Annotated in this window: 46 protein-coding genes, 1 tRNA gene and 1 pseudogene; 20 read left to right on the plus strand and 28 right to left on the minus strand. The window is 39.4% G+C overall.

The genetic code is table 11. From position 1 onward, the window contains the following. Window positions 1-377 precede the first annotated feature (377 nt). Window positions 378-451, minus strand: a tRNA-Ile gene (locus BM291_RS05710). A 104-nt stretch (window positions 452-555) separates the two neighbouring features. On the opposite strand from BM291_RS05710, the gene BM291_RS05715 reads away from it, so the two are divergent. Both BM291_RS05715 and BM291_RS05720 read left to right on the plus strand, forming a co-directional pair. Next, window positions 556-1,185, plus strand: a complete 630-nt coding sequence (locus tag BM291_RS05715) for an HAD family hydrolase (protein ID WP_092895209.1) — start codon at window positions 556-558, stop codon at window positions 1,183-1,185. Continuing rightward, the gene (locus BM291_RS05720; protein ID WP_092895210.1) at window positions 1,178-2,302 is read left to right on the plus strand and encodes a site-2 protease family protein; all 1,125 of its coding nucleotides are present in this window, start codon (window positions 1,178-1,180) and stop codon (window positions 2,300-2,302) included. Before BM291_RS05715 ends, BM291_RS05720 begins: the two co-directional genes overlap by 8 nt. A gap of 185 nt (window positions 2,303-2,487) precedes the next feature. Here the strand turns inward: BM291_RS05720 and BM291_RS05725 are convergent, their stop codons facing one another. The 7 genes and pseudogenes from BM291_RS05725 to BM291_RS05750 form a co-directional block, all read right to left on the minus strand. Next, window positions 2,488-2,784: a rhodanese-like domain-containing protein gene (locus tag BM291_RS05725; RefSeq protein WP_092895211.1), complete on the minus strand. Its 297-nt coding sequence runs from the start codon at window positions 2,782-2,784 to the stop codon at window positions 2,488-2,490. Between the two features lie 4 nt (window positions 2,785-2,788). Beyond that, window positions 2,789-4,624: a T9SS type A sorting domain-containing protein gene (locus tag BM291_RS05730; RefSeq protein ID WP_092895212.1), complete on the minus strand. Its 1,836-nt coding sequence runs from the start codon at window positions 4,622-4,624 to the stop codon at window positions 2,789-2,791. Window positions 4,625-4,629: 5 nt separating this feature from the next. Further along, entirely contained in the window at window positions 4,630-5,286 is a 657-nt protein-coding gene (locus BM291_RS05735) for a PASTA domain-containing protein (RefSeq protein WP_245786776.1), read from the minus strand. A 230-nt stretch (window positions 5,287-5,516) separates the two neighbouring features. Then, complete coding sequence (locus BM291_RS22575; protein ID WP_455423276.1) at window positions 5,517-6,608, minus strand: T9SS type A sorting domain-containing protein; 1,092 nt, start codon at window positions 6,606-6,608, stop codon at window positions 5,517-5,519. 960 nt (window positions 6,609-7,568) lie between these two features. Next, window positions 7,569-8,585 (minus strand): annotated as a pseudogene (locus tag BM291_RS22580) (zinc metalloprotease); the annotation flags it as partial. A gap of 10 nt (window positions 8,586-8,595) precedes the next feature. Continuing rightward, on the minus strand, window positions 8,596-8,844 hold the full coding sequence (locus BM291_RS05745) for a NifU family protein (RefSeq protein ID WP_092895214.1): 249 nt from the start codon (window positions 8,842-8,844) through the stop codon (window positions 8,596-8,598). A gap of 4 nt (window positions 8,845-8,848) precedes the next feature. Beyond that, window positions 8,849-9,943: an Mrp/NBP35 family ATP-binding protein gene (locus BM291_RS05750; protein ID WP_092895215.1), complete on the minus strand. Its 1,095-nt coding sequence runs from the start codon at window positions 9,941-9,943 to the stop codon at window positions 8,849-8,851. Between the two features lie 150 nt (window positions 9,944-10,093). Between BM291_RS05750 and dnaG the strand changes: the two genes are divergently transcribed. From dnaG to BM291_RS05775, 5 genes are all read left to right on the plus strand, one after another. Continuing rightward, window positions 10,094-12,031 (plus strand): DNA primase, encoded by a 1,938-nt coding sequence (gene dnaG, locus BM291_RS05755; protein ID WP_092895216.1) that lies wholly within the window; start codon window positions 10,094-10,096, stop codon window positions 12,029-12,031. 85 nt (window positions 12,032-12,116) lie between these two features. Further along, a complete protein-coding gene (locus tag BM291_RS05760) occupies window positions 12,117-13,328 on the plus strand; it encodes a bifunctional 3,4-dihydroxy-2-butanone-4-phosphate synthase/GTP cyclohydrolase II (RefSeq protein WP_092895218.1) in 1,212 nt (403 codons plus the stop codon). Between the two features lie 92 nt (window positions 13,329-13,420). Then, window positions 13,421-14,068 (plus strand): hypothetical protein, encoded by a 648-nt coding sequence (locus BM291_RS05765; protein ID WP_245786778.1) that lies wholly within the window; start codon window positions 13,421-13,423, stop codon window positions 14,066-14,068. Next, entirely contained in the window at window positions 14,069-14,854 is a 786-nt protein-coding gene (gene surE / locus BM291_RS05770) for a 5'/3'-nucleotidase SurE (protein WP_092895222.1), read from the plus strand. A gap of 80 nt (window positions 14,855-14,934) precedes the next feature. Further along, window positions 14,935-16,884, plus strand: coding sequence for a tetratricopeptide repeat-containing sensor histidine kinase (locus BM291_RS05775; protein ID WP_092895224.1), 1,950 nt, complete (start codon window positions 14,935-14,937; stop codon window positions 16,882-16,884). On the opposite strand, the gene BM291_RS05780 is transcribed toward BM291_RS05775, so the two are convergent. From BM291_RS05780 to BM291_RS05795, 4 genes are all read right to left on the minus strand, one after another. Then, complete coding sequence (locus tag BM291_RS05780; RefSeq protein ID WP_092895322.1) at window positions 16,870-17,742, minus strand: type 2 periplasmic-binding domain-containing protein; 873 nt, start codon at window positions 17,740-17,742, stop codon at window positions 16,870-16,872. The two genes, BM291_RS05775 and BM291_RS05780, sit on opposite strands and share 15 nt — an antisense overlap. A 78-nt stretch (window positions 17,743-17,820) precedes the next feature. Then, window positions 17,821-19,146 (minus strand): MFS transporter, encoded by a 1,326-nt coding sequence (locus BM291_RS05785; protein WP_245786779.1) that lies wholly within the window; start codon window positions 19,144-19,146, stop codon window positions 17,821-17,823. A gap of 35 nt (window positions 19,147-19,181) precedes the next feature. Then, on the minus strand, window positions 19,182-21,620 hold the full coding sequence (locus BM291_RS05790) for a glycoside hydrolase family 31 protein (protein ID WP_092895326.1): 2,439 nt from the start codon (window positions 21,618-21,620) through the stop codon (window positions 19,182-19,184). A gap of 183 nt (window positions 21,621-21,803) precedes the next feature. Beyond that, window positions 21,804-22,835 carry a LacI family DNA-binding transcriptional regulator gene (locus BM291_RS05795; protein ID WP_092895226.1) on the minus strand — a complete coding sequence of 344 codons (1,032 nt, stop codon included), beginning with the start codon at window positions 22,833-22,835 and terminating at the stop codon, window positions 21,804-21,806. A 354-nt stretch (window positions 22,836-23,189) separates the two neighbouring features. Between BM291_RS05795 and fbaA the strand changes: the two genes are divergently transcribed. Further along, entirely contained in the window at window positions 23,190-24,251 is a 1,062-nt protein-coding gene (gene fbaA, locus BM291_RS05805; RefSeq protein ID WP_092895230.1) for a class II fructose-bisphosphate aldolase, read from the plus strand. Window positions 24,252-24,705: 454 nt separating this feature from the next. Here fbaA and pfkA read toward each other — a convergent pair whose 3' ends face one another. The 3 genes from pfkA to BM291_RS05820 all read right to left on the minus strand — a co-directional run bounded on the left by pfkA (window position 24,706) and on the right by BM291_RS05820 (window position 28,207). Beyond that, window positions 24,706-25,692: a 6-phosphofructokinase gene (gene pfkA / locus BM291_RS05810; protein ID WP_092895232.1), complete on the minus strand. Its 987-nt coding sequence runs from the start codon at window positions 25,690-25,692 to the stop codon at window positions 24,706-24,708. A 3-nt stretch (window positions 25,693-25,695) separates the two neighbouring features. Further along, window positions 25,696-26,067: a methylglyoxal synthase gene (locus tag BM291_RS05815; RefSeq protein ID WP_092895234.1), complete on the minus strand. Its 372-nt coding sequence runs from the start codon at window positions 26,065-26,067 to the stop codon at window positions 25,696-25,698. A 97-nt stretch (window positions 26,068-26,164) separates the two neighbouring features. After that, window positions 26,165-28,207: a S9 family peptidase gene (locus BM291_RS05820; protein ID WP_092895236.1), complete on the minus strand. Its 2,043-nt coding sequence runs from the start codon at window positions 28,205-28,207 to the stop codon at window positions 26,165-26,167. Window positions 28,208-28,394: 187 nt separating this feature from the next. Between BM291_RS05820 and mscL the strand changes: the two genes are divergently transcribed. After that, complete coding sequence (mscL, locus tag BM291_RS05825) at window positions 28,395-28,811, plus strand: large-conductance mechanosensitive channel protein MscL (RefSeq protein ID WP_092895238.1); 417 nt, start codon at window positions 28,395-28,397, stop codon at window positions 28,809-28,811. A gap of 32 nt (window positions 28,812-28,843) precedes the next feature. Here mscL and BM291_RS05830 read toward each other — a convergent pair whose 3' ends face one another. The 8 genes from BM291_RS05830 to BM291_RS05860 form a co-directional block, all read right to left on the minus strand. Next, window positions 28,844-29,284 (minus strand): hypothetical protein, encoded by a 441-nt coding sequence (locus BM291_RS05830; RefSeq protein ID WP_139229045.1) that lies wholly within the window; start codon window positions 29,282-29,284, stop codon window positions 28,844-28,846. A 5-nt stretch (window positions 29,285-29,289) separates the two neighbouring features. Continuing rightward, window positions 29,290-29,649, minus strand: a complete 360-nt coding sequence (locus BM291_RS05835) for a hypothetical protein (protein WP_092895242.1) — start codon at window positions 29,647-29,649, stop codon at window positions 29,290-29,292. A 34-nt stretch (window positions 29,650-29,683) separates the two neighbouring features. After that, on the minus strand, window positions 29,684-30,232 hold the full coding sequence (locus BM291_RS05840; RefSeq protein ID WP_092895244.1) for an RNA polymerase sigma factor: 549 nt from the start codon (window positions 30,230-30,232) through the stop codon (window positions 29,684-29,686). Window positions 30,233-30,337: 105 nt separating this feature from the next. Then, entirely contained in the window at window positions 30,338-31,258 is a 921-nt protein-coding gene (locus BM291_RS05845; RefSeq protein WP_092895246.1) for a universal stress protein, read from the minus strand. 436 nt (window positions 31,259-31,694) lie between these two features. Further along, complete coding sequence (locus BM291_RS05850; protein WP_092895248.1) at window positions 31,695-33,170, minus strand: lipopolysaccharide biosynthesis protein; 1,476 nt, start codon at window positions 33,168-33,170, stop codon at window positions 31,695-31,697. 51 nt (window positions 33,171-33,221) lie between these two features. Next, window positions 33,222-33,338, minus strand: coding sequence for a FeoB-associated Cys-rich membrane protein (locus BM291_RS21870; RefSeq protein WP_139229046.1), 117 nt, complete (start codon window positions 33,336-33,338; stop codon window positions 33,222-33,224). Window position 33,339: 1 nt separating this feature from the next. Next, a complete protein-coding gene (feoB, locus tag BM291_RS05855) occupies window positions 33,340-35,469 on the minus strand; it encodes a ferrous iron transport protein B (RefSeq protein ID WP_092895250.1) in 2,130 nt (709 codons plus the stop codon). Between the two features lie 5 nt (window positions 35,470-35,474). Next, a complete protein-coding gene (locus BM291_RS05860; protein ID WP_092895252.1) occupies window positions 35,475-35,702 on the minus strand; it encodes a FeoA family protein in 228 nt (75 codons plus the stop codon). Between the two features lie 487 nt (window positions 35,703-36,189). On the opposite strand from BM291_RS05860, the gene BM291_RS05865 reads away from it, so the two are divergent. Continuing rightward, window positions 36,190-36,846, plus strand: a complete 657-nt coding sequence (locus BM291_RS05865) for a Crp/Fnr family transcriptional regulator (RefSeq protein WP_092895254.1) — start codon at window positions 36,190-36,192, stop codon at window positions 36,844-36,846. On the opposite strand, the gene BM291_RS05870 is transcribed toward BM291_RS05865, so the two are convergent. After that, the gene (locus BM291_RS05870) at window positions 36,847-37,650 is read right to left on the minus strand and encodes a universal stress protein (protein ID WP_092895256.1); all 804 of its coding nucleotides are present in this window, start codon (window positions 37,648-37,650) and stop codon (window positions 36,847-36,849) included. 215 nt (window positions 37,651-37,865) lie between these two features. Between BM291_RS05870 and BM291_RS05875 the strand changes: the two genes are divergently transcribed. After that, on the plus strand, window positions 37,866-38,672 hold the full coding sequence (locus BM291_RS05875) for a sulfite exporter TauE/SafE family protein (RefSeq protein WP_092895328.1): 807 nt from the start codon (window positions 37,866-37,868) through the stop codon (window positions 38,670-38,672). Window positions 38,673-38,745: 73 nt separating this feature from the next. Here BM291_RS05875 and BM291_RS05880 read toward each other — a convergent pair whose 3' ends face one another. After that, window positions 38,746-39,396: a sulfate ABC transporter permease gene (locus BM291_RS05880; RefSeq protein ID WP_092895258.1), complete on the minus strand. Its 651-nt coding sequence runs from the start codon at window positions 39,394-39,396 to the stop codon at window positions 38,746-38,748. A gap of 79 nt (window positions 39,397-39,475) precedes the next feature. On the opposite strand from BM291_RS05880, the gene BM291_RS05885 reads away from it, so the two are divergent. The 5 genes from BM291_RS05885 to BM291_RS05905 all read left to right on the plus strand — a co-directional run bounded on the left by BM291_RS05885 (window position 39,476) and on the right by BM291_RS05905 (window position 44,739). Then, a complete protein-coding gene (locus tag BM291_RS05885; protein WP_092895260.1) occupies window positions 39,476-40,669 on the plus strand; it encodes a tetratricopeptide repeat protein in 1,194 nt (397 codons plus the stop codon). 210 nt (window positions 40,670-40,879) lie between these two features. Next, window positions 40,880-41,362 carry an Lrp/AsnC family transcriptional regulator gene (locus BM291_RS05890; protein WP_057936775.1) on the plus strand — a complete coding sequence of 161 codons (483 nt, stop codon included), beginning with the start codon at window positions 40,880-40,882 and terminating at the stop codon, window positions 41,360-41,362. Between the two features lie 54 nt (window positions 41,363-41,416). Continuing rightward, the gene (locus BM291_RS05895; RefSeq protein ID WP_092895262.1) at window positions 41,417-41,959 is read left to right on the plus strand and encodes an NUDIX domain-containing protein; all 543 of its coding nucleotides are present in this window, start codon (window positions 41,417-41,419) and stop codon (window positions 41,957-41,959) included. A 1-nt stretch (window position 41,960) separates the two neighbouring features. Continuing rightward, the gene (locus tag BM291_RS05900) at window positions 41,961-43,316 is read left to right on the plus strand and encodes an MATE family efflux transporter (RefSeq protein WP_092895264.1); all 1,356 of its coding nucleotides are present in this window, start codon (window positions 41,961-41,963) and stop codon (window positions 43,314-43,316) included. Window positions 43,317-43,386: 70 nt separating this feature from the next. Further along, window positions 43,387-44,739, plus strand: a complete 1,353-nt coding sequence (locus BM291_RS05905; RefSeq protein ID WP_092895266.1) for a M24 family metallopeptidase — start codon at window positions 43,387-43,389, stop codon at window positions 44,737-44,739. On the opposite strand, the gene BM291_RS05910 is transcribed toward BM291_RS05905, so the two are convergent. The 3 genes from BM291_RS05910 to BM291_RS05920 form a co-directional block, all read right to left on the minus strand. Continuing rightward, window positions 44,736-45,914: an MFS transporter gene (locus tag BM291_RS05910; RefSeq protein WP_092895268.1), complete on the minus strand. Its 1,179-nt coding sequence runs from the start codon at window positions 45,912-45,914 to the stop codon at window positions 44,736-44,738. The two genes, BM291_RS05905 and BM291_RS05910, sit on opposite strands and share 4 nt — an antisense overlap. Window positions 45,915-45,966: 52 nt before the next feature. Then, window positions 45,967-47,068, minus strand: a protein-coding gene (gene prfB / locus BM291_RS05915) for a peptide chain release factor 2 (RefSeq protein ID WP_139229047.1) whose coding sequence is annotated in 2 segments (ribosomal slippage) — window positions 45,967-47,007 and window positions 47,009-47,068 — 1,101 coding nt in all. Because the reading frame shifts where the segments join, the coding sequence is not laid out codon by codon here. A 66-nt stretch (window positions 47,069-47,134) separates the two neighbouring features. Continuing rightward, a complete protein-coding gene (locus BM291_RS05920; protein WP_092895272.1) occupies window positions 47,135-47,641 on the minus strand; it encodes a hypothetical protein in 507 nt (168 codons plus the stop codon). Window positions 47,642-47,842: 201 nt separating this feature from the next. Between BM291_RS05920 and BM291_RS05925 the strand changes: the two genes are divergently transcribed. The 4 genes from BM291_RS05925 to BM291_RS05940 all read left to right on the plus strand — a co-directional run bounded on the left by BM291_RS05925 (window position 47,843) and on the right by BM291_RS05940 (window position 49,980). Next, window positions 47,843-48,277: an RrF2 family transcriptional regulator gene (locus BM291_RS05925; RefSeq protein ID WP_092895274.1), complete on the plus strand. Its 435-nt coding sequence runs from the start codon at window positions 47,843-47,845 to the stop codon at window positions 48,275-48,277. A 62-nt stretch (window positions 48,278-48,339) separates the two neighbouring features. Further along, window positions 48,340-48,777, plus strand: a complete 438-nt coding sequence (locus tag BM291_RS05930; protein WP_092895276.1) for a hypothetical protein — start codon at window positions 48,340-48,342, stop codon at window positions 48,775-48,777. Window positions 48,778-48,779: 2 nt separating this feature from the next. Further along, window positions 48,780-49,508, plus strand: coding sequence for an iron-sulfur cluster repair di-iron protein (gene ric / locus BM291_RS05935; protein ID WP_092895278.1), 729 nt, complete (start codon window positions 48,780-48,782; stop codon window positions 49,506-49,508). After that, complete coding sequence (locus tag BM291_RS05940; RefSeq protein ID WP_092895280.1) at window positions 49,501-49,980, plus strand: cation-binding protein; 480 nt, start codon at window positions 49,501-49,503, stop codon at window positions 49,978-49,980. Before ric ends, BM291_RS05940 begins: the two co-directional genes overlap by 8 nt. Window positions 49,981-50,096: the final 116 nt, after the last annotated feature.

Consider the following 50,096-nt stretch of genomic DNA (forward strand, 5'->3'; position numbering starts at 1 on the left):
CAGGTCTGGTCAAATAACTTGCCTTGGCGTCAGATCCTATCTTGTGACGGCTGTTTGTATAACTCTTCAGAAAGGGAGTCCCTCAACGTCTTTTGTGATTGATACATCTTAATAAGGAAATATGGTGTTGGAGAATTCAAGAAATGAGTTCTCTTATTTCCCCTATTAATCAATTTTCTTAGTTGATGGACTTTTGAAGCAGCTTTGTTATCTCCGCTTATTTGGGACAAATATCCTTACCAAATCCCTAATTTTTGTAACCCATCAATAGACCGACATCCAAGGCATTCTTGATAGCAGAGAAAAATAATTGACCTTCTTAGTGCAAATAAAAAAGACACTCACGAAATATTTATCGTAAGTGTCTGATTACTAGGTGGGCCCACTTGGAATCGAACCAAGCACCTACTGATTATGAGTCAGTTGCTCTAACCGAATGAGCTATAGGCCCGATACTATTAAAACTACCAGTTTTGGCTGGTAATTCTCCGTAAACCTTGGTTTTCGGAGTGCAATGTTACATATTTGAATGCAAATACACAACCCATATTTCGAATGAAAAATGCACCGGATGCAGACTTTTTGATTTTTGATTTAGGCAATGTCATCGTTGATATAGATTATCAGAAAGCATTGCAGCGTATCAAACAGGAAATTTCTGTGGAGTTTTATGATAAGCTAGATGGTTTTTATCTAACTGATTTTCACAAGGATTATGAGGTAGGAAGAATCAATTCTGCGGCTTTTAGAGACGGGGTTAGAGGCTATTTCCAACAGGAATGGAATGATGATAAAGTGGATGAATTATGGAATGATTTGTTGCTAAAAATTCCTGCAGAAAGGCTAGAATTAATTTCAAAATTGAGAGAAAAATATCAAGTCGGCGTGCTGAGCAATACCAATTTGATACATATTCATGCTGTAAATAGAATTTTGAAGGAAGACCATAGTTTGGAAAACTTCGATCCAATCTTTGACTGGGTATTTTTAAGTCATGAAATGGGACTTTCTAAGCCTTCTCCTGAGATCTATGAAAAAATGCTTGTTGATCTTGGAACATCTGGTGATCGGGTAATATTCTTTGATGATTTGATAGCCAATGTGGAAGGAGCTAAAGCAGTAGGTATTCAGGCGGTACACGTGACGGGCCCTGAAGTTATTTTCGATTATTTTAAGAATGTATAGTAAAAAAGAATACCTCCGTCACGGAATCTTATTTATCGCCACTCTTATTTCCACCACTCTTGCAGGAGCAGAGTGGGTATATGGGAAGTCAGTGTTGGGAGAAGGGGAGAGCCTCCTTACTTGGGAGTATTTCTGGATGTCCATGGCCTTCTCGATCCCTTTTATAGGGATTTTGCTTATTCACGAGTTGGGACATTTTTTTACTGCGATATATCATAAGGTGAAGTGTACACTGCCATTTTTTATTCCAGGCTGGTTAGGGTTTATAGGGATTCCAACCATTGGTACCTTCGGAGCTGTGATTCAGATGAAAGGTTTTGTCAACAGCCGAAAGAAGTTCTTTGACATAGGTGTAGCCGGACCATTGGCTGGATTTGTGGTAGCATTGGTGGTGTTAGTTTATGGCTTTACTACCCTTCCCGAGCCAGATTACATCTATTCAGTGCATCCAGAGTATGCTGATCCAGATTTTCAAGGATATGAAGAAGGGGCACTTGATTTTGAACTTGGGAATAACTTACTATTCTGGGGCCTAGGAGAGGTTTTCGCTGATCCTGATCGCATGCCAGCTATGTCTGAAGTAATTCACTACCCGTATTTATTTGCTGGCTTTCTCGCCTTATTTTTCACGGCCTTGAATCTTCTTCCCATTGGACAGCTGGATGGCGGCCATGTGATTTTTGGCCTATTTCCGAAGCGTCACAGAGAGATCTCATTGGTAGCTTACGTTCTGTTTATTGGCTATGCAGGAATGGGAATGATTAGCCCATATTCGCCCGTGGAAGATCTAATGCTATGGATTCCGTTGTATGTAGGGTTCCTGTTCATTTGCTTTACTAAATCAGGACTCAGTTTAAAGAATAGGATCACTCTTGTATTGTCTATTGCAGCTCTGCAATATGCCGTTGCTTTTGTTTTACCAGGAGTTCATGGATATCAAGGATGGCTATTTTACGGCTTTTTGCTAGGTAGAATAATGGGCGTTAGACATCCTGAAGTTTCTGGTTTTCATGAATTGGATACCAAGAGAAAAGCGCTGGGGATACTAGCCATTGTAGTTTTTATTCTATGTTTTTCTCCAGAGCCATTCATATTTGCAGAAGGATCGGACTTCTAATTATAAGGGGATTCTAAGAGAAAAGGATTGGAAAATTGGCACTTCTTCCGACTGAATCTGGATATACGAAGTCGGGCACTTGACGATCCCGTTTATTATCAGGGCTTTTTTCGCCTAGCGTTTAAAAAAATGATTATGGCATAAAAAAGACTCCCCGAAGGGAGTCTGTCATTAAAAAGAGCTTCTTATAAGTTTCTATAAGCTAAGATGCCGCCTGTAGTATTTCGAACTTTCGAAAATCCTTTGGTCTCCAGGAATTTTTTTGCGTTCATGCTTCTGGCGCCAGAACGACAATGAACTACTATTTCAGTGTCTTTATAATCTTCTAGCTCCTCAAGTCTAGTTGGTAAATCGGCCAAGGGGATATTTTTTGCTCCCAAGTTGTCATCTTCATATTCCCATTCTTCACGAACGTCAAGGAATACGAATTTTTCATTATTATCCAATCTGGATTTCAGGTCTTCTACAGTTATATCTTCCATATTATTATTTAACTAAAATTCTGTATGAATGCATCCCGGTTTCTGTACTCAAATTGAGAACGTAGACGCCTGGACGCTGTCCAATAAAATTAACAATTTCTCCTTTAGATGAAAGTTGACGCTCAAGAAAAATCTCTCTTCCAAAAGAATCAAAGATTCTTGCTTGGCTAAATCTACCTTCTAGGTTAAGTAGTGTTTCTACAGGGTTTGGATATATCAGAATGTGGTCAGCTGGTATGGAGGCTTCCTCAAAAGGAACATCTATACTTACATGAGGTCTGATCATCAATGAGCCGCGTACCTCCTCATTTTGAGCCCAAGCGCCCACTACGTTATAAAATAACTTATCTCCAGAATCATTTACCTTATCCAGTCCTACATGGATGAAATCATTCGTGTACTGAGCAAAACCTATGTAGAAGTCTCCATCTACTTTAATATTGGTATCGAGAGAGTAGTAAAGAAATTCTTGTCCTGCTTCTTTAACAGCAATCAAATCCTCTCTTGTAAATATAGGATCTGCGTCCAGATCCTTCCAAACTTTGATGTCTATAGCTTGATTAGCTTGCCTAGGATTAGTGAAATTGATAGAAATTCCTTTGAGGAATACTTCCTTAGGCGTCGTGTATTTGACAGCTAATTGGCCAGATCGTTGGTTGATGCCGGCAGCATAATCAGCGGAACCATTATCATAGGCAAAATAGTCTAAGAGTGGAAAGGAAGACCTTACCGTATCGTTCAGCTCATAATTAACACTGGAGAAAAAGGTGGTGTCTCCTGATTTTACTTCGTAAAGTAGCCCATCACCGGATGTAATTGAAGAAATGATTTCTATGGTAGTTTCATTCTTCGGAACAGGTATTTCTTCAAATTTTCTGCTTTCAAATACTCTTCTTTCCAGGGCATTTGGAACTGGATTGAAAGGTGTATTGAGGTTGATAGGAGTGGTGGTCATTGTGGAAGGATCTCTGAGCACGATAGAATATTCCATCGCTCTAAATCGATTTTCCAGATTGTAGAATTCATTTTGGACAGAACTCCAAAGACCTTTTTGGTTATCAGCTAGAAGCACAAAAGGGTAGGCGCCATAATCTCCGATTCGAAGGTAATTTATGCGGGTAAGACTTCTGTCTTTGTAATCAAGAGTAGTGGCTGTTCTGCCGTCATTTAAATAGATGTAGTCAATCAGCCAGCTATCAAATGGACCAGATTGTCTTCCTTGGGAAAAGAAGCGAAACTGGAAATTAGCGTGTTGCCAAGCTGGTAGAATCTTAATGATTTCTTGAGCGAAAGCGGTTCTGTTTAGAGCTACTCCACCTGTTTGGCTCCAAATCGTCACCCAACTTCCTTGAGGATTAAGAATTTGTAAAGTCAACTCATCGCTTTCGTCTGGAAGCTCTGCTCTTCCTCCAGCCTGCCAAAAGAAGCTTAAATAAAGACTTTCGCTGTTAGATGTATTTAGAGAGCTTAAGTCAAATGGCTTCGAGGTTATATAGTCCGTTTCTCCCTGATCAGTTTGTGTGACAGAATATGGATTGCCATTTGCAGCTACACCATCAAGCAGCACCATGCCGATTGACGGTGCATTCAAACCAATGGTTTCAGTATAAGAAGCTCCACTTAGAGTCCACTTAAGGGTGTCTATACCTTGTGAAAAATCATCCCAAAATGGGATGACGTTATTTTGTAAAATTCGTGCGTTTTGTTCTCCTAAACTGTAATTTTTGATTTTTTGCTGTTGAACCGGACCAAACTCCACCAATTGGCCATGAGCCAAAGTCGATATGAAAAGGGCTACGAATAGCCCAGTCATTCGAAGTATATGGTGTGTTTGGAGCATGTAGCTTAAAAATTATTCTTAGCGATCCACAGATCTATTAATTCGCCGGTTTTTACTTGCACTGACGCAGGAGGAGTTTGTCTCAAGACTTTTCCTGCTCCCACAGAATCAGTATCAAGATAGTATTTATTACCAACTCTTAAGCTTGATCCTAAAATCAAGAATTCAGCATCTACCTCATCCATACCTTTAAGATCAGGAACAGCAAGAATCTGATTGCCTAATCCGTCACCCACTACCAAGTCAATTCTGGCACCTTTGGGTATTTCAAATCCTTCTCGCACAGTGACACCGCGGTATTTTTGCTCCAGCACCACATTGATACCGATATCTGGAACGTAAACAATGTCGCCACGCTCAAGTCCCATGTTAGCCAAAATCTCCTGCACATTTTTCAGAGGAGTGTTGACCAAATTAGGCATTTTAAGCATAGGAGGATTTCTAGCATTTAGAGTTAGGTAAACAGTTTTACCACTTTTTACCTGTGCATTTGCTTCCGGAATTTGTTTGAGCACAGCAAAAGGCTTCAGATCAGTATTGAAGCCAGAGTCAAGGGAGACTTCGTATTGAAGGCTTGCCCGATCCAAGATGTCGATGCTTTCATCGAATGTATATCCGGATAAATCAGGTACAGAGACCGATTCCCCATGATTGGTGTACATAGGAAGGTACATTTTCAAAAAAAGGAAACCCAGTAGAACTGCTATTCCGGAAATTACTAGAAGGTTAATTATGATCTTTTTCAAAAGAGATGCTGAATGAAGTACCTGAGAAATTTTAATAGTTAAAGATAAGCGGGAAATTCAATCCTCACAACGTAGGATTCCTCTAAAACTGATGAAATCTACTGGCAAAAAATAAGCCGAAGAGGATTTCTTCGGCTTATTTGTGATTAATTAATAATCAGTCTTCGAGTTTCCCGTATCGAATTACTCGAAATTTTTATAATAAATACACCCTTAGAAAACAGTTGAGTGCTAAATGAATAAGTCTGGTTAAGTGTACCTGGATATTCAATTTCCTGAATTAAGGCTCCAGTACTTGAGATCACCTGAATTGTTACATCCTCAAAATCAGGCAAGTTGAACGCAATATTGAATACTTCACGAGCAGGATTTGGGTACAGTACTGACATGCCCACAGCAGGAATTACCGGTTCAGGATTGGCATTTAGGAAAAGCTCGATGTTGTCCAAGTAAATTGGAGAATCTGAAACACTACCACCTTCAATTACGAAAGCAAGGCGAGCGTTTGTATTTCCGGGTCCAGCAAAATCACTAAGGTTTATAAACTTACGAACATAGTCACTAGCACTATTTGGATTGGCTTCGCCTACAGTTACTGTAGAAAGCTCTGACCCACTTGCTGCCCAAACTTCCGTGTAATTAGTTCCACCGTTTGTACTTGCAAGAATTTTCAAAGTAGTGGAAGTGCCAACTTGTCCGGCAGCTAAATCAAAGAAGATACTGGCTTGTTGGCTTCCTGAAAGATCAAAGACAGGTGTGCCTAACCAATACGAGTGCCCGGACGCACTGGTAGACAGCATTGCAACATTATTAGGTCCTTCACCAGATGAAATAGGAGTGATTTTCCAGGCCTCACTGTCTGATTCAGGATTTATGGTTTTCCAAGGATTTAGCGCACTGCTATTATTGAAGTTTTGTCTCCACGGCACTGGTACAGTGGTTGCATCTTCAATAATGTACCTAGTTAAGCTATCAGAGTTATTGCCGTTTTGGTCAAAATTTGGTGACGAAATCACAAATTTGAGACTGTTTTTACCAATTGAAGTTGATTTGCTTGTGGTGAGATTAAAGCTCTCACCTGGCGCAGCATTGGAACCACTTGCCACAAAGGTTTGCTTAGAACCACCATTAGTGGTTTTTGAAAACACAAAGCTTGATACAGGTAGATTTCCTGTATTGGTAATAGAAACTATTTCAGATTCATGTGTACCATTAGTGATTGGACTTGGAGCTAGCATATCATCTATTTCCAATTTATAAACGAATTCTTTATTAGGTATTATTCTAATATTTCGGATGTAAATATTATTGCCGAATCCATTCTCTGTGATGAAAGCTAAACGAACTGATCCTTGACTTGAATACTTGCTTAGATTTACTACCTCTGTTCTGAATTGATTATTATTAGATGGGATAAATTCATCTAGAGTTACAGCAGTTGTTTGCAACTGTAGACTGTTTTTGTCATAAGGTGCATTAGCGATGTCAAACGTGTTTCCACAATCCTGAGACAAGGCAACGATTAATCTATCAGCAAATCCAGACTGATCATAAGGTGCATATGCCAATTCAAATACGAGTTGTGCATCTGGATATTGTGTCAGATTTATAATTGGTGAGGTGTAATAGTCAAGCTGTCCTTGCGCTTCGTATTCGTAGTGTCGGATATAAACCAAATCCTGAGGAGTGCCTGAAATCGTTAGATTTCTTTTCTCCCAAGTCAATAATTGATCTGGGTTAGTAATTGTCCATGGAGACGGAAAAGTACTCAGATTTGACGTGTAAGGAAGATTTACCGCTTGCTCTAGAATAGGAGTGACAGTTCTGCTATTGTTCGTAGGGACGTTATCAGTGGCGTCATTGGCCTGAGTGATTCTGAACTCAATTGTATTGGTGCCTGCCACTAGACTAAATTCTTTGAAATTTAAAACAGCACTTTCTCCGGTGTTTATGTTGAAGGTAAATCTCTTCGATTCTAAGACTTCTCCATTTCTTCTTAGCTCAACTCGTCCGGAGGTCAATGTGTTTTTGCCTGCATTCAAAACCTCAATAGAAGGGTTGATCTGAGGGTCACATTCGAAGTTTCTAGGCTCAATTACTTTTGAAATTGCAAGATCATTATCTGCAAGTACAGGTTCCTGAGTGGCTCTGTTGTTGATTAAAGTGACTCTTCTTGGGCTATTTGCCAATACTATGTTAAATCGCTCTACCTGTCCCTTTGTAAACAAGTTCATACATGCATCAGGAGTATAATCCATGTAATTTTGGATCATATCATTTGAGTTGCAACTAAAGCGAGTAGCATTTGGGCTACAGGTATTATTGGAATTGTCCTGCTCAGGTGTATCTGCTACGAAATCATCCACTCCGCAACCTCCGTCACCCCAGATATGTCTTAAGCCAAAGAAATGCCCTACTTCGTGCGTGGCTGTACGTCCTAAAGATGCTGATATTGCACTTCCACCAATGCCAAAAAACCTATAATCAATCACTACTCCATCCGTAATAGATGAAGTTGGAGCATTATTAAGTCCAGGTAAATCAGAAACAGGAAAAGAAGAGTATCCTATATATGGGCTCACCAAAGGGACTACATACATGTTCATGTACTCATCAGGATTCCACTGAATCAGCTGCCCGATAGTGGTAGCGTCTGTATTAGGATCATAGGAAGTTTTTGATCCTTTTGTACGTGTGATTCCATCGGTTGGTAATCCTAAAGGATCCTGCTTTGCAATTACAAATTCAATGTTTGTCTGGCCTGCAAAGGGTAGAAATGCTGTAGGAGTATTAGAAGCATCTGCATTTAACCTTTGAAAATCTTCATTAAGAATTCTAAGCTGTTCTACAATTTGGGAAACGGGAACATTGGTGCGCAGTCCAACAGGATCGCCGTTGTGTATCACATGGACTACTACTGGTATTAGGATTGGCTCAGCATTGATTTTGGCTAGGATTTGAGGCTGACTGGTTTTGTCCTCTATCTTCTCATTGATCCATTTTTCGAAATAAGGTTTTGTGCCAAAATAGCCCAATTCCTTTTCCATTTTTTGTTCCAAGATCTCATGACCACATTTCTCTCGATGTGTATGTGTAGTTGACTGGTCAGTGATATCAAAGGTTTGGAATTGCTGCGCAAAGCCTGTTGAAAACACAAAAAGCGCTCCCAGTAGGAGCATACTGGCTTTGTCAAAAATCCGGAAACCTTTTTTCATTAAAATCTAATTAAGCAACAGTTAGGTTTACGGCTTCTACTCGTACGATTTCTGGAATTGCACGCTTAATAGCTTCCTCTACTCCAGCCTTAAGTGTCATGGTAGACATTGGGCAGGTACCACAGGAACCTAATAATTCTAATTTTAGAACCATGTCATCAGTTAGTTCTACTATTCTTACATTGCCTCCATCTGCTTCCAGATAAGGGCGAATTGTATCTAGTGCAAATTCTATTTGTTCTCTAAGTTCTGGTTGCATAATGTTAAGCTTTAATTTCTACTACCTCGGTCTTACCCTTAGAAGCATTTCTTATGGCAATTTGTCTAGCGATCTCTTCAGCTAGCTTCATGTAAGATTCTTGTGTGATTCCATCTTTAAGTACTGCAGGGTAGCCTGAATCTCCGCTTTCTCTAATACTTTGTACAATCGGAATTTCTCCCAAAAACGGCACATCGTATTTTTCAGCTAATTTTCGTCCCCCTTCTTTACCAAATAGGTAGTACTTATTGTCCGGTAATTCTTCTGGCGTAAAATAAGCCATATTTTCAATAACACCTAAGATAGGTACGTTAATTTGAGGCTGTCGAAACATCGATAATCCCTTATTAGCATCTGCTAAAGCAACTTTCTGTGGAGTAGTCACAATCACTGCGCCTGTGACAGGAACTGTCTGCACCATAGTTAGATGGATATCGGAAGTTCCAGGAGGTAAATCAATCAGTAAGTAATCTAACTCACCCCAATCCACATCAGAAATAAACTGCTTCAAAGCGGAACTAGCCATAGGGCCTCTCCAAACAACTGCACTGTCCACTGGCGTTAAAAATCCAATTGACATCAACTTCACACCATATTGCTCGATAGGGATGATGATATTCTTTTCACCTACCTTTTTTATTGCAGGTTGCTCAGCCTCTACATTGAACATGGTAGGAATGGATGGGCCTGAAATATCCGCATCGATCAATCCAACTTTTGCTCCAGTTTTAGCTAAAGAAACGGCAAGGTTTACAGCAGTAGTGGATTTACCAACTCCGCCTTTACCCGATGCGATTGCAATGATGTTTTTTACTTGAGGCAAAACAGGCGCTGCCTCTCTTACCGTAGTAACTTCGGAAGTCATAAATAAATCCCATTCTGGCTCCTTGCCAAAATCTTCCTCTAAAGCTTCTAAGCAATTATTTTTAATTACTTCTTTTAGGGGACAAGCTGGAGTAGTGAGAACTACATGGAAGCTGACTTTATTACCGTTGATTTCTATCTTTTGTATCATTCCCAAAGTCACCAGATCCTTCTTTAGATCGGGGTCTTGTACTCGGGAAAGTGTTTTCAGGATATTATCCTTAGTTAACTGCATGTGGTGAATGTTGTAATTTTGCGCAATTTAGAGCTTAAAGACTTCTAAATAAAGAATGAATTAAATCTATTGTACTTCTGAACTAGATGAAACCTCAGAAAGTTCTCATTTTTTGGATAGAGCGCTTAACTTTGCCTCATTCATTTTCCTATGGGCATCAGCAAACTTACTACAGACAGGGTCAAAGAACGCATGGACATCGAAGAGGTGCTCGGCGATTATTTGCCTATGAAAAAGAAAGGCCAGAATCTCTGGGCCAACTGTCCGTTCCATGGAGAAAAAACGCCTTCATTTTCGATTTCTCCTGCAAAACAAATCTATAAATGCTTTGGCTGTGGTAAAGCCGGTGATCCTATACAGTTCGTGATGGACATAGAAGGTATAGGCTTTCAGGAAGCTATCAAACATATTGCTGGTAGATATGGTATCGAAGTAGAGGAAGACGAAACGAGGACACCAGAGCAGAATGAGGCTCAAAATGAACGTGAAAGTTTATTGATCGCATTGGGTTTTGCCAGAGACTTTTTTGTCAAGAACCTGCAAACTCCAGAAGGCAAGTCGATTGGGTTAAGTTATTTCAAGGAGCGTGGATTTACACCTGCTATTATTGAGAAGTTTGATCTAGGGTACGCACTGGAAGGTTGGGATAATTTACTGCAGGGGGCTAAATCAGCTGGATTTAGGGAGGATATTTTGCTGAAAGCAGGATTGATTCTGCAGAAAGAGGGTGATGCCACTCGCGTGTATGATCGCTTTAGAAATCGAGTGATTTTCCCTATTCACAACATCAGTGGAAAACCACTTGGGTTTGGTGCGAGAATCCTGACCAAAGACAAGAATCAACCAAAATATATCAACTCTCCGGAGACTCCAGTATATCACAAAAGCGATGTGCTGTACGGGATGTTTCAGGCGAAGAAAGCGATTCGAGAGAAAGATAATTGTTACCTCGTCGAAGGCTACACTGATGTGGTCAGTTTACATCTTTCTGGAATAGAAAATGTCGTTGCTTCTTCGGGTACCTCGCTGACGGATGGTCAGATTAAACTCATCAAGAGATTCACTGATCAGGTGACAGTGCTTTATGATGGCGATGCTGCAGGTATCAAAGCTTCACTTCGAGGTATTGATCTTTTACTGGAAGGTGGACTGAATGTAAAAGCAGTAGTTTTTCCTGATGGAGAAGACCCCGATAGTTATTCTCGTAAAGTAGGGTCTCAGGCTTTTCAGGATTACTTGGAAAATAATAGCCGTGATTTCATTGGGTTTAAGATTGGTTTGTACAAAGAGGAGTTTGTAAAGAATCCAATCCGAAAAGCTGAAGTGATTCGCGAAGTAGTTCAGAGTATTGGTAAAATCCCGGATCCAATCATTCGATCCGTTTATGCCAAGGAAGCTTCCGGGCTTTTGGGGATAGAAGAGGATATCATCCATGCAGAGCTGAATAAAACGCTTCTCAAATCTCAGAAGGATCATTACAATAATAAGCAGGACGATCTTTTTGCCGAGCAGGCAATGGAAGAGCTGATTCCTGATGAGACTGCTACTTCATTTTCTGAAATTCTCAGAATTCAAGAACGTGAGATGGTCAGACTTTTAGTTAATTACGGTTGGCAAAAATTGGTTGATGAAGAAATGCATCTCTGTCAATATTTACTTTCGGAGACAGAAGAGTTAGAGTTTACCACGCCGATTTATAATAAGATACTGTCTCTCTATAGAAGTAATCTGTTGCAGGGAGAAATTCCTACATCTGAATATTTTATAGGGCTAGGTGATCAAGAAGTACAAAAAGAGGTAATTGATCTAATAACAGTGCGCCATGAAGTATCTCATCACTGGGCTGACACACATCAGATTATTATCAATACAGAATCAGATGATCTTACGCTTACAGGCTTTAAATCCATATTACGATTAAAAAGAAAAATGGTGCAAAAGCTGATGGAAGAGGCGAAAGAGAAAATAAAAAACGCGGAAGCAGAACACCTAGATGACGATAAAGTGCATGAGTTTCAGGTGATTTACTTCGAACTCAAGAAAGTACAGCTCGAGATCGATAAAGAGCTGGGAATAGTCATTGGATAAACCAAACTTTATTTGGCTTCATCCTGTTTAAGATTTGAAAGCGTGTAAATTTGCCTTTCTAAAAATTAATTCAAACACAAATTTCGTGGAAAAATATATTCTGGATCCCATAGAAGATGCTATTGAAGCTATCAAAAATGGTGAAGTTATCATCGTAGTTGATGATGAGGATAGAGAAAATGAAGGTGATTTTGTATGTGCTGCTGAGCCGGTAACACCAGAAATCATCAATTTCATGGCTACTCATGGGCGTGGTTTGATCTGTGCACCTTTAGTAGAAGATCGTTGTGAGAAACTAGGGCTGGAGTTGATGGTAGGGAATAATACTGCTGCATATGAAACGCCGTTTACAGTTTCTGTGGATTTGATCGGACATGGATGTACTACTGGGATTTCTACAGCTGATAGAGCTAAGACTATCAGAGCTCTAGTAGATGACTCTATTGATCCAAGTGAATTGGGTAAGCCTGGACATATTTTTCCTCTGAAAGCCAAAAGAGGCGGAGTACTGAGAAGAGCAGGACATACCGAAGCTGCAATTGATTTAGCTCGTTTGGCAGGATTTTCTCCTGCTGGAGTTTTAGTAGAAATCATGAATGAGGACGGGACTATGGCTCGACTTCCTGATTTGGTAGAAGTTGCCAAAAGATTTAATCTTAAGTTGGTGTCTATCAAAGACTTGATTGCTTATCGATTGAAGCATGAATCTCTGATTCAGCGAGAAATAGGAGTGGAGTTACCTACTGAATTTGGTGATTTTGAGTTGATTGCTTTTCGCCAGACGAATACACAAGAATTGCACCTTGCCCTAATTAAAGGTAAATGGGATAAAGACGAACCTATTTTGGTGAGAGTACACTCTTCCTGTATGACGGGTGATATCTTTGGTTCATGCAGATGTGACTGTGGAGCTCAACTTCATGGCGCCATGCAAATGGTGCAGAAGGAAGGAAAAGGAGTTATTCTTTACATGAATCAAGAAGGCAGAGGTATCGGCCTTATCAATAAATTGAAAGCCTATAAGCTTCAAGAAGAAGGAATGGACACGGTTCAGGCAAATCTTGCTCTGGGTTTACCTTCTGATAGCAGAGATTATGGGGTAGGAGCGCAAATCTTAAGAGATTTAGAAGTAAGAAAATTACGTCTCATTTCTAATAACCCACAAAAACGAGTTGGACTGTTAGGATACGGTCTTGAAATAGTAGAACAAGTTCCTATTGAGATTGCTCCTAACGTTCATAATGAAAAATATCTCCAAACGAAAAGAGATAAAATGGGGCATAATATTTTGAAATAACCCGCTGTTCTTACCTTGGTATTTGTTAATAATCTATAATGAGTTTCAACCTGACTCTAAGTTATTGCGTAAATAAAGCCATGATGAAAACCATGAAAATAGCACTGTTCTCGCTTAGTTTATTGCTTCTGGGTATGACCACATCTTTTGCGCAGAATCAATTTCCTTCGCAGGTTTGGCATAAGGGAAACATATACACCACAGACGGTAAGGTCTATGGTGGCGAGATCAAGTATGATCTAGAAAACAATGTAGTTCAGCTTCAGGATAAAACTATCGATACGTTCTCAGCGATTAACGTCACTTACTTTGAGCTGTTCGATGAAATTTATGGAGGCGTACGTAAGTTTTTCAGCTTGCCTTATTCCTTAAATAGCGATTACGACACTCCGATTTTTTTTGAAGTCCTTACCGAAGGCGATAACATCGCCTTGCTTTGTAGGGAATATGTGGCCACCGACTCAAGAGGGATGAATTCCTATGGAATGATGGGCGGTTATGGAATGAATCCATTTTACGGCCCACAATCAATGATGGGTCATAAATTAGCTTTCAAGTATTACTTTTTGAAGAATGGAAAGATCGAGCAATACAGTTTGAAGAAAAAAGATCTTTTTGAAATGCTGCCAGGGCATGATGATCAGATCTCACTTTTTATGCGGAAAAACCGCCTAGCTTATGATAAGAGAGGTGATCTCCTTCGTATCACAGCATATTACAACGAATTGAACAAAAACTAAATGTCTAAACCTTTAATTCTCGTCTCAAATGACGATGGCATCACATCCAAAGGGATACGTGTTCTCGTAACTGTCATGAAAAAACTTGGGGACGTGGTCGTAGTAGCGCCTGACAGTCCTCAATCAGGGATGGGACATGCCATTACTATCGGAGAAACACTTCGCCTAGAAGAGGAGGATATATTCGAAGATGTAAAGGCATTTAAGTCAAGTGGTACTCCAGCTGATTGCGTTAAGCTGGCTAAGCATTATGTGATGAAGGATAGAAATCCTGATCTGATCGTAAGTGGAATTAATCATGGTTCCAATACATCTATTTCAGTGCTTTATTCCGGAACTATGTCTGCAGCCATTGAAGGAGCAATGGAAGGTTATCCTTCTATTGGGTTTAGTTTGTGTGATTTTTCTTCAAATGCTGATTTTTCACATGTGGAAGAATGGGTCGAGAAAATCGCTAGACAAGTACTAGTAAATGGAATGCCAAAGGGTGTTGCTTTAAATGTAAATTTCCCTCCGAAACAAAATGAGGAAATCAAAGGAATTAAAATTTGTCGACAAGCTGAAGCCAAATGGCAGGAAGAGTTTGATGAGCGCTTTGATCCTAATGGGCGAAAGTATCTGTGGCTAGCTGGTAATTTTGTGAATTTTGATAAAGGAGAGGATAATGATGAGTGGGCGATAGCAAATAATTATGTTTCTATAGTCCCTTGTCAATATGATTTGACAGCGCACCATGCAATTACCCAATTGAATAAGGATTGGGATTGGGAGGAGCTCAAAAAATAGATATCCAGCGGTTCTCTATTTTTTTGAGTGTGATTAAATGCTTTTAGTTATTTTTACCACTCTTAAATAGAATAAGCCGTTTGAATCGTAAATTATCCATATTTCTGATTTTTATACTGAGCGCTCCATTAGGAGTTTTTGCTCAGATTCCAGACATAGATAGCCTCAAAAACATTTTGCCTACTGCTAAGGGGAAGGTAAGATTGACTATTCTTAATGAATTGTCTACCCATCTTAGAGAAGTGGAGCAGCAAGTGGCATTTGACTATGCAACAGAGGCGGAAAAACTTGCTCAAAAGCTCAAAGATAAATCCGGTGAGGCTATAGCTAAAGAGAATATCGGGTGGATTTACTATCGCAGAGGTCAATGGAAAAAGACTTTCACCTATTCCAAGGAAGCCTACGAACTTTCTATTGAGTCTAATAATCTAGAAGAAGCTTCTCGGGTGCTAAACAGTATGGGAGCGTTGTATTATGAGCAACAAAACTATTCAATGGCTATTGCTCAATTCAAGAAGGCCTATGAAATAAGTAGCAAGTCAGACGATTTCTACACGATGATCAGAAGTCTCAATAATATTGCTTTCAATTTTATTAAGTTAGATGAGCTTGATTCAGCCATGTATTATGCTTCGAAAGCTATAGAAACTAATGACAACGCAGGCTCTCCTTATTTGCTTTCTTTTTCAAACCGGGTTATTGGAGATGTTTATTTGAAGAATAACCATCTTGATTCTGCAGAGAGAATTTTTGAAAAAGCATATGAAAATGCTGAAATCAGAGGGCTTACTTCCTTTAAAGCAAGTCTTTTGCATAGGCTAGGTGAGGCATACCTACTTAATGGAAAACCTGAACAAGCAAAGAAAGTCCTACTTGAAGGAGTTGAGCTATCCAGTCAGAATAATCTCCTTGATGAACTTTCAAAAAGCCATAAATATTTAGCGGAATATTATAGGCAATCAGGCAATTTTAAAGAAGCCTTCAAGGAGCAATCGCTATTTATTTCATTAAATGACTCGCTTGAAAATAAATCTACCAAAGATAGAATAGCCTTGATTCAGGGAATGTTCGAGGACGATTTGAATCAATCCGAACTTGAGCTACTTACTGCTCAGTATGAAAATCAGACGAGTACTTTGGCCTTTAACCGAAAGATTGTATTTATAGTGAGCGCTGGGTCTTTACTGATTTTTGCACTTCTGGTATGGCTGTTTTACCTAAATCGGAATATTAGGAAATACAACTCAAGTTTGATTTTGCAAAAGCAACATATCCGTCTTCAAAACGAAGACTTAGGGACAAAATCAAAACAACTTGAGGGGATTAATCAGACTAAAAACAGACTTTTTTCCATTTTGGGACATGACCTCAAAGGTCCTGTAGGCCAAGTGAAATCTATCGTAGATCTATTGACAGAAGGACATTTGACTCAGGAAGAATTTGACGAGCTGATTCAAAATTTAAAGACAGATGTTGATTCAGTGTACTTCACGCTAAATAACACTCTGAAGTGGTCACTTGCACAGATGGAGGGATTCAAGCTTCAGAAAGTCAACTTCAACCTCTCCGAACTGGTAAGGTCAAATATCAAACTGATCAAACCGCAGCTTAAAGAGAAATCAATTAAAGTAGATAATTCATGCTTACCTGAAGACCTGGAGATTTATGCTGATAGGGATTTAATAGAGGTAGTGATCAGAAATATTTTGAATAATGCGGTGAAATTCTCAAAACCTGGCGATGTGATCCTACTTTCAGCAGAAATAGAAAACAATATGATTACCTGGTGTGTGAAAGATCAAGGAGTTGGGATGCTGGAAGAGCAAATAGATGAGTTGCTCTCGGCAGATTATGTCATCACCAATTCCAAGTTGGGCACCAAAATGGAAAAGGGTTCCGGTTTAGGGATTCAGATTTGTAAAGAATTTACCCGAATGAACGGGGGAGAGCTTAACATATTAAGCAAAGATGGAGAAGGAACAAAAGTGTGTGTGAGAATTCCTGCCAGTAAAATATTAGTCAGTAATTGAAAGGTGAGCCTTAGCAAGGAATTCCTCTACCGGTATTTTGGCGCTAATTATTCCAAGTTCTTTCATGATGTCCATGGATTCGCTCAATTGAGTCTTAGAGATCTCCGAATCGGTTGCCCATACGGTCTGTTCAAACCATACTTTTACATCGATTTCATTCAACTCATAATTTCTGGATATATCTTCAATCGCAATATCGCTGTTTTGAAGTTCCTCTGAAGCTAGGTATACCAGATCTCTCAATTGAAATATTAATTCACCAAATTCCTCTAAAGCTTTATTTGTAGCAATAATAGCAAAGCATGGCCAAGGGCTCGGGACTTCACCAATTCGCTTCATTTGTTTGGAATCGACCCAAGGTTTAGTGGTGTATTTTTCCCAAAGAAACATCTCTGGTTTTTCGGAAGTCATTACCTCCAAAGCACCAGGGAGATTGTTAACTATTTTAAATTCCAATTTTTCAGAATTCCAGCCTTCACGTTTAGCTAGGACATAGCTCATTAACTGTGATCCAGATCCTATTCTACTGATTAGAAATGTTGGTTCAATGATTTCATCTAAAGAATTTACAGATGAGTTTCCAGAAATATGAATTCCCCAGGTTAGGGGAGATTTGACATGAAGCCCAATCATTTTTGATGGATTTCCAGCTTCAAAATCCTTCAAAAAGCTTTCCGTCAATACAATCGCAATATCTGTTTTGTCTTCCCTCAAATCCTTGTTCATCTGCCCAGAACCTCTGGATTCATCTGTCCATTGGAGTTTGATTCCCTGTTTTTCAAAAGGTTGAGCTGCTATTACTTTCTTCCAAGGAAAATTAAAATGCTCAGGAACTCCGGTGATTCTTAGGGTTTTCATAAGTGATGTTTTGACTAGTGTCAAAGGTAAGAACTGAAATTCAAACCAGTTTTCCATTCAAAGAAATTACGACCTCATTTAGTCGTGTGCAGCCTTTTTGTCTGTGATTAAAAGATTACTTAGCCCTGCAAGGATTAATAGGGTTCCTGCCAGTAACATAGTATTAATTACAGCTTCTCCGAATAGTAATTTGTAGAGGAAATTCACTCCGCCAATCGCGGCTATGATCTGTGGAATAACGATAAACATGTTGAAAATACCCATATAAATCCCCATCTTCTTGGGGTCCACAGAGCTAGAAAGCATGGCATAAGGCATGGAAAGAATGCTAGCCCAAGAAATACCTACTAATGCAAAGCAAATATGAAGCATCCAAGGGGCAGTGATGAAATAGATCAGTATAAAACCACAACCACCAGCTACCAAACTGACCAGATGAAGTAGTTTTCGATTGATGAGGTATTTGCTAGTGAATAGGGCTAGGAGCAAAGCAGCGAACATGGACACCAATCCATAAGTACCTAAATAATTCCCTACGCTATCTGCTGCATTATTATAGGCAGCGGAACTAGGATCAGTTGCTCCAAATACATGTTCGGTAATTGCGGGAGTTGCAAAACTCCACATCGTAAAGAAGGCAAACCAGGAGAAAAACTGAACGACTCCGAGCTGTTTCATTACTGTTGGCATCGTTACAATGCTTTTTAGTACCTCCTTAAAACCAATGATAATCCCACGGGTTTTAGCTTTTTCTGCTTCAAATTCTTCTAAGTCTTCCGGCGGATACTCTTCTGTTTTTAGAATTGTATACAAAATGGACGCAAACAGCACAAAAGCTCCGATTGCAAAAGCATATTTCACAGAATCCGGAACAACACCTTCAGCAGCAGTATTTGGTACGCCCATTCTAGTCATTAACCACGGGAGATTGGAAGCCACCCAAGTGCCAGTTCCAATGATCAATGTTTGAACTACAAAGCCATAAGACCTTTGATTGTCAGGTAGTTTATCAGCTACCAAAGCACGGAAAGGTTCCATGCTGATATTGATGGAGGCATCTAAAATCCATAGGGCTCCGGCAGCCATCCATAGCGCTGATGAATAGGGAGTGAAAAAGAGCGCAATGGAACTTAGTAGGGCGCCGATGAAAAAAAAAGGTTTTCTTCTTCCAAATTTGGGATGCCAAGTACGATCACTCATATAGCCCACAATTGGCTGAATCAAAAGCCCCGTCAATGGAGCAGCGATCCACAACATTGGTATAGCGTCCTTATCAGCTCCCAAAGTCTGAAAAATTCTTGACATAAAGCCTCCCTGAAGAGCAAATCCAAATTGGATTCCAATCATTCCGAAACTCATGTTCCAGATTTGCCAGAAATCTAACTTCTTTTTATAATTGGCCATTTGGAGGATTTAAAGAAAAGATAGGTTTTGAAAGCTTAGTTTAAACCACCAATTTCCATTTTCTCAGATTGGATTTTCAGGTCCAAGTACCTCAAAGTAGGAATGGATAAATAGGGGTAGTTCAGATCTGGCAAAGGATCAAACTCACTCAACTTATCTAGAAAGGCAAAACTCTCTTGTTTCAAACTGATAATCTCCTCTTCTAAGCTAATGTTTTCCGTGGTGAAACCATGGAGATACATTCTTACCGTATCAAATTGACTTGGATAATTTCCCGTAGCTTCCTGAATAATTAGCTTATTTTCCTCAGGAGAAAATCTGAAAATCCGCTCATGATATGCTCCTGATTCAAAATCAAAACTTACCCCATCATCTTCATAGTGGATGTACTCGCTCGCTTCATCACCAGCATAGATATGGATGCGTAGTACTCCATCATTGTCCCCCGCAGTATGTAGCACATCATTTTGAAGCGCAACTATACTCCCCGCTTTTACATATACAGGTAGATAGTTCAATGGACAATCCTGATAAATTACTTGTTCCCCCTTGTAATGCTGATCAGTAAATAAGTAATACCATTCACCTTTAGGTAAATATACCTTTGTGATTTCCTTGTAGCTTTCGACTGGTGCTATCAAGAAAGAATCGCAAAATAGGTATTGATTTTGGTAAGCAGAGAGGAATACTAGTGGGTCATTTGAATAATCTATTGCTAGACTTGAAGCAATCGGCAAACCTGTTTGACTACTTTTTCGAAATTTGCTATACAAAGTTGGAAGCAAATGGTAGCGCAACTTCATGTAAGTTCTAGATATTTCTTCCACCTCTTCGCCAAATGCCCAAGGTTCGGCATCGTTGCTATTAATCATAGAATGAGCACGGAAAAGTGGAGAAAAAGCGGCTATGCTCATCCATCGGGCATAGAGTGATTTGGTCGCTTCTCCAGCAAAACCTCCTAAATCATATCCTGAAAAAGGGATACCACTCAGGCCAAGGCTATTCACCAAACGAACTCCAGCTAACATGTGCTCTTCTGTGGAAACATTGTCACCTGTCCATACCGCAGCGTAGCGCTGCACGCCAGCAAAGCCTGATCTTGTCAATACAAATGGACGCTGATTGGGGAGGTTTTTGAGTGAACCTTCCTGTGTGCTTTTGGCCATTTGCATTCCGTAGATATTTCTTGCCTTGCGATGTGAAGCTGTATTTCCTTCGTAGTCAAATTCAATCAAATTAGGTGTAAACTGACCCCAAGATGCTGGCTCATTCATATCAGTCCAGAAGCCATCTACTCCCGCTTCAGTGTAAAATGCCAGCTTCTCCATCCACCAAGCACGGGCTTTGGGATTAGTGAAATCAGGAAAAGCACACCAGCCAGGCCAAACTTGAGCTTTGTATTCCTTTCCATCTGGATAATTAACAAAAAGGCCTTGTTCTATGCCCTCATCGTAAGGAATATAACCAGCCTGGGTTTTGATGCCTGGATCCAAAATTACCACTACTCTAAAACCTTTTTCTTTGAGCCTTGCAATGAGACCTTTTGGATCAGAGAATTTTTCTCCATCGAAGGTAAAGACCTTATAATCTTCCATGTGATGTATATCCAGATAGATCACATCAGCCGGCATGTCTTTGTCTCGGAACGTATGTGCTAAAGTCAATACCTCTTTATCTGGATAGTAGGAATATCTACACTGTTGGTAGCCAAGTGCCCACTTTGGAGGCATTTTCATTTTACCCGTCAAATCTCCGTAACTACTGATAATTTCAGCTACACTGGGTTGATGGATAAAATAATAGTCCATATCTCCATCTTCGGCATTGAAATAGGTGAAACGGTCAGTGGAAGCTCCAAAATTGAACACGCTTTTATGCGTATTGTCAAAGTATATTCCATAGGCTTTTTCCGCCACTAATCCCATATAGAAAGGAATACTGGCGTAAAGCGGATCGTCATTTATCCCGTAGCCAAAATAGTCGGTATTCCAATTGGTATATGCTCTGCCAATTCGATTAAGATTCCCCGTTTTTTCACCAAGTCCTATATATTTCTCATTTGGCTGAAGTTCCTTGTAGCAAGTGACTTCGGAACCTATCCATGAGATGCCGAGTGAGTCGTCTTTACTGAGAAGTGTTCCATCTGAATCAAAAAATGCACAGATGCCATTCGTGAAATTAACTTGCAACTGAATTAGAGTAGTTTTTAACTCAAGATAATTCTCATGTTCTGAAAATTCGAACTTTACATTTTCTGTAGTCAATACTACAGAATAAGGATTTGGATCGAAAGATGAATTTCTAGAGGCCTGTACTCTAATAATTCCTTCTCTTAGAACACTTATTTTGAGTTGCGCTATTTTGCTATTTGCAATAAAACCCTTATCTGTTTTAGACCAATTTTCTATTTTTCCGATAGAGAGATAGCGTGATGAGGATGAGTTTTGGGATGATTCGTGGGTTATTTGGGTCATGTATGAGTTGCTCTTAAGCTTAGGCAGCGCAACTAATTTAGAACCAAAACTGATTCTTAAAAACACTTCAGTTTATCATAGCCATTGAATTCAACTTGAAGGAAAAACGGTAAATGCCATAGAACGGAAATTAGCCCTATTCAAACGTTTGCACTTTTTTGGAAAAAAAATTGAAATTTTTTCTTAAAATCTTTTGGATGAACCCCTTTCCATAAGTTTTGTCTCCAAAATCAAGGATTGCTCCATTGTTTTAGGATCTAGTTTCTTCTCAATTATGTCGATTAGTATTTCTGTTGCTCTGGCTCCCATCAAAAATCCTGGTTGAGCTACTGAAGAAAGTTGAGGTTGCAACATAGAGCAAAATTGCCAATCAGAGAACCCTACTATTCCTACTTCCAAAGGGATTTTCAAACCTGCATCTCTACACGCCATCATAGCTCCAACTGCACCTATATCATTACAGGAAAAAAATGCATCTGGTCTGTCTGGAAGAGAAATTAGTAATTCTGAAACCAAGTCCTTACTCTCTTCCAAAGTCCCCAAAGGACATGAAATAATATAAGCTGGATTCACATCGAGTCCATTCTTTAACAAAGCATCTTTATAGCCCTTTTCTCTATCAATGCTGATTTTTAGTGTTTTTGGTCCGGCGAGATGTACTATGTTCTTGTATCCTTGGCTTATTAGATGAGCTGTTGCGTCAAAAGAACCTTGGTAATCATCTACCATTACATTTATTGCCCCAGGGATAGCGGGAGCACGGTCAAAAAAGACGATAGGAAATCCATGATCGAGCAGCTTTGTGAAGTGATCAAAAGTCTTGGTCTCTTTGGAATAACTAACTAAGACGCCATCAATTTGATTGGAAAGCATAGTCTCTATAGTTGAGATCTCCCGAGCCAATTTCTCATTTGATTGGGCAAGAATAACATTATACCCTCTTGAATTGGCAATTTCCTCAATGCCGCTAATAACAGTAGAAAAGAAAAAATGCACCACTTCGGGGATGATTACTCCGATGGTAAAAGATCTACTTTGACGTAGTGATAAGGCAATTGCATTAGGTCGGTAATTCAACTTCTCTGCCATTTCCTTTACCTTTCGCTTCGTTTCATCGCTGATTCCATGATAATCTTTTAAGGCTCTAGAGATAGTAGAAGCCGATAAGTTTAACTCACGAGCAATATCCTTAATGGTAGCTTGGCCTAGTTTCATGTTTTACAAGTAAAAAAAGTAGATGAGAAATAAACTTGATTGATCTCGAAGCTAGAAAATTTTGAGGGATTTTGGGTGAAATTTCTCATGTGATTTAAGCTTCTTCGGGTTGTTTTATTGAAAGCATTCACCTTCAATAAAGATGCTGCCTGACTAAAAATATTTTCATTTTCCACAAATATTCAAAATCTAATGTTTTGAAATCGATTGCGTACATAGAAATGCTTTTTTGAAGGATATTTTAGAATTAGATGTGGGTAATTATAAGTAAGGGATTTATATCTTTGAATTCTATGTTAGAACTCGGGGCCTTTTTCGGGCGCTTTAACTTGAAATAAACAAACCTAATACGATATGAAATTTAAACCTGGAGTAAAATACGGTGAAGAGCTTAGAGATCTTTATGCTTACGCAAAAGAGAATGAGTTCGCAATGCCGGCTGTAAATGTGATCAATACCAATTCTGTGAATGCGGTTTTGGAGACAGCAAAGAAGCTGAATTCTCCTGTGATCATCCAATTCTCAAATGGTGGAGCTCAGTTTTTTGCTGGAAAATCTCTAGCTAACGATAAGCAGCAGGCAAGTATTGCGGGTGGTATCTCGGGTGCACATCACGTGCATTTGATGGCTGAAGCATACGGCGTACCGGTTATTTTGCATACAGATCATGCAGCTAAGAAACTATTGCCTTGGATCGACGGGCTTTTGGAAGCTGGTAAAGGATATTATGCTGCACACAAAAGACCTTTGTACAGCTCTCACATGCTTGATCTTTCTGAAGAGCCTTTAGAAGAAAACGTTGAGATTTCTTGCAGCTACTTCAAAGAATTCGAAAAGCTTGAAATGGCTATCGAAATCGAATTGGGTGTAACAGGTGGTGAAGAAGATGGTGTTGATAACACAGATATCGATTCTTCTAAGCTTTATACTCAGCCTGAGGAAGTAGCTTATGCATACGAGCATTTGAAAGAAATCGGTGATCTATTCACTATCGCTGCTGCGTTCGGTAACGTGCACGGGGTGTATAAGCCAGGAAACGTAAGTTTGAAGCCAATTATCTTGAAGAACTCTCAAGACTTCATCAAAGAGAAGCATGGTTTGACTGGTAAGCCTTTGAACTTTGTATTCCACGGTGGATCAGGATCTACAGTAGAGGAAATCAGAGAAGCAAATAGCTACGGTTCTATCAAGATGAACATCGATACAGATATGCAATGGGCATTCTGGGAAGGTATCTTGAATAACTACAAAAAGAACGAGGCATATCTTCAGACTCAACTGGGTAGCCCAGATGGCGCTGATAGCCCAAACAAGAAATATTACGATCCAAGAAACTGGTTGCGTAAAGGCGAAGAGAACTTCGTAAAGCGTCTTGAGCTTGCTTTTGACATGCTTAATGCAGTGAATAGAAATTAAATTTTCTTACGCTAAGAATTCAAAAAGTCACCTGTGAGGGTGACTTTTTTTTTGGTTTTAGGTAAGTCTGGAATTTACCGGAATCCCGAAGGGATGCTACGATTATAGAAGAATTTGACGTCTAATGGAGCAGAACCCATAATTGGAGAAGTTGTTATCCTGTCACCCATTATTGGTTTACGAATCCTTGGTCATTTGGTAGTTACTATAATACTGTCAAGCCTTCGGCTTTTGCTTTCAGGCTTATAGTAAATGGAGATAAACCACATTTTGTCACCCATTCTGGGTTTACGTATTTTATTTATTTGATAGGTTGCTATAATACTATCATGCCTTCAAATTTCAAAAACGTCTTTAAACCAAAAAAAACCTTTGAGCTCCGATATGAATCAGGACTCAAAGGTCAATAATTGAAACCTTCCGGGATTTGAAAACCCCAAAGGTGGAATAAGATTTAAGTAGATAGAATCTTCGCTACGCGGAAATCATCTTCATCTACTGATTTGTCATCGACAATAGCCTTCTTGATAGGAGTGTAGACCACTTTATTGTTGATCAAACCAGCCATTACGTCGTATTTACCCTGTAGCAAGCCTTCTACTGCCGCCACTCCTAGTTTGGAAGCCAGTAGACGATCATAAGAGCTAGGTGAGCCACCGCGCTGTAAGTGTCCTAGTATCGTTACTTTGATGTCGTAATATGGGAGGTGCTTTTTCACAAGAGAAGCAATTTCTGTAGCTCCACCGCTTTTTCCTCCTTCTGCCACGATTACAATATTGGATGCTTTCTTGGCTTTGGTTCTTATTCTTAGTTTGTCCACCAAGTGCTCGATAGGCATTTTTTTCTCAGGAATAAGAATCGCAGCAGCTGCACTACCGATGCCAGCATTGATAGCAATAAATCCTGCATCACGTCCCATTACTTCCACAAAGAAAAGTCTATCATGAGAAGTAGCAGTATCACGGATCTTGTCAATAGCTTGAATAGCCGTGTTGCAAGCAGTATCAAAACCAATGGTTGAATCTGTGCCAGAAAGATCATTGTCAATCGTGCCAGGAAGTCCTATAGCTGGTACTCCAAATTCCTTGTAGAATAAATGCGCTCCAGTCAAGGAACCGTCTCCACCGATGACCACAAGGGCGTCTATGCCATGGCTTTTGAGATTATCGTAAGCCGTTTGTCTGCCTTCAGGAGTTCTGAATTCAGCACTTCTTGCGGACTTCAGGAAAGTACCACCACGCTCCAGCACATGGGTGATGTGCTTGGATTCCAGCTTTTTGATGTCATTTTGGATCATACCCTCGTATCCGCGGTAGATTCCATACATTTCTATATCGTAATACAACCCAGCTCGTACTACGGCACGGATTGCAGCGTTCATGCCTGGGGAGTCTCCTCCAGAAGTTAGAACGCCAATTTTTTTAATGGTTTTAGCTTCCATTTTTTAGGTTTGAGTAAAGGCTTTAAACATAAGTTCGGCCGAAGCCGGATTGGTTGCCAACGGGATATTGTGAACATCACAAATCCTCATTAGCATTTGAACATCTGGCTCATGCGGATGCTTGTCAAGTGGGTCTCTGAAGAAAACTACCATTGCGAGTTCTTTCTGTGCTGCCATGGCGGCAATCTGTGCATCGCCTCCATAAGGGCCAGACAGCAGTTTTTGGACTTCAAATCCAGCTTTTTCTATATGAGAACCAGTGGTTCCCGTAGCGACTAAATCCACATCTGCCTGCAGCAGTCTTTCACGGAATCCACTTAAAAAATGAACCATGTCGGCTTTTTTACCATCATGGGCTATAAGAGCAATTTTCATTAGGTATAGTGTTGTAAATAGGTTCGTGTCAAAGTTAGGGAAAAATCTTTCCCTGATCGGTTGGCTGATAGTATTTAAAGCCTACATACTACTAGGCTCAAATCAATTTTTCCAAATAAAGTAAGAAAGTGTATTCTAACGCCATTTCTTTAAGGGAATTGAATCGGCCCGAAGCTCCTCCATGTCCTGCTTCCATATTGGTGTGGAGAAATAGAAGTTTTGAATCAGTTTTCAATTCGCGAAGTTTTGCCACCCACTTGGTAGGTTCCCAGTATTGTACTTGGCTGTCGTGGAGCCCCGAAGTGATCAGTAAATTCGGATAGTCTTTGGCTTCCACATTATCATATGGGGAATAGGACAGCATATACTCATAGTATTCTTTGTCCTTGGGATTTCCCCATTCCTGAAATTCTCCAGTAGTCAACGGGATGGTTTCATCCAGCATTGTAGTCACTACATCCACGAATGGTACAGCGGCAATTAGTCCATTGAAAAGGTCCGGTCTTAGATTCATTACGGCTCCCATTAGTAAACCGCCAGCACTACCTCCCATAGCATACAAATGCTCAGGAGATGTGTATTTCTCAGAGATCAGGTGCTCAGCGCATGAAATGTAATCGGTGAAGGTGTTACGCTTTTTTAGCATTTTTCCATCCTCGTACCATCCTCTTCCTAGGTCTTCACCTCCTCGGATATGAGCTATAGCAAAGACGAATCCTCTATCCAGTAGACTCAAGCGACTGCTGGAGAAATAAGCATCCATACTGTAACCATAGGATCCATAGGAATAGAGTAGGAGAGGATTGGAGCCGTCGGGAGAGAATTTATCTATTTTGTAAACTAGCGAAATGGGTACCATGACCCCGTCAGAAGCTTTTGCCCAGATTCTAGCCGAAGTATAGTCTGAGGCATCATAGCCACCCACGATTTCTTGTTGCTTCAGCAAAGTCTTTTCCTTGGTAACCATATGGTAATCAAAGGTGCTGGCAGGAGTTACAAGAGAATTATATCCAAATCGAAGGATAGGTGTATCGTATTCTGGATTGGTACTGATCCAAGCAGTGTAGGTCTCATCGTCAAATTCTAAGGAATGTCCAGCGGTACCATCCCAGGGTTTGATATTGATTTTACAAAGCCCATTCGACCTTTCTTGAACAACCAGAAAGTCAGAGAAAATATCAAAATCCTCCAACAACACAGTTTCCCTATGTGGAATTACGTCCTCCCAATTTTCCATTTGAGGAGCAGCGATTGGGGCTTTGACCAATTTGAAGTTTTGAGCTTTATGATTTGTTCTGACCCAAAAATGATCATGGTAGTGATCTGCTGCATATTCCAAATGTGGGATTCTAGCTTGTAGAAGTGTGAATTCACCAGTCGGAGCGGCAGCATCCAAGAACCTCATTTCGGAAGAAATAGTGCTTTCTGAATGAATCAGGATAAACTTCTCGGATTTAGTTTTATGGACCACACAGGAGAACTCCTCGTCTTTTTCTTCATAAATCAGGATGTCAGTTTCAGTAGACGTGCCCAACTTATGAGAGTAGATCTGATAGGAGCGAAGTGTGTCTGGATCTTGTTTGGAGTAAAAAATCGTTTGGTTGTCAGCTGCCCATGCGAAATTTCCAGTGATAGCAGGTATATGATCAGATAGGATTTCCCCTGTCTCAAGATCTTTGAAATGAATCTCATAGATTCTTCTTCCTACTTCATCTGCAGCAAAGGCGAGTGTTTTCAAGTCAGGGGTAGCGGCTGTGCCACCTACCTGGTAGTAAGATTTACCTTCGGCCAGAATATTAACATCTAGAAAGATCTCTTCAGAAGCGTCTAAATTGCCTTTTTTGCGGCAATACAAAGGGTATTCACCGCCAGCTTCGTATTTGATATACCAGAAATAGCCAGACTTGAAGTAAGGAACACTTTCGTCATCTTCCTTAATTCTGCCTTTCATTTCCTGAAACAAGTTCTCTTGAAATTCTTCAGTGGATTTTAAATTTGTTTTGAGGTATTCATTTTCAGCATTTAGGTAGTCTATGACCTCAGGATTCTCTCTTTCACGCATCCAATAATAATTGTCGGTTCGCTGATGACCATGTGTTTCTAAGAGCTGAGCTATCTTTTTGGCTTTTGGTGCCTGCATTTTCTAAAGTATTTAAGGATGCAATGTTAAGGAAAAAAATGGGCGTAGAGTTCTCTTTTCTTTAGTAAAGTAGGTGATCAATTGCAGTTTTTACTAATTAAAAAGACTTTCAAACTGCAGTAGGTTTTGGATAGGAATTTTTTTTTTAAAATATTCAGTAAATAATATAACCATTAACCAAATACTTATGGGAATGCTTAAAGAGTTTAAAGAGTTTGCTGTGAAAGGCAATGTAGTTGATCTGGCTGTTGCTGTGATCATAGGTGGTGCTTTCGGTAAGATTGTCGCATCCTTTGTGAAAGATATTGTAATGCCACCTATAGGGATGTTGCTTGGTGGGGTGGAATTCACTGATCTAGCAATTGTGCTAAAAGAAAATAGTATAGGGCCAGCGGGAGAAGAACTAGGACCTGTATTGCTTACTTACGGTATTTTTATTCAGAATGTAGTAGATTTTATCATCGTGGCTTTTGTGATTTTCATGGCTGTGAAGGGGATTAATAGCATGAAAAAGAAAGAAGAGGCAGCTCCAGCTCCTCCAGCAGCACCGCCTAAATCGGAAGTGTTACTTGAAGAAATCAGAGACCTACTGAAAAAAGGTTAAGAAATAAAAAAAGCGGCTTTAAGCCGCTTTTTTTATTTCTTGTCATCTTCTCTTCGCCTTTGGTAGATATGTCTTGCAAATTCTCTGGACAATCCATTAAGTTGAATGATTTGATTATAGGTAATTACGCTTGAGAGATCTTTGACAAACTTCTCCTCATCTACAATCATTTTTCTTTCAATTTCGAATTTTCTACTGACTCTTAATTTTGCTTCAGCTTCGGTTAATTTGATGTCTTTTGTTCTGCCTAGCTCAGACATTTCTTTGAGATTCTTTTCTCTTAAATCATTGTAGACATTAAATATTGGCCAGAATTTTTGTGCCTGCTCTGGCTTTAAATCCAGTCTAGTTGTAATAAAAGCTACTCTCGCGGCTTCCAGTTTTTCACGGTCATATTTTTCATCTGAATGCTGGGCATAAGTAATCCCTATCGCCATAAAAAACATGAGTGCTATTAGTGTATATTTTTTCATAATTGTTAGTACCAGTGTTGATCTTTTTCATCTACCATATCTATCTCATATACCATTTCCTCGGCAATGATCTGATCTAATATTTCTTCAGGATTATCTACCATCGCAAGCACATCCTCCGCAGTCCAATATTGACTTTCGATGAAGAAATTAACTTCCTCATCCATGGATAGAGTTTCAAACTGCGTATCTGACGAATTGAATTGCCAGACTCCCAAACTTACTACCAAAATGGCAGCTGCGGCAGCGTATTTAATCCATTGAATAGACCTGTTTGGCTTGATCTCTTCCATTATTTTATCTGGAAGACTATCGAAATAACCTTCTGGCGCCTTGAAATCCTGAATTTTTGGAAGTTTTTGCATGGTATAAGATTAGACTGGGTTGATGGTCAATAGTTTATTCATGTGTTAAGGAATATTCAACTTTTTTTACAGCATGGTGGTAACTGGCCTTTAGAGCCCCCACACTAGTGCCGGTTATTTCAGACATTTCCTCGTATGTAAGCTCTTCTTGATATTTCAGGTGAAACACTAACCGTTGTTTATCTGGAAGAGTAAGTAGTGCTTTTTGGAGTAAGCGCTGGATTTCATCTCCGTCGATATTTCCAGGCTGATCAATATAAGATTCCATTTTTTCCTGGTGATCCTCTATAGAGAAGAAATATCGCTTTTTCTTCTTTTCTAGGAAAGTAAGGGATTCATTCGTCGCTATTCTGTACAGCCAGGTGAATAAACTTGATTGCCCTTGGAATTTGTCAATGTGATGATGAGCCTTAATGAAGGTGTTTTGGGTGATGTCATCCGCATCCTCATGTATCAAAACCATTCTCCTGATGACATGATAGACTCGCTTTTGGTATGTCAGGATGAGCTGCCTGAAACCCATCTCCCTTGTTTTGGGGTTTTGGATGAGTTGGAGGATTTCCTGATCACCGTTTTTCTTCATCTGCTTTTAGACCCAATTTATAGAAAATGGTTTAGTGGAACATGCTGAATTGCTTATTAAGCGTTGATTATCAGCTCAAAAAATTATTCTCAAAAATAGAAATCGTTAGATTTCAAGGATGTAGTCTAGTATACCCGCATTCTTTCCTTTAGGCCTAGTTACCAAGAGCGGAATGCTATCGTTGTATTGAATCAATCGCTCAGCCATACTGCCTATAAATAATGCTGTGGCAGCTGTACGGCCTTTTGCTCCTATGATAATTCCATCTGCACCCATTTCCCTTGCCTTAGCTACAATTTCTTCTACTGGATCATCATTGACATCTTGGGTATACACAGGAGTGATTTTGTTTCCTTTGGTGTCAATTTTACGAATGAATTTTTTGTAGTTAATCTCGGCATGCATGCGCATGATTTGAGTAAATTCCTCGTAGCTTTTTCCTGTATAATGATAGCCAGACGGCACAGTGAATACATTCTGACATACAATTTCGAGACCACCATGCTTTTCAGCAATCATAATGGCTTCTTCTAATGCATCCTTGGAATAATCAGAAAAGTCACTTGGTACTAACAATCGTTGCATTTTTGTTGCCGAGCCTTCAGGTACTATCAGCAAGGAACAGCTTGCCCTTCTAGCTAGTCTCGAAGAAGCCACTCCAGTTCCAGGGAGATGTACCTTTCTGCCTATCAAGATCATGTCAGCAGATTTTTCTTCAGCAAGTTTTAATATTTTTTTGGAGAGTGACCCTTCCTTTACTATGTAGTTTAAAGAAATCCCCTTTGGGTTTTGGAAATGTTCCTTAACCATTGATTCCATGGCTTCCTGGCGTTCATTGACCATGTTTTCTACCAGATTCGGAAATTCCTCTAGAACCTCTTTAGGGATACTGAGGTTCTTTATCACATTTACGAAGTAGATTTTTTTGGTTTGATTTACCTGAGCAATAAATGCTGCATATTGAATCAGGGTTTGATCCAGAGAAGTTTGATCCAGGCAAACGACCAATTTTTTAATCAAATACATAAAGCGCCAATGGTTTTAGGAATACAAATTTAAGGGTAAAACGAGTAAAACTTTAGGTTTTAAGTGAAATAAAATTCTGAATAATTCAAAAATTCTAATGTTTATAGCTTTCTGTAATTTGAATTATTGAATTATCTGAAATAATATTTCGATGTAAGCTACTGTATCTCATAAATTTTCAATTTCTCAGACACGCATAATCGGAATCATCCAGCAAATTTGCCAACCTGTCGTGTAATAAATCGTATATTTGTACTGTCCGGGTCGCCGACATGTTCAAACTTCACAAATTACATATTTACCGAGTTAAGCCCTTCTCAAAAACAGGCCTCATCCCGATTCTGTCGGGACCTCGATTCGCAAGAATCAGGATAACAGTGGAAGTTTGCGGTAAACAGGCAGCTCAAATCTTGTCAAGTAGGAGGTTTGCAACACTCTAAGATCCGGACTTTTTTATTCTATTTTTTACCCATTCCCATTCCTCAGAGCCTACTCCCAGCAATCTTGAGAATAATAGGTATAGTCCAAATACCAATAAGCTGGTCAATATGATATTTGTAATTGGAGAGAGGTCAAGTGGAATGTAGTATGCGGGAGCAAAGGCAATGACTCCCACGAAAATTATCTTCAGCGTCTCGTAAGAAAATGGCTCAAAGCCTAATTTGATTTTTAGGAATAGATATTTCACCAGATTGAATAAGAACATCACTGCGACTGAAGCTATGGCAGCTCCTTCGATTCCATAGATAGGGATCAACAGGTAATTCAATCCAATAATCAAAATACTCATTCCGATAGTAGCAATGAGATTGAAGCGGAAATGCTTTGAGAAAATTAGAATCTCTCCATTCACCGAAAATACTACGTCGAAGAGTTTTCCAAGTCCTATCAATACGACCACGTATTTGCCTGCTTCATAGATATCACGATTAGGGATGAAGTAATACAACGCATCTAAATTGGTCCAGATTCCAATAAATAACAACAAGCAGATATAGAGTTGACGATTCGATATCTGCTTATAAAGCTTGTTGATTTCCTCATGATTTCCTTTAGCAAAATGATCGGCTATGACTGGCATCACTACCTGAGAGATCGCTCTTCTAGGCAGTTCTATCACCAGTGCCATACTGAAGGCAATGGTATAGATCGCATTGGCTTCAAGGCTGATCATCGAGCTTACCATGATACTATCGATCTTCATGATCAATGTTGATGCAGCGGTAGCCAAGAAGGTAATGAGGCTGAATTGTATGAAAGAAGTTCGGAAACCTTTTGGAAATGTGTTCCAGCTGAAATCAAATTTCAAAACTCCCAACCAAAGTAAATAGACTAGAACACCTAAGAAGGCAAACCCATAAACAGCCACCAGACCTTGCATTACCTGTGGAAAGCTAATCCATTTGAGCAAATAAGCTCCTACCAGAATTCCTGTGAGAAGTCTTAGGAATACCTCACGCATAAGGGTAGGGACAGCTACTTTTACATAGGATCTGCTATATGCATCTAGTATGCTACTCAGAAGCGAGAATAATGTAATCAGTAAAACGACTCCGAAAAAGTCAATCACCTCGGGAGAATTGACAGCAAAAAGCTCTATGATTTGAGTTTTGAAACCAAGGAAGATAGTGCTCACCAAAGTAAAACCTACCATGGAAAATGCTAAACCATAGCTCAGAAATGCTGACTGATTGGATCTTAATTGTGGGAAAAAGCGTGTGATGCCATGCCCTACGCCTAACTGAGCAAAGGGAACAAACAGCAAGCCCAGATCCTGAATGGTACGGAAAGTTCCTAATTGGGAAGCATCCAATGCATACGGATAAAGCCAAAGTACATTGACATATCCTATGACAACTCCCAGGTACGAAAAAATGGTGGTTTGAATACTCTGCTTGGCTACTTTGCCCATGAGCTTAAAAGTATCAAAAAACTACTAATAAGAAGTTACTTGAGTCAAAATTCAAGGTTTGGCGCATTTGTCACAGCCAGCTTCAGACTTTGATTTGAAGAAATATTTCTTCACCAAATAGCCTAATGCTGCTAATACAATTACTCCAACTAAAATTTCTTGCCACATATTAGGATAGAATTTGATAAACAAGCAGTGCCGAAAAGTACGCCAATGCAGTCATGTATACTGTCTGAATCAACGGCCATTTCCATCCTTTAGTTTCCCTATAGACTACAGCAAGTGTACTCATGCATTGCATCGCAAAGGCATAGAATACCATAAGTGAAAAAGCAGTAGCAGTATTATAGACTTTATCTCCTGTGACAGGATTGATTTGCTGGTTTAGCTTCTGTCTGATAGTAAGTTCGTCCTCTGTATCTGCTCCTATGCTATAAATGGTAGCAATCGTAGAAACGAAAACTTCTCTAGCAGCAAATGAGGTAATCAAGGCAATTCCGATTTTCCAATCATATCCTAAGGGACGGATGGCTGGCTCAATCGCTCTTCCCATGATTCCTATAAAAGAGTTTTCTAATAACAAGGATGAAGTTTCATTTTCTATTACTGGGATTTCATCTGGTGTAGCTTGAGCTAGCTTTACTTCGCTTTCTGCTCGAATAGCATCCATGCGCTCAGGTGGTCCGTATGATGCCAATACCCAAAGAATAACTGAAATAGCAAGTATTACTTTACCTGCTTCGAAGACGAAAGTTTTTGACTTGTTATACATCGTCAGTAAAACATCTAACCAGCGTGGTGCACGATAGGTAGGAAGTTCTACCATCAAGAAGCTTTTCTCTTCGGTTTTTAAGATGTTTTTCAAAAGTAATGCTGTAAGCAACACACCAACTACACCTAATAAATAAAGCGATAGTAAGGCCAGAGCCTGCATATTGATAAACCCAAATATCCTTTCATTTGGGACAACCAAACCTATTAAAATGACATAGACTGGAAGTCTAGCGGAACAGCTCATCAGTGGAGTCACCATAATGGTGATGATTTTTTCCTTCCAATTACCAATATTCCTAGCAGCCATCACACCCGGAATAGCACAAGCTACACCTGAAACAAGAGGAACTATACTTTTGCCATGGAGCCCAAAAGGTCGCATCCAACGGTCCATCAAAAAGACAACTCTTGACATATACCCTGTGTCTTCAAGAATAGCGAGAAAACCAAACAGCATGGCTATCTGAGGGATAAAAATTACTACTCCTCCTATACCAGGGATAATTCCTTCTGTAATCAAACTTGATAGCGGACCTTCAGGTAGAAGATTTGATACCGATCCAGCAAGTTCGGCAAAGAAGCCATCAATCATGTCCATCGGAACAGATGCCCATGCAAAAATGGCTTGGAAGATGAGTAGCAGAATCGCTCCGAAAATTAAATATCCAAATACCGGATGAAGCAAGATTTTATCAATTCCAGATTCCTGCTTTACATCTGGAGTTTTTACAACAGCCTTTTCAACTATGGTGGTAATCTTTCTGTATCGAATTTTTGTTTCTTCGAGTTGAGCTGTATCTAAGTCAAAGTGAGTTTCGTCCAGTTTAGCTTTTATCCAATTCCGATCATCGAGCGAAAATGTTTTGTCTTTCTCTCCAAATCGAAGCATTTGATAAGCTTGATAAGCATTTGAAAGCTTAAATTTATCTTTCACTTCAGAGAGTAGGGTAGTAGGAACTACTTCCTCTATATTGATGAAAGAGGATTTCTTACTGAAGTTTTGCTGGTGAATTAATTCACGGATCTGATCCAATCCTTTTTCTCCTCGAGCATCAGTGCTCAAAATCGGTACACCTAGCGCTTTGAATATTTCGAAACTCTTTATCGCTATATTTTTTCTTGTGGCGATGTCCGCCATGTTAAGCACTAAAGCGAGGTTCAGACCTAGGTCTATCAATTGAGTTGCTAAAAATAATCCTCGTGAAAGCTGGCAAGAGTCAATCACCATCAATACAAACTCAGGTCTTTCCTCTTCTCTTAATTCATTTAGAACGCGATGCGCAATGATTTCGTCCTCAGAATTTGGATATAGACTATAAGTGCCTGGTAGATCTATGATCTCATAACTGCTTCCATGGTAATTCATCCATCCCGTTTTCTTATCCACGGTTACTCCTGGGTAATTGCCGATTTTTTGGCTCAATCCAGTGAGTTGATTAAAAATGGTCGATTTACCAACATTCGGGTTTCCGATGATGGCAATCTTTGGTGATTTGACTAGGGAAGGAGTGGTAGACTCAGGCATGAAATTCAGAGCAATTGGACTTCTATAAGAGAAGCTTCGGTTTTTCTTAAGGCAAGTATGGTTTCTTCAAGTTTGAAAGCCATAGGTCCTCCTAAAGGGGCGGAATGTTGGAGAATGATTGTTTTTCCTGGTAAAAACCCAAGTTCCATCAAATTGATTTTCAAGGGAGAATCAAGGATTTCTTGGATAATTGCTGCCCGGGTGACAGGTATAGAATCAGCTGTTATGAACATAGATTTGTGCTGGTCTTTTGACCGAACGCAAAAATAGAACTATTTGGAATGAATCTAAAGAAAAATAAAGAAGATTTTTGTCATGTTTTGAATAAGCATGCTTTTTTATTGAAATCGTTCTAACGATTCTGGGTTAAATTCCAGCCAACATCAAGGCTAAATCAGATATCTAGTCAAACCTGTGTGCTACTTTCGGTAATGGTTATTACTTTTTTGAGAAAAGAGTTTACAGATTCTATCTGTAGCCGTAATCACCTTTTTCGTAGTACTTCAAACTCACCATCTCTTGCGTGAATGCTCATTTACTGTTTGTGAAATTTTAAATTCATGCACTTATGATCTCTGTTTTTCAGGGTAGGAATCACTAGGAAATACAGTGTTGTAAACCTTATCTAGTTTCTTTGAAAGTATTTTTTTGTGTACTTGTGATATAAATCACCTAAGGAGAATCTCTTGATCTATAAATTTAGCCTCACTTTATTACGATATGACTAAAGAAGAACTACAGGAAGCACTCCCAAATTTCACTGATCCTGCATTGTTGGAACAAATATTAGCCACGGGCCAAATTATGAATTTAAAGGCCGGCAAAGTGATGATGGAACCCGGGCAATTTGTGAAGATGGTTCCGATCGTGTTGGATGGATCTATTAAAATTTCAAGAATGGATGATGAAGGAAGAGAGTTGTTCCTTTATTACCTAGATGCCGGAGAGACTTGCGCGTTGTCTTTGACTTGTTGTTCTGCGTCCAAGCCAAGTGAGATTAAAGCAGTAGTCGAGGAGGATTCTACTATTATTGGTATTCCAATTACAGTCATAGACCAGTTTTCTAATGATTTTAAACAATGGAAAGACTTTGTGTCAAACACATACCAAAGTCGTTTTCAGGAGATGCTTGTTGCGCTAGATGCTGTTGCATTCAAAAGAATGGATGAGCGCCTGATGAAGTATATTGTTACTAAAATGAAGCAGCACAAGACCAATGAGCTTCATACAACACATCAGGAAATAGCTAATGAACTGACAACATCACGAGAAGTCGTGTCTCGATTGCTAAAACAACTAGAGAAAAAGAAATGGATAGAACTGGGGAGAAATGTAATCTATATACGGGATGATTTTGAGGAATTGATCAGCAAGTAATCAAGTCATTACTAAAAGTGGCACTTTAGAGTGGAAAACCATTTCTATTGTTTGACTTCTGCTGAGGACTTGCTCCCATAGATTTTTGTGTTCATGACACATGACTAGGATTACATTCTCATTTTCTTCTAAAAACTGATCTAATCCTTCTACAGGGGTTTTTGCATAAAAGGTGTGAATTTTTACGGGTAAGCCTGGGTGATTTGTCGTTATGAAATTCTCTAATTTTTTGATACCTGGTTCTTCCTCGAAGTCATTTGCTGTTTGTACATGGACAAATTCTAAACCTCTTTCCCATCTTTTGCTCATATCAATTACCCAGTCTATGAATTTCTCTTCATGAGTTGCAAATTCTAAGGCCAGTGCAACTTTGCGTATTTCCGAAGCATTTGATTCTGCGGGAACGACTAGTACAGGAACAGCCGATTCTTTAATGAGATTGATAGTAGTGCTGCCTATAAGGGCTACTTTAATGCCGCTTGCACCTTGTGTCCCCATTACTATCAAAGTAGCATCCATTTCTTTGGCAATTCTAGCAACGGAAATGGAGGCTGTTCCTTCTTTGATAATTGTGCTAAACTTCAATATAGAATCTTGGTGCTTTTCTAGCGTCTTTTGCATCAAAGACTCAGCATCCCGATGCATACTTTCCATAGCTACAGACGCCTGCGAGGCAAAATCAAAAACTGCCTCTATCACATGAACTAAGATGATTTCACCATCCCTTTTGCCAGCTAGAGCAATTGCAAAATCTAATGCGTTAAGAGAGTTGTCCGAAAAATCGATAGGGAGAATTATTTTCATAGCCTTTGGTTTACGCAGATTAATTTAGTCAATTGTAGAGGAATAAAGGAGGTACTTGTTAGATGTAGTCAGAATTAATTTGATTTATCACCCGCTCATTTATTTCGAAAATTTTTAGCGACATTTTATCTAAACACAATTTAGTGTAACATTTGTCACTTCTAAGCTTAGAGATCACGGGTACTTTTGTGAGATCAAATCAGAGAAAATTGAATATGGAAATCATAGCATTAGTAGGGTATGCAGCGGCAATAATTATTGGAGTTAGTTTAGGGCTTATTGGCGGTGGGGGTTCTATCTTGACTGTTCCTGTCCTTGTCTACATTTTAGGAATCGATCCTGTATTAGCAACTGCCTATTCGCTATTTGTGGTAGGTAGTACCTCACTGGTAGGTTCATTTACCTATATGAGAAAGCAGCTGGTTGATTATAAGACAGCTTTAGTATTCGCAGTGCCGTCCTTTATAGCTGTATTCTTAACACGGAAATTTGTAGTGCCATCCCTGCCTGATCCATTGTTTGCAATGGGAGAGATGCAAGTGACCAAAAGCATAGGTATCATGGTGTTTTTTGCCGTAATAATGCTTGCAGCTTCTTATTCTATGATTAGGGGAAATGGAAAGAAAGATTCTGAAGAAGAAAACGAGGTAAAATTTAATATCCCTCTAATTGCAGTCGAAGGAATCATTGTAGGATTAATCACAGGCCTAGTAGGTGCTGGAGGAGGTTTTTTGATAATTCCAGCCTTAGTCTTACTTGCTAAGCTTCCTATGAAAATGGCCGTGGGAACCTCTCTTTTGATCATTGCAGCCAAATCATTGATTGGATTTTTGGGTGATGTTTCCAATCAAGCCATAGATTGGCATATGTTGCTGATTTTTACAGGATTATCTATTGTAGGAATTTTCATAGGCAGCTCTTTATCCAAAAAAATTAACGAAAAGGCCCTTAAAAAAGGTTTTGGCTGGTTTGTTTTAGTTATGGGGATTTACATAATATTTAAGGAACTGATATCGATGTAATACTTCTAAGTAAGGTTGTACTAAATATTTAAATAGGGGTCAGTTCGCGCTGATCCTTTTTTTTGCAAAATAGTTAAGCTCGATAAACCATCATATACCAGGTAAGCCAAATAGCCAGAGGTATGTAGTAGGAGACGAATACGACAATAGTACATTCTCCAAAAGGCCTACGGCTAATCATATGAAAACCATAGAGCCATACGATTCCGTATATGATTTCAAATACATTAAGAGTGGCTAATGCATAATGAAATTGTGGAGCAACATTACTAGGCCCAAGGAGGGATAGCATGGAAAGTGCTCTGAATTCATCAATTTCAGTATAAGTGACGCCTGTCTGTGGAGAAATGTAAACTAAGAGCCGAACTAGTTCAGGGAAAATAAAAACGACTTCGGCAATAAGTGCAAATTGCCAGAGTTCTTTATAGGGTACTTTGTAACCTATCAGGAAAGCTCCAAGCCAAAAAAGGAAGGAGATGACGGTGAATTTCCAAAGTAAGGCAAAAGGAGTCCAGAGGTAATTTAGCGCATTGAAAATGTGAAAAATCATGAAATCACCTCTTGCTTCCAAATTATCGTAATCTGGGATAGCTTCAAGGATCAGAGTGTTAGTGAGATACCTTATTAGCAAAAACAAGAATACTAATACTAAAAAATAAATTCGCTTATCGAAATCTATTAGTTCTTTCAGACGTTGTCCTTCTGGAGTTAAAGTTTTAGCCATTTTTAAGATGAATCTTGCCCAAATCTAAAATTTTGTTTGGGAATACCTCTAATTTTGGAGTCTAAATAGAAAGAAATATATGTTAGCAAGAGTTGCTGTGATTTTAAGTATTTGGTTAGCTGGATTTGGGATGGCCCAAGCTCAGGTGGCAGAATCTGATTCTATGATATTCACGCCTTCCAAGTATTTGCTACTGGACAAAGGCCTTCAATTTAGAATTACCAAGGCGATCAACAGTATGTATAATTTTGATTTTCCTACTGCGGAAAGAGATTATGCTGTACTTGCTATTCAATATCCTAACCATCCATTACCAGAATTCTTGGTGGCACTGGGTTACTGGTGGAGGATAGAAGTGGATGTGACTAACGAGAAGTATGACGCAACATTTGTCAAATACCTTGACAGAGCTATCTCAAAAGCTGAGGTAATGTTTGACGCAGATGAAGAAAACAAGGAAGCTGCATTCTTTTTGGCTGCAGGTTACGGTTTTCAAGCGCGTCTATATTCTGAAAGAAAAAGCTGGACTAAAGCAGCTTGGGCAGGGCGTAATGCCTTGAAATATATGGATTTGAGTAGGGGTGAAGAAGAGTTTAATCCAGAGTTGCTTTTGGGCGATGCGCTCTTCAATTATTTTTCTCAATGGATTCCAGAGAATTATCCTCTGTTAAAACCTATCATGGCACTTTTCCCTAAGGGCAATAAAAAACTTGGACTTCAACAGTTGGAGCAAGTAGCCAGTAATGCCTTCTATACACGTGTTGAAGCACAGTATTTTCTCTTCAGATTATATGCATCTGAGGAGAAAGAGCCTTTAAAAGCATTACAGATTTCCGAGTATTTGATTAGTAAATTTCCAAATAACCCATATTTCCATAGATCGTATGCCAGGCACTTGTATGCAGTGGGGCGATGGACAGAAGCAGTACAGCAATCGAAGGAGATTTTGAACCGAATAGACGCGAAGCAAACTGGATACGAATCAAATAGCGGGAGATATGCTGCCTTCTACATCGCCCAATTCAATGAGCGCATGGGAGATCGGGTAGAATCCAAAAAATATTACCTCAAGACTTTGTCTTTTGGTGAGGAATCTGAATCTCAAGAAAGTGGGTATTACCTGCATTCTTTATTGCAACTAGGGAAGTTCGCTACGGAAGAAAAAAACAAGCCATTAGCAAAACAGTACTTCAAAGAAGTGAAGAAATATGCGAAGAGAAAACATCCCGCTCATCAAGAAGCTCGGGATTATATCAAAAAGAATAAACTTTAACTTAAAAAGTGACGTACTACCTCCTAACTAACAGGAGATAATTTGAATTTTCCACAGGAGGCAAGGTATTTCGAAAGGATTGTTTGTATTAAGGCTTGGAAATATTAATAAAATTTTGAATTTCCTCTTTAAAATTCTGATGAATGGTTTAAAACAATCATCAATTATATTAACTTTGCACCATATAAAATTTTGTAAATGCAAGAGATCATGGATCATAGCTTAAGAATAAAATTCGATAAAATCGATAGGAAGATTCTAGAAATCCTTCAGGCTAATGCCAAAATCACGAATGCTCAATTGTCCAAGGATATTGGACTTTCGCCTGCTCCTACTTTGGAGAGAGTGAAGAAATTGGAGCAATCCGGTATCATAAAGAGTTACCACGCAAAGCTAGACCCAGAGAAGATAGGTTTAGGTGTTAGCACTTTTGTGTTAGTGAGCTTGATCGGTCACAACAAAGGAAATATTGATGCTTTCATGCGTGAAATCAATATAATTCCTGAAGTGATTGAATGTCACCACATCACAGGTACTGGTGACTTTATCCTAAAGATTATCGCAAAAGATATTACCTCATACCAGAATTTGATGCTTGAGAAAGTATCAGAAATCAAAGAAGTAGATTCCATGCAATCCATGGTTATTTTATCTACTTTCAAGGATTCTAAAGTAATGCCAATCCCGGCTTAAACAGCCTTATTAATTTATAAAGGGTGGCGTAAGTCACCCTTTTTTTTTGAACAAATGGAACAAAATCCCTGGAAAACAAACAAGATTAATCCGATATATGAAAACCCTTGGATTAAAGTCGAACAGCATGATATCATAAATCCTGCAGGCAACGAAGGGATTTATGGCAAAGTACATTTCAAGAATAGAGCAATGGCGATTATACCTATTGACAAAGATTTGAATACTTGGCTAATTGGACAATTTCGATACACCTTGGATGAATATGCCTGGGAGATTCCCATGGGTGGAGGACCAATGAATGAGGGGAAATTGGAAAGTGTCAAGCGGGAATTAAAGGAAGAAACAGGCTTGACCGCTAAGAAATGGACTGAAATCATGAAGATTCATACGTCAAATTCAGTGACTGATGAAGTGGGATTTGTGTATTTGGCAGAAGATCTTATTCAAGGAGATACAGCATTTGAAGAGACTGAAGTTCTCAAAATAAAGAAATTACCTTTCATCGAAGCTTTAGAAATGGTGATGAAAGGAGAAATTACAGACGGAATCAGTATTGCCGGTATACTCAAGGCTGCTAGGGTTCTAAACTTATAATATGACTATTAAGGATCATTTTAAAACAACTTTCATTCTGGCTTTTCCAGTAGTCTTGAGCCAATTGGGCCAAGTCTTAGTTGGTGTAGCTGATAGTATGATGGTTGGCCGAATGGGGGCAGTGCCACTGGCAGCAGCTTCCCTGGGTAACAGTATATTTTTCGTAATACTCATGTTTGGAATGGGTATTTCAATGGGTATTACGCCATTAGTTTCTGTGGCTGAGGGCAAAGGTAAGTTCAAGAGAATCGGCCATTTGTTTCAGCATGGCTTATGGATCAATATTGCCACAGCTGTTCTTCTTACTGTAGTAGTCGTGGGTTTGTCTCAGGGTTTACATTTTTTAAATCAACCCGAGGAAGTGGTGATTCTTACAATCCCTTACCTGTATATAATTACCGCATCGCTTTTACCTTTCATGATTTTCCAGTCTTTTAAACAGCTGGCAGAAGGGATTTCCCAGACAAAACAAGCGATGTACGTCACAATATTTTGTAACGTAGTCAATGTGTTTCTAAACTGGGTATTGATTTACGGTAATTTAGGTGCTCCAGAAATGGGGTTGAATGGGGCCGGAATTGCTACGCTAATCTCCAGAGTTCTGATGCCTATCATGATGGGGCTTTATGTGATGCGTTCTAAAAGATACGACGTGTTCAACCTTCAGTTAGGCTTGGGTAAACTTAGATTTTTATTACTGAATAGAATCTTGAAAATTGGTGTCCCTACAGGTTTCCAATATATTTTCGAAGTAAGTGCTTTTAGTGCTGCTGCTATCATGATGGGGTGGATAGGAGTAAATGCACTTGCTGCACATCAAATTGCTATTAATTTGGCCTCAGTTAGCTATATGATGGTTTCTGGGTTGAGTACTGCCGGAATGATACGTGTTAGTAATCAAATTGGGCGAAATAATTTCAAAACCATGCGAGAAGCAGGAATGATGGTTTTTGGAATGGCTCTGGTTTTTATGGCGATTACAGGTTTGATATTTATTCTTATGCGATCTTATCTGCCTACACTATATATAGATAATAATGAGGTAGTTGCTATGTCTGCTTCCTTATTAATAATTGCTGGATTGTTCCAACTTTCAGATGGGATTCAGGTTGCTGGTTTGGGGGTGTTACGCGGTATGGAAGATGTTCAGTTCCCAACAGTAATTACGCTAGTTGCATATTGGGTTATTGGTCTTCCTTTAGGATACTTCTTAGCTTTTGAATTAGGAATGGCTGAAAAGGGTATTTGGTACGGTTTATTAATTGGTCTCAGTATAACTGCTGTCGTGCTATTTTACCGCTTTCACAAGTTGAGTAATAGGATGATTGCATCCAATAAGCCGACTATCACAGCTTAGGTATTCTCAATCCCAATCCTATTATCACTTTGCGCATTTTGTTTTATATTCAGGACTAATCCATCCTAATATGATCAAAAAGCTACTCTTCGTATTCTCTCTTATTCTAATTTCTAATCTTAGTTCTGCACAAGATTTGGCTGTCCTTACCCAACGCGAGCAAGCCGAAGTGATAGATAGTTGGTTGGAGTTCCGTATTCAGAACTTGCTACCAAGTCTGATGACTGAAACTGGAGTAGATATGTGGGTGGTAATATCCAGAGAATACAATGAAGACCCAGTGATCCGGACTATGCTTCCTGCTACATGGATGGCAGCTAGAAGGAGGACTATTCTGGTGATGTATCAGCCTTCGGCAAATGCACCAGTAGAAACATATGCTGTAGCTAGATATGATGTAGGGAAATCCTTTAAACGGGCATGGGATCCAGATTCACAGCCCGATCAGTGGAAGGCATTGATGGAATTGATTTCATCGAAGAATCCGAAGAAAATTGGTTTGAACTATGCCAAAGATTATGGGCATGCTGATGGATTGACTACGAATGAGCATCAAGTTTTTTTGGAATATTTACCTAAGAATCTACAAGCAACTGTCGTTTCAGCTCAAACATTGGCTGTTCGCTGGTTAGAAACTAGAACAGCGCCTGAAATGGCTACTTACAAGCATATTCAGGAAATCGCACATGATATTATTTCAGAAGGATTTTCCTCAGTGGTAATTACTCCTGGAGTGACTACTACAGAAGATCTGGTCTGGTGGTATCGAGAGAAAATCAAAGCGATGAAGTTGGATACTTGGTTTCATCCATCAGTGGATATTCAACGGCCTGATCCTGCAAACAATGAGCAAAACAGAAACTTCGCGACTAAGTCTCCTAATTCAGTAATTATGCCCGGAGATTTGCTTCATGTCGATTTTGGAATCACCTATCTGAGACTTAATACCGATACGCAGGAAATGGCTTATGTATTAAAAGCTGGAGAAACAGAGGTTCCAGTCTATTTACAAAATGCATTCAAGCAAGGAAATAGAGTTCAGGATATCTTGACCTCCAATTTTGTTGCAGGAAAAACAGGAAATGAAATCCTCAGAGCTTCACGTAAAGTGTTGGATTCGGAAGGAATTCGTGGAAGTATCTATACACATCCCTTAGGCTTTTATGGGCATTCCGCAGGCCCAACTATAGGTATGTGGGATAATCAAGGCGATACACCTGGAGCTGGTGACTTTCCACTTCACGCTAATACTGGCTATGCTATAGAATTGAATGCTGTAGTTTTTGTTAAGGAATGGAACAAAGACGTGAGAATTATGCTGGAGGAAGGAGCCTTATTTGATGGTCAAAAAGTTACTTATTACAATGGTCGCCAGAAGGAGATTTTTTCTATTCCACGGGTAAATAAGCATCTAGGGTATTAAGCAGTCTCAGCTATTCTATTTTCTCTTTTCACAAAAAGAAGGAGAATGAACGCTAGCCCAGCAAAACCCGCGCTGGTTAGGAATACCAAGCGGAAGTTGTCTGCATTATTTGCAAAAAGAAATCCTGAAGTAAGTGCTCCTATGCCTATTCCAGCTTCTAAAGCAATATACATCGTAGCTAGTGCACGTCCACGGAATTTGTCCAATGATAGATCTATGACCCATGCAGCCGTGGTAGGGCTGTACATTCCTACTGCACATCCAAATAGAACACCCGATCCCAGTAAGGCGAATTTACTTTCAGCAAATGCAATCAAGACCATAGCGCAAACTAACGTGGCGCTGGCAGCTCGCATTACAGGAATTCTTCCGTATCGATCCGATGTTTTGCCTGCCAAAAGCCTAATTCCTAAAGAGGAAAGAGTAAATACTCCAAAGAATAGCCCTTTGTTCTCTATACCTAGGTGAGTAGAGAAATCTGGGATAATGGTGAGAACTACACCAAATGAAAAACAACAAAGGAAAAGAATCATAGAAGGCACAAGCACCCGTTTTTCTATAATTTCATCTCTTTTCAACTGAAACATTTTCCAGGAAATACGCTCTTTGTTAGGCAGCGTTTCTTTGAGCTTTAATAGAATCAGAATAGAAAATATAGCTGTGAAAGCTGATACATAGAAAACTGTCTGGATAGAAAAGAAAGTAGCTAGCCATCCACCGATTGCTGGGCCGGCTGCCATTCCCATAGATCCGAAAAGTGAAAACATGCCCATTGCTTCACCGCGCTTTTGATAGGGAACAATGTCTGCCACGTAGGCTGAAGCTCCAGTAGGAGTGAAGCCTGTAGAGAATCCATGAGCAAATCGTAGGAATAGGAATCCACCTACAAAACTGAGTAATGGGTATAGCATCCCAACCACGAAGCAAACGCTCGCACCGAACATCATCACTGGGATTCTACCTATTTTGTCTGCTAGTTTTCCACTAAATGGCCTAGAAAGACCCGCTGAGAGCGTAAATAGAGCGATTATAAGTCCTTTATAATCTTCTCCACCTAATGAAGTGAGGTATTCCGGAAGCTCCGGAATGATCATATTGAAAGACGAGAAAAACAAGAACGAGCTCAGGCAGAGTAGCGAAAAATCTGCTGAAAAAAAGGATGCCCGTATTTTCATAAAAAGCTTATGTAAGGAAAAAGGCCAGGAATAAAACCTGGCCTTAAGTAATTTAATCTTTCGCGACTTGCTCTTCGCTTTGCGCGAGAAGGAACGCTTTCATAAAGCTATTCAATCCGCCGTCGAGAACACCTTGTGCATCGGACGTCTCATGTCCTGATCGGTTATCCTTCACCAGTTTATAGGGATGGAGTACATAATTTCGGATCTGCGAACCAAAATCTACTCGCATCTTGGAAGATTCGATCTTTGCGATTTCTGCATTTCTCTTTTCCAATTCCATCTGGAACAAGCGAGATTTAAGCATTTGCATGGCTTTCTCTCTGTTGGCAAGCTGAGAACGTTCGATCTGACAGACCACCACGATTCCAGTAGGCTTGTGAGTCAATTGAACTTTGGTTTCCACCTTGTTCACGTTCTGGCCACCTGCACCACCGGATCTAGAAGTATGCAATTCCACATCAGCAGGATTGATTTCGATTTCTATCGTGTCATCCACTTCAGGATAGGCATACACAGAGGCAAAAGAGGTGTGTCTTCTTCCTCCTGAATCAAATGGAGAGATTCGAACCAAGCGGTGAACACCCGTTTCGGATTTCAAAAATCCATAAGCTAGTGGTCCTTCAAATTCCAGTGTACAGGATTTGATCCCGGCTACTTCCCCAGGTTGCATATCCACTTCCCGAACTTTGTAGCCGTTCTTCTCACCCCACATGATATACATTCTCATGAGAATGGAGGCCCAGTCATTACTTTCTGTTCCGCCAGCTCCAGGATTGATTTCTAGTACTGCATTCAGCTGATCTTCTTCCGAAGAGAGCATTTTTTTGAGTTCTAGCTCTTGCACTTCGGCCTCAGCCTTGATGTATTCAGCTTTGATTTCTTCTTCAGAAACCTCGTCTGCGCTGTAGAACTCATACAATACTTCGAGATCCTCGATGAGTTTATTGAGAGATTCGAATGAACTAGTCCAAGTTTTACGGGCTTGAATCTGTTTCATGCTTTTTTCTGCCTCCTCTGGATTATTCCAAAAGTCTGGCTGGGCCGATACGGCCTCTAAGTCTTCTATTTCGGCAATCTTACGATCGTAGTCAAAGATACCTCCTCAAAGCCGATGTGCGGGCTTTCAAGTCTTTCAGTTGTTCTGAAGTCATCTGTCTAGGTTAAAATTTAGGGTGCAAAAGTCCGAAAAAATATCTGTTTTTACCAGTAATCATCCATTAATCCATTCGCATTTGGATTATCTGAATCTTATTTCGGCCTGTATTCTTAAATGTTTTGTAGCGTAATGGGAGCATTGCGAGCCCAGTTCCGATTAGAATCCCAGAAGCAAGTCCTACACCGCTACTAATGGAAAACTCTTGCTCGTGATATATACTATTGATAGATTCTGCGCCAAGTAATATTACTCCAGCACCAATGGTTAAAACATTCATCGCCCTTAAAGTACCATTTCTGCGGTCTTTATCTCGAATATCCACTTCTGTGATACTCTCTGGCGAGAGGATATTTTCGCTGAGGTAGATGAAATTATTATCTATGCTCTTGATTACATCCGTGACGAAGTAGTCAATTTTTGTGCTTTTGTAGGTGATGGTTTCACCAGGGTAATACCGAATTTGAGATTTTTGTTTTACTCCTCTTTTGAGAATAATGAAATCTGTCTTTTGAGCAAAGGAGGACAGTGAGGCTGTGAAAATCAGAAAAAGGACTAGAATGCTTTTCATGGTACTAAATAAAAACAAAATGAGGAAAGATCACGGTATGTATTCCAGAATTTTGGACAAGAAAGGATATTATTTAACTAAGATGTCTGTAAAACGAAATCTTGAGCTGATTTACATCGTGTGATGTTTATCTTTTTTATTTAAGATAAAATTGTCTTAAATAAAAAAGATCACTTACATTTGGATAATAAACGACAAGTAATGTTTTCTAAGGCCACCGAATACGGTATTAAAGCAATTATTTATATAGCCTCACAGTCAATGCTCGAAAGACGGGTGAAGATAGGGGAGGTGGTGGAGCATATTGATTCGCCAGTGGCTTTCACAGCCAAAATTGTAGGTGCCTTGGTGAAAGTGGGTATTGTTCAATCTATCACTGGACCATATGGAGGTTTCTACATCGACAGACATCGTATGGATCAAATTAAGATGATTGACATCGTCACAGCCATTGATGGGGATTCTATTTTCAATGGTTGTGGTCTGGGGCTTAAGGAATGTGATGATGAACAGCCTTGTCCTATGCATTATAAGTTTGTCCAAATCAGAGCTGATCTTAAGGAAATGCTTAATTCTACAACAATTTTGGAATTAGCAGAAGGATTAAAGTCTGGTAAGTCCATTTTAATGCGCTAAAAAAATTTCACTCTATTTAAGACAAAATTATCTTAAATATAAAACTACCTCATACAAGAAATATGTCCAGTGTTAAAAACCCAATTTCTCTAATCTCCACCTTTCTCTGGATAGGATTTGTTTGTGCTATCAGCTTTATGGAAGCCTGGTTGAAGTTCACTGCTCCTGGAATCACACTACCCTTGGGATTAGGGATTGGAAGATTGGTCTTTGATGCATTGAACAAAGTAGAGTGGGTTTTTGCAATAGCAATAATAGTGAGTGGTTTTATGGTGAAAGAAAAATGGCTTTCGCTAAAAAATCTCGCATTTGCCATACCTCTTGTTCTACTGATTGTTCAAACCCTATGGACATTGCCAGCATTAGATGCTCGAGCGGAATTATACATCACAGATCAAACAGTACCTCCATCAAACCTTCATTTTTATTATGTAGCAATGGAGGTTTTCAAGGTCGCATCTCTCCTACTATTCGGAATTAAACACTTTAAATCAAACTAATTATGACTCCTACAAGTAACTCCATCATCGGCGAATTGGTAGCTCAAGATTACCGTTTTGCCACTGTTTTTCAGCAAAACAAAATTGACTTTTGCTGTCAAGGCAATAGAACTATCGAAGAGGCCTGTGCCAAAAAAAGCGTTAATATCGATCAGCTTATCGAAGAATTGAAAGCGGCATCTTCATCAGATGAAGCATCATCCACTGACTTTAACTCTTGGCCGCTTGACCTTTTGGCCACTTATATAGAGAAAAAGCACCATCGTTATGTAGAATCTAGAATCACTGAGATTAAGCCCATGCTTGCAAAAATCGTGAAAGTGCATGGGGATTTGCATCCTGAGCTATTGGAGGTAGAAGAGTTGTTTCTAGGGTCGGCAGGAGAACTCACTGCGCACATGAAGAAAGAAGAGTTTATTCTGTTCCCATTCGTTCAAAAAATGGTAGTAGCAGCAGCTGGAAAAAGTGAATTGACACCAAGTCATTTTGGGAGTGTAGAAAATCCAGTAGAAATGATGAAACACGAACATGAAGCTGAGGGGGAACGGTTTAGAAAAATAGCTGAGTTGACCAATGATTATACTCCGCCGGTAGGTGCTTGTACTACATATATGGTTACCTTCTCACTATTGAAGGAATTTGAGCAGGATTTGCATTTGCATATACATCTCGAAAACAATATTTTATTTCCTAAAGCAATTGAACTGGAGAAATCCTTAGTATATGCCTAACCTACCAATTAAAAGACACGTAGCACTTCAACCTTTAAGCCGTGATCATCATCATGGCTTATTGTTCTGTTGGAAAATCAGATCAGGTGTAAAGCGTGGCATAGATACCAGCAGGATGGAAGCTCATGCTGCTTGGTTCTGGAATTCACATTTAAAATCTCATTTTGCGGAGGAGGAAGAACTTGTGTTTCCAATTTTGGGCAATGAAAATGAATTGATTCAACAAGCCCTAACAGAACACGCTGAGTTAAAAAAACTGTTTTCAAAGGAAGATATGGACTACGAATTCTTGAATTATCTCCAGATCGCTTTAGAGAAACATATACGATTTGAAGAGCGAATTCTTTTCAATGAAATCCAAGATGTAGCTACCCCTCAGCAATTGGCGATGGTAGATCAACACAATGCAGCTGAGCAAGATGAACTGGAATGGGAAGATGATTATTGGAATTGGAAAAAATTAGATAAATAATGTGAATATGATAGGAGTGAGATTAAAGAATATGACTATTCGTAATGTTGCACGTAAGGATAAACAGAAGCTATAATTAGTCTATTGAATAGCTGTTTACCAAAATATCTTCTGTT

The sequence above is a fragment of the Algoriphagus aquimarinus genome, assembly GCF_900112005.1.
Classification (GTDB): Bacteria; Bacteroidota; Bacteroidia; order Cytophagales; family Cyclobacteriaceae; genus Algoriphagus; species Algoriphagus aquimarinus.

Coding starts and splice junctions, on each gene's coding strand:
- BM291_RS05875 (WP_092895328.1), top strand. CDS start 37,866: ATGGAAATCATAGCATTAGTAGGGTATGCAGCGGCAATAATTATTGGA.
- BM291_RS05890 (WP_057936775.1), top strand. CDS start 40,880: ATGGATCATAGCTTAAGAATAAAATTCGATAAAATCGATAGGAAGATT.
- BM291_RS05860 (WP_092895252.1), bottom strand. CDS start 35,702: ATGTTCATAACAGCTGATTCTATACCTGTCACCCGGGCAGCAATTATC.
- BM291_RS05850 (WP_092895248.1), bottom strand. CDS start 33,170: ATGGGCAAAGTAGCCAAGCAGAGTATTCAAACCACCATTTTTTCGTAC.
- feoB (WP_092895250.1), bottom strand. CDS start 35,469: ATGCCTGAGTCTACCACTCCTTCCCTAGTCAAATCACCAAAGATTGCC.
- BM291_RS05845 (WP_092895246.1), bottom strand. CDS start 31,258: ATGTATTTGATTAAAAAATTGGTCGTTTGCCTGGATCAAACTTCTCTG.
- BM291_RS05835 (WP_092895242.1), bottom strand. CDS start 29,649: ATGCAAAAACTTCCAAAAATTCAGGATTTCAAGGCGCCAGAAGGTTAT.
- BM291_RS05720 (WP_092895210.1), top strand. CDS start 1,178: ATGTATAGTAAAAAAGAATACCTCCGTCACGGAATCTTATTTATCGCC.
- BM291_RS05880 (WP_092895258.1), bottom strand. CDS start 39,396: ATGGCTAAAACTTTAACTCCAGAAGGACAACGTCTGAAAGAACTAATA.
- pfkA (WP_092895232.1), bottom strand. CDS start 25,692: ATGGAAGCTAAAACCATTAAAAAAATTGGCGTTCTAACTTCTGGAGGA.
- BM291_RS05865 (WP_092895254.1), top strand. CDS start 36,190: ATGACTAAAGAAGAACTACAGGAAGCACTCCCAAATTTCACTGATCCT.
- surE (WP_092895222.1), top strand. CDS start 14,069: ATGTCTAAACCTTTAATTCTCGTCTCAAATGACGATGGCATCACATCC.
- dnaG (WP_092895216.1), top strand. CDS start 10,094: ATGGGCATCAGCAAACTTACTACAGACAGGGTCAAAGAACGCATGGAC.
- fbaA (WP_092895230.1), top strand. CDS start 23,190: ATGAAATTTAAACCTGGAGTAAAATACGGTGAAGAGCTTAGAGATCTT.
- BM291_RS05885 (WP_092895260.1), top strand. CDS start 39,476: ATGTTAGCAAGAGTTGCTGTGATTTTAAGTATTTGGTTAGCTGGATTT.
- BM291_RS05900 (WP_092895264.1), top strand. CDS start 41,961: ATGACTATTAAGGATCATTTTAAAACAACTTTCATTCTGGCTTTTCCA.
- BM291_RS05830 (WP_139229045.1), bottom strand. CDS start 29,284: ATGAAAAAATATACACTAATAGCACTCATGTTTTTTATGGCGATAGGG.
- BM291_RS22575 (WP_455423276.1), bottom strand. CDS start 6,608: ATGCTAGCTCCAAGTCCAATCACTAATGGTACACATGAATCTGAAATA.
- BM291_RS05735 (WP_245786776.1), bottom strand. CDS start 5,286: ATGTACACCAATCATGGGGAATCGGTCTCTGTACCTGATTTATCCGGA.
- BM291_RS05750 (WP_092895215.1), bottom strand. CDS start 9,943: ATGCAGTTAACTAAGGATAATATCCTGAAAACACTTTCCCGAGTACAA.
- BM291_RS05785 (WP_245786779.1), bottom strand. CDS start 19,146: ATGGCCAATTATAAAAAGAAGTTAGATTTCTGGCAAATCTGGAACATG.
- BM291_RS05820 (WP_092895236.1), bottom strand. CDS start 28,207: ATGCAGGCACCAAAAGCCAAAAAGATAGCTCAGCTCTTAGAAACACAT.
- BM291_RS05725 (WP_092895211.1), bottom strand. CDS start 2,784: ATGGAAGATATAACTGTAGAAGACCTGAAATCCAGATTGGATAATAAT.
- BM291_RS05715 (WP_092895209.1), top strand. CDS start 556: ATGAAAAATGCACCGGATGCAGACTTTTTGATTTTTGATTTAGGCAAT.
- BM291_RS05765 (WP_245786778.1), top strand. CDS start 13,421: ATGAAAATAGCACTGTTCTCGCTTAGTTTATTGCTTCTGGGTATGACC.
- BM291_RS05905 (WP_092895266.1), top strand. CDS start 43,387: ATGATCAAAAAGCTACTCTTCGTATTCTCTCTTATTCTAATTTCTAAT.
- BM291_RS05870 (WP_092895256.1), bottom strand. CDS start 37,650: ATGAAAATAATTCTCCCTATCGATTTTTCGGACAACTCTCTTAACGCA.
- BM291_RS05925 (WP_092895274.1), top strand. CDS start 47,843: ATGTTTTCTAAGGCCACCGAATACGGTATTAAAGCAATTATTTATATA.
- BM291_RS05895 (WP_092895262.1), top strand. CDS start 41,417: ATGGAACAAAATCCCTGGAAAACAAACAAGATTAATCCGATATATGAA.
- BM291_RS05910 (WP_092895268.1), bottom strand. CDS start 45,914: ATGAAAATACGGGCATCCTTTTTTTCAGCAGATTTTTCGCTACTCTGC.
- BM291_RS21870 (WP_139229046.1), bottom strand. CDS start 33,338: ATGTGGCAAGAAATTTTAGTTGGAGTAATTGTATTAGCAGCATTAGGC.
- BM291_RS05780 (WP_092895322.1), bottom strand. CDS start 17,742: ATGAAAACCCTAAGAATCACCGGAGTTCCTGAGCATTTTAATTTTCCT.
- mscL (WP_092895238.1), top strand. CDS start 28,395: ATGGGAATGCTTAAAGAGTTTAAAGAGTTTGCTGTGAAAGGCAATGTA.
- BM291_RS05815 (WP_092895234.1), bottom strand. CDS start 26,067: ATGAAAATTGCTCTTATAGCCCATGATGGTAAAAAAGCCGACATGGTT.
- BM291_RS05745 (WP_092895214.1), bottom strand. CDS start 8,844: ATGCAACCAGAACTTAGAGAACAAATAGAATTTGCACTAGATACAATT.
- BM291_RS05790 (WP_092895326.1), bottom strand. CDS start 21,620: ATGACCCAAATAACCCACGAATCATCCCAAAACTCATCCTCATCACGC.
- BM291_RS05940 (WP_092895280.1), top strand. CDS start 49,501: ATGCCTAACCTACCAATTAAAAGACACGTAGCACTTCAACCTTTAAGC.
- BM291_RS05730 (WP_092895212.1), bottom strand. CDS start 4,624: ATGCTCCAAACACACCATATACTTCGAATGACTGGGCTATTCGTAGCC.
- ric (WP_092895278.1), top strand. CDS start 48,780: ATGACTCCTACAAGTAACTCCATCATCGGCGAATTGGTAGCTCAAGAT.
- BM291_RS05795 (WP_092895226.1), bottom strand. CDS start 22,835: ATGAAACTAGGCCAAGCTACCATTAAGGATATTGCTCGTGAGTTAAAC.
- BM291_RS05930 (WP_092895276.1), top strand. CDS start 48,340: ATGTCCAGTGTTAAAAACCCAATTTCTCTAATCTCCACCTTTCTCTGG.
- BM291_RS05840 (WP_092895244.1), bottom strand. CDS start 30,232: ATGAAGAAAAACGGTGATCAGGAAATCCTCCAACTCATCCAAAACCCC.
- BM291_RS05920 (WP_092895272.1), bottom strand. CDS start 47,641: ATGAAAAGCATTCTAGTCCTTTTTCTGATTTTCACAGCCTCACTGTCC.